Here is a 56,296-nt window from a genome sequence, read left to right as displayed (position 1 = left end):
GCTGGAGGTGTGCGAGCGGTCGTGGACCCCGCCGCAGGCCGCCATCGACCCGAGCGCCGCGAGCAAGGAGCACGCCGCGGGCGCCTGGGAGCGGCTCGTCCTGCACCGCCACTGGCAGCAGCCGGAGGAGATCCCGATCGAGCAGGGCGCGGGCGGCCACGGCGGCGGCGACCGGCTGCTGCTGAACGACGTCTTCCGCGGCCCCGGGGACGACCCGCTCGGCCGCCCGGCCGGCTACCGCGACGGCATCCGCAGCGTGCTGGTCGGCGTCGCCGCCAACCGCTCGGCCGCGACCGGCCTGCCCGTCGCCCTCAGCGAGGACGGCACCAGCCTGGCCGATGCCTGAGCGGGAGCCCGGGCAGGCGCCCGCGCTGCGCCACCTCGGGGAGTTCTCCGGGCTGGCCGAGGTGGCCGCGCGCGGGCGCGGCCTGTTCCCCGAGGCCGCCCCGGGTCCCGCCCTGCGCCGCGCCGCCCGCGACGCGGTCGGCGTGCTCGACCTCGCCGCGGACGACGTGCGCGTGGAACGGTCCTGGACCTCGGGCGACCTCGACGGCGAGGAGCTGTCCTGGTCGCTCGGCTACGGCCCGCGCACCCGGGCGTACCTGCTCAGGCCGCGCGGCGCGACCGGCCCGCTGCCGGGCGTCGTCGCGCTGCACTGCCACGCCGGCATGAAGTTCGCCGGCAAGGAGAAGGTCGCCGACGGCCCCGAGCCGCCGTCGCCCGAGGTCGCGCGGCTGCGCGGCCAGATCTACGACGGCCGGGCCTACGCCGGTGACCTGGCCCGGCGCGGGTTCGCCGTGCTGGTCCACGACGTCCTCGGCTGGGGCAGCCGCCGCTTCCCGCTGGAGGCCATGCCCGAGCCCGTGGCGGCGCTGGCCGCCGGGGATGGGCCCGAGGGGCTGTCCGAGGCCGACCGCTACGACCGGGCGGCGGCGCAGCACGAGCACCTGCTGGAGAAGTACTGCACGCTGCTCGGCACGTCGCTGGCGGGCGCGGTGGCGGGGGAGGACCTGGCCGCCGCGGCCTACCTGCGCTCACGCCCGGACGTCGGCCCGGTGGGGTGCGTGGGGCTGTCGGGCGGCGGCCTGCGCGCCGCGCTGCTCGGCGCGTTCGACCCCGGCGTCCGGGCGGTCGTCGTCGCGGCCATGATGGCGTCCTACCGCGACCTGCTCGACCGCCACGTCGCCTCGCACACCTGGATGCTCTACCCGCCCGGCCTGTCGCGGGTGTGCGACTGGCCGTCGCTGGCGGCCGCACGCGCCCCGGAGCCGCTCCTGGTCCTGTACGGCGAGCGGGACGAGCTGTTCCCGCCCGCCGGGATGCGCCGGGCCCACGAGATCATCTCCCGCGCGTACCCGGAGGGCGGCTACGAGGGCGTCTTCTTCGACGCCCCGCACGCCTTCACCCTGCCCATGCAGGAGCACGCCTTCGGCTGGCTGTCGCGGCACCTGGCGGCCTGAGCACGACGCTCAGGCCGTCGCCTCCGCCACCAGGGCGGGGACCTCGCCGGGCGCCAGGCGGCCGTCGGCGACGACCACGGTGACCCGGCGGGTCAGCACGTCGTCGAAGACCAGCGGCGTGTCCCAGGCAAGCGCCGTGCCCACCCCGGGATACTCGGCGACCCGCACGAACCACGGGTCGTCCTCCTGGGCGAACACCAGCGTCCAGTCCTCCGACGACAGCGCCAGCCACGGCGCCCGCGACCCGTGCACGGCCTGCTCGCCCTCGGCCTCCCCGGTGAAGACCCGCAGCCCCGGCGAACCGGCGGGAGCCCGCCAGAAGAACCCGCCGTACCCGGCTCCGGCCCGGCCCTTGGTGGCCGAGCTCCGGATCGTCAGCGGCGAGCCGGTGAGGTTGCGCAGCGTGAAGGAGAAGCGCAGCGCCCAGCCCCGCGACAGCGGGACCGCCCGCGCCGTCCGCTCCTCGCGCGCGACCGGGGCCTCGCCCGGCCGCTCCCACAGCAGCGTCTCGGCGAACCCCGCCCGGTCGCGGCCGGTGAACTCCACGTGCCGCTGGACGCCGTGGTTGTCGAGCCAGGTAGGCCCCTGGTCGCGGACGAACGTGCGCCCGCCCCAGAAGTTGCGCCCGCCCACGTCCGTCACGGCCACGCCGGCGCCCAGGTGGTGCGGGTGGTCCTGCGGCCGCACCTCGGTCACCACGACGCCCCCGAGCGTGCGCACCGGATGCAGGTACGGCCGGGGCGACTCGGTGAGCGGCAGGTCGGGACGCGTCACGTACTCGGCGACGACGCCGCCACCGGCGACGAGCGGCACGGCCCAGGGCGCTCCTGCCTCGGAGAACAGCGTGAGCCGGTCCGCGCACGCGTCCACCAGCCCGGCGACGCCCGGCAGCACCCGGCCCTCGCCGGAGCGGTCCTGGTGCTCGTCGGCGATGGGCAGCGGGTCGGGCGCGAGCCGGATGGCCTCCAGCACCTCCATGAACGCCCCGGTCCTGGCGATGGGCACCAGCAGCGGCTCCCCGGAGCCGACGTGGTCCACCAGGTTGCGCAGCAGATCCGTCCGGCCGAACCGCCGCACGGGCCCGTCGTCCACCTGGACCTCGTCCAGCGTGTACCGGAGCTTGATCCGTCCCCGCTCGCCGTGGACGACCACGTACGGCTCGTCCCGCTCGGCGGCGCACAGCGTCACGGCGGCCACGATCGGCGGCCCGCCGGCCGTGGTGACCCGGACGGCGGAGGTGTCGTCCGACTCGATGGCGTTGGCGTGGAACAGCTCCGTCTCGACCGAGGAGACGGCGCCGCGCCCCTCGGTCCCGGCCAGCGCCAGGGCGGTCGCCAGCGCGTGGGCGAACGGGTTGGTCAGCGCGCCGTCCACGACGTCCACGCCGTCGAGCCGCCGCCGGCCCGCCCACGCGCTGCGCGTGAAGTAGGAGGCGGGCCGCGGCCACGAGCCGGCCACGCCGATCCCGGTGACACGGCCGACGACGCCCTCGGCGATCATGTCACGCACCGCCGGGATCGCCGCGGACCCGAGGCTCTGGAACCCCACCTGGCAGGCCAGCCCGGCCTCGGCGGCGGCGCGCTCCATCCGGTCGAAGTCGGCCAGCGTGGCCGCCGTCGGCTTCTCCACCAGCACGTGCGCCCCCGCCGCCAGCGCGGCCAGGGTCAGCTCGGCGTGCGTCGGGATGGGCGTCGCCAGGATCGCGATCTCCGCGCCGGTCCGCTTGATCAGCTCCGGCAGGTCGGTGGAGAACTCGGGCGCGGCGTCGCCCGGGCCGAGCCCGTCGAGCGCTCCCGGCTCCGGCGGCACGGTGTCGCAGACGCCGGCCAGCTCGACCACGTCCCTCATGTGCCGCAGCCGCTCCAGGTAGTGGGCCCCGAATCCCCGGGTGCCCGCCAGGACGACGCGCATGCTCACCTCCAGCGGAGCCCGAGGCCCCGGTGCTCTCCGACGCTCAGCTTCCCACCCGCGACCCGGACAGGGTACGGCTCCTCCAGCAGCCCGAGGGCGGCGAACGAGGCGTCCTCGACCTCCTCGGCCATGCACGGCAGCGGCAGCGTGAGCGCGAGCTGCGCCGACAGGTCGGGCAGCAGGTGCGGATAGACCGGCACGTCGAACGTCCGGGCCAGCTCGGTGATCCGCAGGAACGGCGTGATGCCGCCCACCCGCACCACGTTGGGCTGGACCACGTCGCAGGCGCCCGCGGTCAGCAGGTCACGGAAGCCGTAGACGGTGTAGACGTTCTCGCCGACCGCGATCGGCACGTCCACCGACCGGCGCAGCTCCACGTGCGCGGCCACGTCGTCGGCCGGCAGCGGCTCCTCCAGCCAGTGCAGTCCGTACGGGGCCAGCTCGTCCACCGCGCGGCGGGCCCGGTGCAGGTCCCAGCGCTGGTTGGCGTCGATCATCAACAGCCTGTCCGGCCCGATCACCTCGCGGACCGCCGCCACCCGCTCGACGTCCTCGCGCAGGTCGGGCCGGCCGACCTTCATCTTGACGGCCGGGTAGCCGGCCGCCTTCCACCGCTCGGCCTGCGCGACCAGCTCCTCCAGCGTGTAGTGCAGGTTGACGCCGCTGCCGTAGACCGGCACGGTGTCCCTGCGCCGGCCCAGCACGTCCACGATCCCGCGCCCGCCGCAGCGCAGGTCCCACAGCGCCAGGTCCACGCCCGCGAGGGCGACCGTGGTGACGCCCCCCGGTCCCGCCTCGCGCAGGTGCCGCCAGAGGCGGTCCCACACCACCTCCGGGTGCGGGTCGAGGCCGATCACCGCCTCCCGGATGTCGTGCTCCAGCAACGCCTGGACGGCCCGCGCCCCGATCTGCGGCGTCCAGGAGAAGCCCGTGCCGGTCCGCCCGTCGTCCAGGACCACCTCGACCACCAGCACGTGGTTGGCGGGCACGTCCGGCCCCCACGGCCGCGGCAGGGCGGCCGTGCGGGCGCTCACACGCAGGTCACGAATCATGGGCCGCCGCCACCTCCCTGCCCCGCCGGATGAGCTCCTCCAGCTCGGCCACGTGCTCGGGTGCGGCGTCCACCAGCGGGGGCCGCACCGGGCCGGCGTCCAGGCCGGTCAGCCGCACCCCGGCCTTGACCAGCGACACGGCGTACCCCGGCACCTTGGAGCGCAGCCGGACGAGCGGCTCGTAGAACTCGGTGAGCAGGTCGCCGGCGCCGGCGAGGAAGGCGGTGGCGATCTCCGGCGCGAACGCGAAGACCGCCGAGGAGTAGAGCTCCACGCCGATGCCCCGGTAGGCGCCCATGGTCAGCTCGGCCGTCGGCAGCCCGTTGAAGAACGCGAAGTCGGGGCCGATCTCGCGGCGCACGGCCAGCACGATCCGCTGGATGAGGTCGATGTCGCCCAGGCCGTCCTTCAGGCCCACCACGCCGGGGATCCGGGCCAGCTCCACCACCTGCTCGGGGGAGAGCACCACCGATCCGCGCATGTAGATGATCACCGGCAGCACCTCGGCGATCGCGCGGACGTACGCGGTGAAGCCCTCGCGCGGCCCCACGGCCAGGTACGGCGGCATGAGCAGCAGGCCGTCGGCGCCCGCGTCGCGAGCCGCGCGCGCCTGGCGCAGCGCCGAGCCGAGCGGCCCGCCCGCGCCGGCGACCACCGGCGCCTCGCCCCGCGCCGTCTTGACGGCCACCTGCACGGCAGCCTCGTGCTCGGCCTCCGACAGGGCGGGGAACTCGCCGGTGCCGCACGCCACGAACACCCCTCCCGGCCGGTGCGCGAGCCCGCGCCTGATGTGCTCGGCCAGCACCTCCTCGGCCAGGCGCCCGGCCGCGTCGAACGGCGTTACCGGGAAGAAGAGGATCCCGCTGAGGTTCATCCGATCTCCAGTTCGGTTCGCCAGTCGCGCTTGGGGGTCCAGCCCAGCAGCCGCTCGGCCTTGGCCGAGGTGAAGGCGGGGGCGGTGCCGGTCAGCGCGGCGGCGGTGGCCGCGGTGGCGGGGTTGACGGCGGGCAGCAGCTCCGCCAGGGGCTCACGGGCGAGGGCGTCGGCGGCTCCGGCGAAGAACACCTCGCCGCTCGGGATGTCCCACATCCGGTCGATCAGTACGGAGAGCATCTCCGAGGCGTCGCGCGCGTCGATGTAGTTGAACAGCGACACCCCGGCGATCTCCGGCCGGTCCAGCCGCTCCGCGATGGTGTGGCCGGACTGGGTCGGCGCGCCGGCCCACTCCTCCGGCGCCACCACGAAGCACGGCCGCACGGCCGCGAACCTCGTCTCGGAGTCGCGCGCGAAGGCGGCCATCGTCTGCTCGGCCACCAGCTTCGACAGGCTGTAGGCGTTCCACGGCTCGGCCGGGTGCTCCTCGTCGATCGGCAGGTAGCGCGGCGCCCAGCCGCGGGGCGCGCCGTAGCCGATCACGGTCGGGCTGCTGGCGATGACCACGCGGCCGACCCCGGTGTTGCTCGCCGCCTCGCAGACGTTGAAGGCGAGCTGGGTGTTGGTCCGGTAGATGACGCCCTCGGGCCGGCTGAACGGGGTCGCGATGGCGGCCAGGTGGACCACCACGTCCGGGCGGAAGCGGGCCAGCACGTCGTAGGCCTGGCCGAGGTCGGTCAGGTCGGCGGGCAGGGTGGACGCCGCCTCCCGCGGGGTGCCCGGCACGACGTCGACGCCGATCACCTCGTGACCGGCCTGCGCCAATGTGGCGACCACGCTGCGCCCTAGCCGGCCGGCGCTCCCGGTCACCAGTGTTCGTGTCATCGGATCTTTCACCACTCCTGGGGTTCGCGTTCGGCAACCGGTTGCAAAAAGTATTGAGGTTTCGTTCCGGCAACGTCAAGCGGCGGAGGTGTGCCCTCCCCTCCCACTTGGGGGAACATAGGGGATAAGGTGGTGCGCCGGCGGTCCCTCCCGGGCGGCGATGACGCATTGACAGCGATACAAACGCTTGCACTAAAGTACAAGCTGTGGTCGGAGGAGGCCAGGCGTGGCGGTGACGATTCGCGACGTGGCACGCGCTTCCGGCGTCCACGTCTCCACGGTGTCACGCTCCTTCTCCGCGCCCCACCTGGTCAACCCGGAGACCCGCACCCGCGTGCTGGCCGTCGCCGAGGACCTGGGCTACCGGCCCAACCGCGCCGCCCGCGCGCTGACCACCGGCCGCACCCACAACCTCGGCCTCATCGTGGCCGACATCGCCAACCCCTTCTTCCCGCCGCTCATCAAGGCCGCCCAGGCCCAGGCACGGCTGCGCGACTACCACGTGTTCGTGGCCGACACCGACGAGGACCCCAAGGCGGAGGAGGATCTGATCCAGACCCTCACCAAGCAGGTGGACGGCGTCCTGCTGTGCAGCCCGCGCCTGACCAACAGGACGATAGAGCGCCTGCGCGAGGAGATCCCCTTCGTCCTGGTCAACCGGCGCGTCCGGGGCATGCCCACGGTGCTCATGGACGTGGGGCGCGGGGCCCGGCTCGCCGTCGAGCACCTGACGGAGCTGGGGCACCGCCGGCTGGCCGTCGTCACCGGCCCCAGCGGCTCCTGGACCAGCAAGGAGATGCAGGAGGCGGCCGCCGCGATGAGCGAGGTGGACGTCGTCTTCCTCGGCCCCAACCCGCCGACCGAGCTGGGCGGCCTGGCCGCCGCCGCCGACGTGCTGGCCTCGGGCGCCACCGGTGTCCTCGCCTACAACGACCTGGTCGCCATCGGCCTGATCGAGGGGCTGTCCGAGCGCGGGGCCGAGGTGCCGCGCGACATCAGCGTGATCGGCGTGGACGACATCGTGGCCGGCCGGCTCGGCCGTCCCAAGCTCACCACCATCGCCATGCCCACCGCCGCCGCCGGGCGCATCGCCGTCGACATGCTGCTGCAGTCGGTCGACTCCGAGGGGGCCACGGGTGTCACGATGCTGGAGACCACCCTGATCGTCCGAGAGTCCACGGGAGAGGCACACACATGATGTTCGGAACACTGCCGTCGGGCGAGCGCGTCGAGCGCTTCGAGCTGACGTCGGGGCGGCTGCGCGCGGCCGTGCTCAGCTACGGCGCCGTGCTCCAGTCCTTGGAGGTGTCCGGCGTCAACGTGGTGCTCGGGCTCGACACGCTCGAGGATTACCTGACCCGCAGCCGCTACTTCGGCGCGGTCGTCGGCAGGTACGGCAACCGCATCGCCGGCGCCGCGTTCACCCTCGACGGGGTCACCCACACCCTGCCCCGCAACAACGGGCCCAGCAGCCTGCACGGCGGCGTCGAGGGCTTCGACCGCAAGGTGTGGACCGTCGCCGAGGCCACCGGCTCCTCCGTGACGCTCACCTTGACCAGCCCCGACGGCGACCAGGGCTACCCGGGCACGCTGACCGCCTCCGTCACCTACACCGCCGACGGCGACGCGCTGCGCATCGACTACACCGCCGAGACCGACGCGCCCACGGTGCTCAACCTCACCAACCACTCCTACTTCAACCTGGCTGGCGCCGGCCGGGGCGACGTCCTCGGCCACGAGATCGAGATCGGCGCCGAGCACTACCTGCCGGTCGACGACGACAAGATCCCCACCGGTGACCTCGCGCCCGTCAAGGGCACGCCGTTCGACTTCACCACGCCGCACGCCATCGGCGCCCGCCTCGACGGCGCCTACGACCACTGCTTCGTGCTGGACGGGTCCGGCGGCATGCGCGTCGTCGAGCCGGCCGGCGGCCTGACCATGGAGGTCACCACCACGGAGCCGGGCGTCCAGTTCTACGCCGGCGGCATGCTCGACGGCGTCGCCACCCCGTACGGGCCGCACGCGGGCTTCTGCCTGGAGACCCAGCACTTCCCCGACTCGCCCAACCAGCCGCAGTTCCCCTCCACGGTGCTGCGGCCGGGGGAGCGCTTCACCTCCAGCACGACCTACCGCTTCCCGGCCTGACGCCCGGCTTACACCCGTTCGCGAACGGCATCGGCGAGCCTGAGTGCGTTCGCCACCGTCTCGGAAGTACCTTTGGCATCATGGCCACCCGTACGCCGAAAAGCGCATCGAAGGGGCCGGCGAAGCGGTCGACCGCGCCGCGCCCGGCCCCCGCGAAGCGGGGATCCACGCCGTCGGGGCGCCCGAGGGCCAGGGGATCGTCGTCGGCCCGCAAGGCGTCCCTGACCCATCAGGACCCCATCACCTGGGTCTTCACGATGATCGGCAAGCTCGTCGTCGGGCTGTGGATGCTCGTGGCCAACGGCATCGGCGGCGCGGCGCGGGCGCTCGGCAAGAACGCCCGCGAGCTGGACCCGGCGCACCGGCGCGACGGCGTGGGCCTCGCGGTCCTGGCCGGCGCCATCGTGCTGGCCGCGATGACCTGGCGCGCCTCCGAGGGCACGGTCGCCACCGTGGTCAACGTGGTCGTGCGCGCGATGTTCGGCTCGCTGGCGTGGGCGCTGCCGCTGCTGCTCGGCCTGCTGGCCTGGCGGTACCTGCGCCACCCCGACCAGAACGCCGACACCGGCCGCATGGTGATCGGCTGGAGCGCGCTGCTGATCGGCGTGCTCGGCGTCATCCACGTGGCCAACGACGTGCCCTACCCCAACCCCGCGGGCACCGCCAACGACGGCATGGACCGGGTCGCCCAGGCGGGCGGCCTCATCGGGTTCATCGTCTCGGCCCCGCCCATGAGCATCCTGCCCTCCTGGATCACGATCCCGCTGCTGCTCATGCTGTCCGGCTTCGGGGTGCTCGTGATCACGGCGACGCCGGTCCACCGCATCCCCGAGCGGCTGTCGGAGCTGCGGCACCTGCTGTTCGAGCAGCGGGGCACCGCTCCGGCCGGCGCTCCCAGGCCCGAGGTCCGGCGCGTGCGGCGGGTCCGCAAGTCCGCCGAGCCCGGCGCCGAGCGCGAGGGCGAGCCGCCGTACGACACGCCGGTCCTGTCCGACCAGGACAAGCGGGCCGACCACGCGCCCGAGATCGTGCCGGGCCTGGTGGACGAGGAGCCGCCCGCGCCCGAGCCGGCGAGGCGGGCGGAGCCGCCGGAGCCGACGCCCGCGCCGCGCAAGGTCGAGCAGCTCGTGCTCTCGCCGCAGGCCGGCCCGTACAGCCTGCCGGACCTGCAGTTCCTCAAGCCTGGCAGCCTGCCCAAGCCGCAGACCAAGGCCAACACCACCGTGGTCAACGCGCTGACCAGCGTGCTGGAGCAGTTCGCCATCGACGCGCAGGTGATCGGCTTCACCCGCGGCCCGACCGTCACCCGCTACGAGATCGAGCTCGGGCCCGCCGTGAAGGTGGAGAAGGTCACCGCGCTCACCAAGAACATCGCGTACGCGGTGAAGTCCGCCGACGTCCGCATCCTGTCGCCCATCCCCGGCAAGTCGGCCATCGGGGTGGAGATCCCGAACGCCGACAAGGACCTCGTGGCGCTCGGCGACGTGCTGCGCTCGCAGGTGGCCCAGGCCGACCACCACCCGATGATCGTGGGGCTGGGCAAGGACGTCGAGGGCCGCACGATCGTGGCCAACCTCGCCAAAATGCCCCACCTGCTCATCGCGGGCGCCACCGGCGCGGGCAAGTCCGTCTGCGTCAACGGCCTCATCACCTCGATCCTCATGCGCGCGACCCCCGACGAGGTGCGCATGGTGCTCGTCGACCCCAAGCGGGTGGAGCTCTCGGTGTACGAGGGCATCCCGCACCTGATCACGCCCATCATCACCAACCCCAAGAAGGCCGCCGAGGCCCTCGAATGGGTGGTGGGGGAGATGGACCGCCGCTACGACGACCTGGCGGCCTCCGGGTTCCGGCACGTGGACGAGTTCAACAAGGCGGTGCGGGCCGGCAAGCTCCAGCCGCCGCCGGGCAGCGAGCGGGTCTACCAGCCGTACCCGTACCTGCTGGTGATCGTGGACGAGCTGGCCGACCTCATGATGGTCGCCCCGCGCGACGTCGAGGACTCGATCGTGCGCATCACCCAGCTCGCCCGCGCCGCCGGCATCCACCTGGTCATCGCCACCCAGCGGCCCTCCGTGGACGTCGTCACCGGCCTCATCAAGGCCAACGTGCCCTCCCGGCTGGCCTTCGCCGTCTCCTCGCTCACCGACTCGCGGGTCATCCTCGACCAGCCCGGCGCCGACAAGCTGGTCGGGCAGGGCGACGCGCTGTTCCTGCCGATGGGCGCCAGCAAGCCCATCCGCATCCAGAACGCGTTCGTCTCCGAGAAGGAGATCGCCGAGATCGTCGCGCACTGCAAGACGCAGATGCAGGCCGAGTACCGCGACGACGTGGCAGCCGCGCCCGTCAAGCGGGAGATCGACGAGGACATCGGCGACGACCTGGAGCTGCTGATCCAGGCGGCCGAGCTGATCGTGACGACCCAGTTCGGCTCCACCTCGATGCTCCAGCGCAAGCTGCGCGTCGGGTTCGCCAAGGCCGGGCGGCTGATGGACCTGCTGGAGAGCCGCTCCGTGGTGGGCCCCAGCGAGGGCTCCAAGGCCCGCGAGGTGCTCGTCAAGCCCGACGATCTGGCGGCTCTGCTGGCCGACCTGCGCGGCGGGTGACCCCGGTGTGTCCCTCCCTGACGGTTACTGATTGAATAGGGTCGGTTACGGTTCGTCAGGGGCTGGGAGGCGTGCGCCGTGGAGGACCAGAGCACACAGGAGCAGGACGTGCCCGCGCAGGGCGCGGACAGGCGGAGCGTCGGAGCCATGCTGTCCACCGCGAGACGGTCGGCGGGCATGACGGTCGAGCAGCTCAGCGCGGTCACCCGCGTTCGCGAGGCGATCATCAACGCCTTCGAGCGCGACGAGTTCGCGCAGTGCGGCGGCGACTTCTACGAGCGGGGGCACATCAAGGCGCTCTCCAGAGCGCTCGGCCTCGATCCCGAGGCCATGGTCCAACGCTACGACGAGTTCAACGGCGGGCGTCCGCCCGCGCTGCAGATGGCCGGCGTCTTCCGCACCGACCGCGTGCTGCGGGCGGCCGAGCGGCGCGGGCCCACCTGGTCGATGGGGCTGGGCGTCGTGCTGAGCCTCGTCGTGATCTTCGGCGTGGTCCGCGTCATGGGCGGGGGGACGCACCCGGCCGCGGTGGAGGAGATCCCCGCCGGCCAGGGGGCGCCGGCCGCCGAGCTGCACCAGCGGGCCAAGCAGGCCCCGCCCAGGGCGAGCGCGACCGCCGTCGCCAACGAGGTGGTCGTCCAGGTCAAGGCCAAGCGCTCGTCCTACGTCAGCGTCCTCGACGCCCAGGGCCGCAGGATGTTCGCCGGGACGATGCAGCCCGGCATGACATCCACCTGGCGGGCCCCGAACCGGGTCGACCTCGAGGTCAGTGACGCCGGCGCGGTGTCGGTGCAGGTCAACGGCAAGAAGGTCGGCAAGCTCGGGTCGCGCGGCGAGCCGGTGCGCCGCTCGTTCGGGCCGCCGGCGCCACCGGCGAGGTAGCCCGTGCATCGGGTGGTGGCCAACTCCCGATACCGTAGTGTTCACCATGTCATCCCGCCGAACCGCATCGCTGATCACCCTGGGCTGCGCGCGCAACGAGGTCGACTCCGAGGAGCTCGCCGCGCGACTTGAGGCTGCCGGCTGGCAGCTGGGCGACGACGACCCAGACGTCGTCGTCGTCAACACGTGTGGCTTCATCGACTCGGCGAAGAAGGACTCCATCGACACGCTGCTGGCCGCGGCGGACTCCGGCACCAAGGTGGTCGCCGCGGGCTGCATGGCCGAGCGCTACGGCAACGAGCTGGCCGAGGCACTGCCCGAGGCCAGCGCGGTCATCTCCTTCGACGACTACGCCGACATCGGCGGCCGCCTCGACGACGTGCTCGCCGGGCGGCCGCTCAAGCCGCACACCCCGCGTGACCGGCGCACCCTGCTGCCCATCTCGCCCGTCGACCGGGCCGCCGCCCCCAAGGCCGCCATCCCGGGCCACGGCGACCTGCCCGACGGGCTGGCGCCCGCCAGCGGCCCCCGCGTGCTGCGCAAGCGGCTCGACGAGAGCCCGGTGGCCTCGCTCAAGCTCGCCTCCGGCTGCGACCGGCGCTGCACCTTCTGCGCCATCCCGGCCTTCCGCGGCGCCTACGTCTCGCGTGACCCCGAGGAGCTGCTGGCCGAGGCCGACTGGCTCGCCCACCGCGGCGTGCGCGAGCTGGTCCTCGTCAGCGAGAACTCCACCTCCTACGGCAAGGACCTCGGCGACCTGAGGGCGCTGGAGAAGCTGCTGCCACGCCTGGCCGCCGTCGAGGGCATCGACCGGGTGCGCGTCAGCTACCTCCAGCCGGCCGAGCTGCGACCGGGGCTGCTGGAGGTCATCGCGGGCACCGAGGGCATCGCCCCGTACTTCGACCTGTCCTTCCAGCACGCCAGCGGCACGGTGCTGCGCCGGATGCGCCGCTTCGGCGACCCGGAGCGCTTCCTGGGGCTGCTGGAGAGCATCCGCGAGCACGCCCCCGAGGCGGGTGTGCGCTCCAACTTCATCGTGGGCTTCCCCGGCGAGACCGAGGAGGAGTTCGGCGAGCTGGTCGGCTTCCTGGAGCAGGCGCGGCTCGACGTGATCGGCGTGTTCGGCTACTCCGACGAGGACGGCACCGAGGCGGCCGGCTTCGACGGCAAGCTCGACCAGGAGACCGTGGACGAGCGCGTGCGCGTGCTGACCGAGCTGGCCGAGGAGCTGACCGCGCAGCGGGCGGAGGAGCGCATCGGCACCGAGGTCGACGTGCTCATCGACGACGACCTGGGTGACGGCGGCTACGAGGGCCGGGCCGCCCACCAGGGTCCCGAGGTGGACGGGTCCGTGACCGTGCAGGGCATCGGCCTGGTGCGCGGCCAGATCGTGCGCGCGGTGGTGGTCGACGCCGAGGGGGTCGACCTGATCGCGCGCATCAAGGCCGGTCCATGACCAGGGACGAGCGCCGCGTGGTCAGCCCGTGGAACATCGCCAACGTCCTCACGGTCCTGCGGTTGGCGCTCGTCCCCTTCTTCGTCTTCTGTCTCTTCATGCCGGGCATGGGCTGGCGCCTGGGCGCGCTGGCCGTCTTCGCCGTGGCGTCCATCACCGACCATCTCGACGGCGAGCTGGCCCGCCGCTACGGGCTGATCACCGACTTCGGCAAGATCGCCGACCCGATCGCCGACAAGGCGCTGACCGGGGCGGCGCTGGTGTCCCTGTCGCTCCTCGGTGAGCTGCCGTGGTGGGTCACGCTGGTGATCCTCGGGCGCGAGCTCGGCATCACGGTGCTGCGCCTCATGCTGATCCGCCGCGCGGTCATCCCGGCCAGCTACGGCGGCAAGGTCAAGACCGTGCTGCAGATCGCCGCGATCGTCCTGTACATCCTGCCCGGCGTCTACGACCCGCTCCGCTGGACGGTCATGGGCGTCGCCCTGCTGGTCACGGTCGGCACGGGCATCGACTACGTGTTCCGAGCCGTCAAGCTCCGCAAGGTGGCGCGGCAGGTCCGGGGGGAGTGACCATGGCGCCGGCCGCCGAGGCCATCACGCTGCTGGTGGAGCGGGGGGCCACGCTCGCCGTGGCCGAGTCGCTGACCGGGGGGCTCATCGGGGCGACCCTCACAGCCGTCCCGGGGGCGTCCAAGGCGTTCAGGGGCGGGGTCGTCTCCTACGCGACGGATCTGAAGCAGGCGCTGCTGGGGGTCCCCGGCGACCTGCTGCGGCGGGAGGGGGCCGTCCACCCGGACGTCGCGGCGGCGATGGCGGCGGGCGTGGCCAGGCTGTGCGAGGCGACGTACGGGCTGGCCGTGACCGGGGTGGCGGGGCCCGAGCCCCAGGACGGCAGGCCCGTCGGCACCGTGCACGTGGCCGTCAGCGGGCCCGGCGGAGAAATATGGCTGCGAGAGTTGAGACTCCAGGGGTCGCGCGAACGTATCAGGGTAAAGACGGTGGACGAGGCGGTTGATCTACTAACAGGTGTGCTTAAGCCGAACAAGGGGGAACATTCCGGGTGATTACCGTGTTACGTCCCGAGCGAACATGACTGGCACGGTCTGACGCGGTGTCGGTCGATACAGGTACGGTGGAGCTGTGAGTGAGGTCCGAGAGCCAACGTCAAGCAGCGAGCGCCCGGCAGGCAGGCCGGGTGCGTCGCATGACGGGCCGGGAGCGACGATCCGGGGACGGCAGGGCCCCATGACGACGGCGAGGAGCATGTACCAAGCGAAGAAGAAGGATGGGCGGCACGATCCGATCGCGCGGGGCGTGGTGAAGACCTCCACGCCGGGGAGGGAGCGACAGATGATTTTGCTGCGTCAGCTGCTCGGCGATGTGCTGAGGCGGTTGCGCGTGCGGCAGGGACGCACTCTCCGTGAGGTGTCCACGTTGGCGCGGGTCTCGCTGGGCTACTTGTCCGAAGTGGAGCGTGGCCAGAAAGAGGCGTCGTCCGAGTTGCTGGCCTCGATCTGCGGCGCCCTCGGCGTTCCGCTGTCGCAGGTTCTGCGTGAGGTGTCCGACCAGTTCGCCCTGGCTGAGCTGCAGGCTGCCCCCGTGCTCGCCGACGTTCCCGACCACGAGCGCATCCCCCTTGCCGAATCGGTGCCCGGATCGATCTCCGACTCCGTGTTCCCCGAGGTCAAGGACATGGTGGCTGCCTAGCTCGGCTGGCAGGCGCCGCACCACAGGATCAGCCGTTCCTGTGGTTGTGCCCCCATCTCCCCACGGCTGATGCGCGTGCCGCATCGGCGACACGGCCGCCCTGCCCTGCCGTAGACCCAGGTCTGCGCGCTGGGACGGCGATCGCCTGTCGTCACGGTGCCCGCGTGAGCCTTGTTCGCGTTCAGCAGCCGCTGGGCCAGCGTGACCACCCCCTCCAGGTCCGCCACGTCCCCGACCTTCCGCCACGGCCAGACTCCTCTGAGGAACAGTGTCTCGGCGCGGTAGATCGTCCCGATTCCCGCAAGGTTGCGCTGGTCGAGCAGCGCCTCCCCGATCGTCCTGTCCGGCTCCATCAGCAGCCGCCGCACCGCCTCGGCGGGGTCCCAGTCGTCGCCGAGCAGGTCGGGCCCCAGATGCCCCACCACCCGTGACTCCTCGGCGGTCCGCAGCAGGTCCACCATCCCCAGCCGGTGCCCGACCGCCTCCCACTCCGCGTTGGCCAGCACGAGCCGGACATCGTCGCCGCCCACCCCGCGTGCTCCGGCGTTCGCGGCTGCGCCGTTCCGCGTCCGCCGTCCGGCCGGAACGATGCGCCAGCTCCCGTCCATGCGCAGGTGGGTGTGCACGGTCAGGCCGCCCTCGACGCGGGTGAGCAGGTGCTTGCCCCGCGACACCGTCGTCAGCACGGCCCGCCCGCGCAGATCGGCGGTGGCGTGGCGGGGCACCCGGAAGTCGGACCTGGTCAGCACCCGCCCGTCGAGCGCGCCCCGCAGCCGGCCGGCGGCACGGTGGACGGCGTCTCCTTCGGGCATGCCCCCAGTCTAGGAACCCGGTGCGAGGCGCCCTCTGACCGGTCTTGGAACGATCAGTCCCAGGCGGCGGGGTCGGCGGCGAGCTGGCGCACCCGCTCCGGCAGCTCACCGCTCGCGACCTGCTCCAGCGTGACCTCTTCGAGGATGGAGCGCTCGGTGGCCCGCAACGCGATCCACACCTGCTGCAGCGACTCCGCCGGGCCGCGGTAGCCGACGTGCTCCGGGCGCTCACCGCGGACGTTGGCCAGCGGCCCGTCCACCGCCCTGATCACGTCGGCGAGCGAGATCTCGCCGGCGGGACGTGCGAGCACGTAGCCGCCCTCAGGGCCCCGCTGGCCGCGGACCAGGCCGGCGCGGCGCATCTGGAGCAGGATGTTCTCCAGGTACTTGGGCGGCATGTCCTGCTCCTTGGCGAGCTCGCCCACGGTGGTCGGGCCGGCACCGGCTGCGGCGAGTTCGGCGGCGGCACGAAGGGCGTAGTCGACACGAGCGGAAAGGCGCATGTTGTCGATTATCCCTCCTGGTCAACAGTGGTTAGGCGCAAGGCCGCCGAAAGCGTGAGGTGATCGGACGTGTCGCACCCGCCCTGCCTGGGCGGACATCCCGCAGACGCCTTTTCGGTCCTTTTCGGGCCTGTCGGCGAGTCCGCCGGGCCGAGAGGAAGGGATGGGAGCGTGCCCAAAGGACCGGTTTTGCGAGGAATCCTCGCGTTCACCTGCGGTGATTGGCGACAGGAGGAGCGCTAAACTTCCAACAACCTTTTCGATTAGACGGTGGGATACAGCGTGGAGCGACGCCCTGGTGTGCCCAGACTGCTCAGGGAGATCAACGACCGGGCCGCGCTCGAGTTGCTGCTCTCCACCGGTCCGATGACCCGGGGGCAGATCGGCGAGCTGACCGGCCTGTCCAAGGTCACCGCCTCCCAGACGCTCGCCCGGCTGGAGGAGCGCGGCCTCGTCGAGGTCGTCGGCGTCCAGGCAGGCGGTCGCGGGCCCAACGCGGCGCTCTACTCCGTCATCCCCTCCAGCGCGTACGTGGCCGGGCTGGAGGTCGGGCCGGAGCTGGTCTCGGCGGCCGTCGCCGACATCCACGGGCGCACGGTGGCGGAGGTGACGTTCGCCCCCAACGGCCACGACGACCTCGTCCCCGTCGTCCACGGCGCCATCATGAAGGCCTGCCGCAGCGCCAAGGTCAGCGCCGGCCGGCTGCGCGGCGTCGTGATCGGCACGCCCGGCGTGGTCGATCCGCGCACCGGCGACGTCCGCTACGCCTTCGACCTGCCGGGCTGGCACGACGGCAGCCACGAGGCGCTGGCCGGCGACCTCAAGCGGGAGGTCACCATCGAGAACGACGTCAACCTCGCCGCCGTCGCCGAGCGCGCCGACGGCGCCGCGGCGGGCGTCGACGACTTCGTGCTGCTGTGGGCCAGCCGCGGGCTCGGCCTCGCGGTGATGCTGGGCGGCAAGCTCCACCGGGGCCGGTCGGGCAGCGCGGGCGAGATCGGCTACCTGGCGGTGCCGGGCGCGGCGCTGCCCGAGGAGATCCGCACCTCACCGGGGCGGCTGCCCTCGCTGGCGGGCGGCCTGCAGTCGCTGGTCAGCGCCGAGGCGGTGGCCGAGCTCGCCGCCGGCTACGGGTTCGCGGCGGCGAGCGCGAGGGAGTGCGTGGAGGTGGCGGTCGCGGCGGGCACCAGGGGCGAGCCGCTGCTGGACGAGCTGGCCCACCGGCTGGCGCTGGGCGTGGCCGCGGTGTGCGTGATCCTCGACCCCGGGCTGGTCGTGCTGGGCGGCGAGGTGGGCCACGCGGGCGGCCGCGCGCTCACCTCCCGGGTGGAGGAGGCGGTGGCCCGCGTCTGCCCGGTGCGGCCCCAGGTGGTGACCAGCACCGTGGAGGGCAACCCGGTGCTGCGTGGGGCCGTCCTGGCCGCCCTCCATCAGGCCCACGAGGAGATCTTCGCCTCCTGACCCGTCCACGGGTCCCCGGAGGGTGTCAGGAGCGCGCGGTCAGGCTGTCAGCAGCTCCATCGCGGCCTGGGCGTTGGCGCGGGCGGCCCCGTACGTCGCGATGTAGGCGGCGCTGCCCGGCCGCCACACCGGCAGTCCCATCTCCACCACGATCGCGTCCGGCCGGGCGGCCACCAGCGCCGAGACCAGGGCCCGGCTGTCGGCGTAGCGGTGGGCGTCCTTGACGACCACGACCAGCGACCGGCCGGCGGCGCGTTCCAGGAGGGCGTCCGCGTCCGCGTCGGCCGGCCGTACCCGGAGCACCTCCGCCTGCGGCAGCCACGGCGAGACACCCCACGGCACGTCGCCGACCGCGATGGTCGGCGGGGTGTCCACCTCCACCACCAGCGGGTCCGTCAGCGGAGCGGCCGAGCCGTCGAGGCGGACGGCCCGCCTGGCGGCGTGCAGGCCGATCGGCGGCACGCCGCCGCGCGCCTCGTCCGGCACGTCGGCGGAGCGGACCTCGTGGGCCACGCCGGCGCGGGTGCCGAACCAGGTGCGCAGCGCCGTCGTGCGGGCCGCGGCCTCCTCCAGGCGCGCCACCGGCAGCCGGCCGTCCCGGGCCGCCGCCACGATCCTGTCGATGATCCACGCGACCTCGTCCGGGCCCGGCCTGGGCCCGAGGCAGAGCAGGTCGGCGCCGGCCGCCAGAGATTGGACGGCCCCCTCGGCCAGCCCCACGCCGTCGGTGATGGCCTGCATGTCGAGCGCGTCGGAGATGACCACCCCGTGGTAACCCAGCTCCTCGCGCAGCAGCCCGGTGAGCGCGGCGGAGGACAGGGTGGCCGGCCGGTCACCGGTCAGCGCCGGCACCGCGACGTGCGCCGTCATGATCGATTTGGTGCCCGCGCCGATGGCCGCGCGGAACGGCGCCAGCTCCCTGGCGCGCAGCACGTCCAGCGGCACGTCCACGACCGGCACGTCCAGGTGCGAGTCCACGGTGGTGGCGCCGTGACCGGGGAAGTGCTTGACGCAGGCGGCGACCCCCACGGCCTGCAGCCCCTCGACGGCCGCCACGGTGTGCCGGGCGACCAGCTCGGGGTCGTCGCCGAAGGCCCGGGTGCCGATGACGGGGTTGTCCTCGGCGGTGTTGACGTCGGCGTCGGGCGCCATGTCGAGGTTCACTCCGCAGGCGACCAGCTCCGCGCCGATGGCCCGGTAGACGCGGCGGGTGAGGTCGGGGTCGTCGACCGCGCCGAGCGCGGCGTTGCCCGGGTACGGGCTGCCGACGTGGTAGGCGAGACGGGTGACGTCACCGCCCTCCTCGTCGAGGGAGACGACGGGGTCGCCCGCGGCCCGGAGGGAGGCGGTCAGCTCGGCCAGCCCGGCCGGCTCGGTGAGGTTGAAGCCGAAGAGCGTGACGCCGCCGAGGCCGTCCTCAAGCTCTCTCAGCACCCAGTCGGGCGCGGTCGTGCCCGTGAACGCGGCCAGCAGCGTGCCCGCCGCGAGGCGGCGCAGCCCCCGATCACTGTGACTCATGGCTCCTCATCGTGGGATGGGCGGCCCGCGGCGCGGCCCGGCGCGTGGAGGAGCGCCGGCCGCACCGAGGGCCGCGGCGGGGGAAGGTCAGCCCTTGACGGCCCCGGCCACCAGGCCGGAGACCATGCGGCGCTGCACCAGCAGGAAGAAGGCGATGACCGGCAGCGTCATCAGCGTGGAGGTCGCCATGATGGCGCCCCAGTCCGTGCCGCGCTGCCCGAAGAAGAACTGCAGGGCCACCGGCATGGTGTAGCCGGAGCTCTCCTTCATCAGCACCAACGCGAAGATCAGGTCGTTCCACGCGGTGATGAACGAGAAGATGCTCGTCGCCACCAGGCCCGGCGCCACCAGCGGGAACAGCACCTTCCTGAACGTGGTGAACCGGCTCGCGCCGTCGATCCACGCGGCCTCCTCCAGCGACTTGGGCACCGCCGCGACGAACGTGCGCAGCATCCAGATGCCGAAGGGGAGGGTGAGGCCCACCTGGATCACGATGAGCCCGAGCAGGTTGTCGTACAGGCCCATCCGCTTGACGTTCAGGAACAGCGGGATGAGCAGCGCCTCGCACGGGATCATCTGCACGATGAGCAGCGTGATCAGGAACCCGGTGCGGCCCCTGAACCGGAAGCGCGCCACCGCCGTCGCCGCCAGCAGCGCGAACGCCGAGCCGACGAGCACGGTGCCGAGCGCGACGATCGCGCTGTTGCGCATGTAGATCCAGATGGGGTTGCCCGCCACGCCCTCGGTGAGCACCCGCTCGACGTGGTCGAGGGTGAAGTGCGTGGGGAACGGGATGAAGTCCGTGGTGAAGATCTGGTCGTTCGCCTTGAACGAGGTGGAGATCATCCAGTAGACGGGGAAGACGGCGAAGAGGAAGACCAGCACCCCGGCCGTGTTCAGGGCGGCCCTGGTGAGCCGCTTGCGGGCGAGCGGGTTCATGCCAGGTCCTCCTGCTTGACCATCTGCCGGGTGTAGAAGGCGGTGACGACCAGCAGCATGATCGTCAGCACCACCGCGATCGCCGCTCCCGTGCCCATCTTCGGCGGCGCCTTGAACGCCTCGGCGTAGGAGTAGAGGGACAGGTTGAACGCCTCGCGGTTGGTGGGCCCGTTGAGCAGCACGTAGAGCTGGCTGAGCACCTTGAAGTCCCAGATGATCGACAGAATCGTCAGCACGGCGAAGACCGGCTTGAGCAGCGGGAAGGTGATCTTCCTGAACGTGCGCCACGGGGTGGAGCCGTCGACCCGGGCCGCCTCGTACAGCTCGGACGGGATGCCCTTGAGCCCGGCCAGCACCGAGACCGCCACGAACGGGAACGACGCCCACACCACGGTCAGCACCAGCACCACGTACACCGACCAGGCGTCGTTGAGCCACGGCTCACCTGTCCAGTCGGCCCGGCCGAACACCAGCGTGGACAGCCGGTCGGGCAGCAGGTTCAGCGCCCAGTTGATGATGCCCGCCTCGGCGTCGAACAGCCATCGCCAGATCGTGCCCTGCGCCACCGGCGGCACCGCCCACGCGGACATGATGCCGATGATGACGAAGGTGGACATCCGCTTGCTCAGCCGGTGCAGCAGCACCCCGACCGCCGTGCCCAGCACCAGCGTGAGCGCCACGGTGACGAGGGCGAAGACGACCGTGTTGCGGAGCGAGGACCAGAAGACGTCGTTGTCGAGGATCTGGGTGTAGTTCTTCAGCCCCACCCACTTCGGCTCCGCGACGCCGCGGATCACCCGGAGGCTGATGTCCTGGAACGACATGATGACCATCTGGACCATCGGGTAGAGCAGCAGGCCCGCGATGACCACCGTGCCGGGGACGAGCAGGACGTACGGCACCGCCCACGCCGGCAGACCGCCGGCGCGGGAGGGCTTGCGTGAGCCGCGGCCCCGCCGGGGGGCGGAGGTGTCCCCGCCCCTGGCGAGCGTTGAGGTGTTCGTCATGGTCACGACTGGTTCAGGATGTCTTCGAGCTCCTTGTTGGCCTTGGCCAGCGCGTCGTCGGCCGTGGCCTTGCCCTCGATGACCGAGCGGGCCGCGTTCTGCAGGACGGCCTTGGTCTCGTTCGCCTCGGTCCACTGCGGGTCCGCGGGGAACGCCTTGGCCTTGGCGAAGGCGGCGGCGAACGGCGCCTGCGCCGGGTCCTTGGCCAGCTCGGCCAGCGTGTCCGGGTAGACGGGCAGCAGGCCGCCGTCCTTGGCGTACCGGTCGGCCCACTTCTTGCCGGAGGCCAGCTTCACGAACTCGGTCGCGAGCTCCTTGTTCTTGGCGTCGTTCCAGACGGCGATGTCGTTGCCGCCGAAGAACGCAGGGGTCTCACCGCCGGTCTTGGAGGGCAGGGGGAAGAACGCCATCTGGTCATCCTCGATCTTGCCCTTGCTCTCCTCCTTGATGGTGGCGATGTCCCACGAGGCCGTGAGGTACATGCCGACCTTGCCGTTGGAGAAGCGGGTGCGGATGTCGGTGGTGTTCTGCGTCAGGCGCGACTTGCTCGACACGCCGGAGGTGACGATCCCCGTGTACGTCTCGAAGCCGGCCTTGAAGGCGGGGTCGGTGAGCTTGCCCACCCACTTGTCGCCCTCCTTGACCGCGTAATCGCCGCCCTGCGACCAGGCGAGCGCGCCGAGCAGGTGGTTGGCGTCGGAGCCGCCGTTGAAGGCGAACCCGTCGACGTCCTTGCCCTTCTTGTCCTGGATCTTCTTGGCGGCGGCCACGAGCTCGTCCCACGTCTTGGGGACCTCGATCTTGAGCTCCTTGAACCAGTCCGTGCGGTACATGACCGCGCGGGTGCCGGCGCCCCACGGCATGGCGTAGACCTCGCCATCGATGGTCTCCAGGCCGAAGAGGTTCTTCGGGATCTGGGCCTGCTCGCCGGCGGTGGCGATCGACGTGACAGGGGCCAGGGCGTCCTGGCTCTGCCACAGCGGCACCTGGTCGTTGCCGATCTCCGTGACGTCAGGACCCTCGCCGCCGGCGGCCGCGGCCGTGAACTTGTCGTTGACCTGCGGCCACGGGATCCACTCGACCTTCGTCTCCGCGCCGGTCCGGGTCTTGAAATCGGCGACGAGGTCGTCCATGTACTTCTGCGACGGCTCGTTGGGGTCGCCGAGGCGCCAAACGGTGAGGCTCTGGCCCGCGAACTTGGGCCCGGCCGCCGAGGCGGACTGCGCCGGCTCGCTCTTGGACGGCTCCGGGGAGCCGCCGCACGCCGCCAGGCCCAGGGCCAGAGCGGCCGTGGTGACCGTAGTGGCCGTGGTCTTCGCGATCCTCACTAGGGTTCTCCCTTCCCGGCGAAAACGCGTCGGGTCTGCGCTCATACGGGTGCCGAGCCCGGGGGTCCGCACCTGGCTGATCGTCAGTGTTGAATGGTGGTAAACTAACAAGAAACTTTCTTAAAAGAAACCGGCGTTAGCGTTTCGTGACGAGAGGGGAGGGAGCTCGTGACCCGCAACCCGGGCGTCCCCCGGCTGCTGCGCCGGCTCAACGACCGCAGCGCGCTCGAACTGCTCATCTCCGCAGGCCCGCTCACCCGGGCCGAGCTGGGCGAGCGCACCGGCCTGTCCAAGGTGACGGCCGGCCAGCTCCTCGCCCGCCTGGAGGAGCGCGGGCTCGTCCACGTCGCGGGGGAGCGGGCCAGCGGCCGCGGCCCCAGCGCCGCCCTGTACGGGGTGGTGCCCTCCAGTGCCCACGTCGCCGGCCTTGAGGTGCTGCCCGACGCCATCACCGTCGGCGTGGCCGACATCACCGGCCGCGTCGTCGTCGAGATCGTCGTGGACCCGGCCGGGGGAGAGGACCCGGTCGCCGCCGTCCACGACGCCGTCCAGCGGGCCTGTGCCTCGGCCCGCATCACCCTCGGCCGGCTCCGCTCGTTCGTCATCGGCACGCGCGGCGTGGTCGACCCCGGCACCGGCGACGTCCGCTTCTCGTACGACCTGCCCGCCTGGCACACCGGCGTCCTCGCGAGTCTCCGCCGCACCCTCGGCGCGTCCGTGACCATCGAGAACGACGTCAACCTCGTCGCCCTGGCCGAGCACCGCCACGGCGCCGCCGCGGGGCACGACGACTTCGCCGTCATCTGGGCGGGCGTCGGCCAGGGACTCGGCGTCATGCTGAACGGACGGCTGCACCGGGGGATCACGGGCGGGGCGGGGGAGATCGGCTGGCTCCCGGTGCCGGGGGAGCCGTTGCCGGACGACGTGTCCCAGCCGCAGAGCGGGTCGTACCAGCGGCTGGTGGGGCAGCGGGCGCTGGTGGAGCTGGCGCGGGAGCACGGGGTTCTCGGGCGGTCGGGGGGTGCGGGGGGCCTCGCCTTGCCCGACGGGACCGACGGGGGCCTCGTCGGCGGCGATGACGCCGGAGTCCTTGACCTCACCGGCCACTTCGGCGGCTCGGGGGCAGTAGGGGTCTCCGCCCGCCACGACCAGGCTGCCGGGGATCTCGCCGGCACCCGTGACGCCGGCGCCCGTGCCCACGCAGACCCTTCCGGCCTTTCCACGGGCCGCTCCGGTGGTCCCGCCGACCACCACGGCCCGGTGTCGGTCGCCGGGTTGATCCGTGCCGCGACCTCGTCCGGCAACGACGGATTCCTGGACGCGGTCGCCGCCCGTCTGGCCGTGGCCGTGGCAGCCGTCAGCGTCGTCCTCGATCCCGGGCTCATCGTGCTCGCCGGCGACATCGGCAAGGCGGGCGGCGCGGAGCTCGCCGCCCGCGTCGAGGAGGCCGTGGCCACGATCAGCCCCAGCCGGCCCAGCGTCGTCGCCACGCGCGTGACAGGGAACCCCGTGCTGCGTGGGGCTCTGGTGGCCGCCCTGGAGCAGGCCCGCGAACAGGTTTTCTCTGACACTGTGTGAGAATTGCTGCACATGTGGCACCCAACTGGCGGCATCGTGCTGATCTCCGACCCGCGTGTCGCCGCGACCCCCCTCCACGACAACGGCGAGCCGCTGGCCGACGTCCGTGGCCGGCTACGGGTCGATCACCGGATGGCCGACCCGGAGGGCGCCTACGCCCACCTCCGTCAGGGCCTCGTCGACCGGTTGGAGCGTGCCGAGCGATCCCTGCCGGACGGGTACCACCTCCTGATCGTCGAGGGACACCGATCCATCGCGTCGCAGCGCCAGATCTTCGACGGCTACCGGGCCGAGCTGGCCGAGCGCTTCCCCGGTCTGACACCGGACGAGCTGCACGCCGCCACCAGCCGCTACGTCTCGCCCGTCGAGGTGGCCCCGCACACCGCCGGCGCCGCCGTCGACCTCACGCTGTGCGACCCTGACGGGATCGAGTACGACATGGGCACGGCGGTCAACGACACACCCGAGCAGAGCGGCGGCCTGTGCTACACGGCGGCCCCGGACCTGCCGGAGATCGCCCGCCGGCACCGCAAGATCCTGGCCGGGGCGCTGGAGCCGGTGGGCATGGTCAACTACGCGACAGAGTGGTGGCACTGGTCGTACGGGGACTGCTACTGGGCCTTCACCACCGGAGCCTCCCACGCTCTCTACGGGCCGACGTCACTCTGATCACCTGCGCCTGCCCGCTGCCGCTGTCCTGACGACGGCGACTGTTCTGACGGCGGTCCTGGCGACGGCGCAGGAAGAGGCGCCGCCAGTCAGAGGCGTCCAGGGGCGCAGGGAGTGGCGCTCGCGTTGGCCGGCCTCGATGGTGGCTCGCCTGGCCGCCAGATTGCTGCCGTCACGCGCGAGGTCTGGACATGGCCCCTGCCCTGGAAGCGGGGAAGGCTCGCCGGTATTCGGTGGGTGTGATGCCCACATGCAGGGCGAAATGGTGGCGGAGATTGTTGGCAGTGCCCAACCCGCTGCGCTCGCTGATGTGGTCGATGGGCAGGTCGGTGGTTTCGAGAAGGATTTGCGCGCGGGCGAGACGCTGATGGAGCAGCCACTTCATCGGGCTCGTGCCGGTCGAAGCCTGGAGGTGCCGGTGAAAGCTGCGGGCGCTCATTCCGGCGCGCGCGGCCAGGTCGCCGACGGTGAGCGGACGGTCGAGATTCTCCAAGGCCCAGTGCAGCACAGGGGCGATGCTGTCGTCGGTCAGGGCGATGGCGCGTTCCACGAACTGGGCCTGGCCGCCCGGCCGATGGGCGGGAACCACCAGGCGCCGGGCCAGCTGGTTGGCCACCTGCGCGCCGAGGTCCCGGCGGACGATGTGCAGGCACAGGTCGAGGCCGCCGCTGAGGCCGGCACTGGTGAGCACATCACCGTCGTCGACGTACAGCGCGGAGTCGTCGACCCTCACTTTGGGAAACCGCTCAGCCAGGACATGAGTGTGTTCCCAGTGGGCGGTGGCGGGGCGGCCGTCGAGGAGTCCCGCGGCAGCGAGCCCGAATGCGCCGTTGCAGAGCGAGACCATGCGGGCCCCCGCGGCTCCGGCCCGCCGAAGCGCACTGATCACCTCTGCGGGAAGCTCGCGGTCGCCCCTCACGCACTCCTCCGGCACGGCCGGGACGATCACGGTATCGACCTTCTCCAGCTCGTCCAGTCCGTATGGCGCGTTCAGCGCGAACCCTGGCCGGGGGGCGGAGATTCCGGGACGCGTCCCGCACAACCGCAGGTCGTACCACGGGTTCGCGAGATCGTCATGGGCCACGCCGAAGACCGCTGAGGCGATGCCCAGCTCGTACATGTCCCACATGGGGATGATGTCGTCGATCACGACCAGCGCGATGGAACCAGCACTCACGAGCACACCCTCTGGCAGGAATTTGGCGAATGTCGGCGCTCCTGCCAGTGTCGGACGGCGCCGCGCGCTGCCATGGTGGTTGACCGTCGTGACGAAAACGGACAGGGAAGAGACGGACGTGGCAGGAACACCGATCACAGTCATCGGAAGGGGGCTGACCGGCCGGGCGCCCTTCGTGAACACCGGCCGCCGGCAGTCGCTCGCCCCGGACGGCACACGAAGCCTCTGGAAACGGCATTGCCTGTGCGCGGCGCGTTTAACAGGAGCTTCGTGTGCCGGTGATTCACCTCAGCAAGCTTCGGTGACACCACTGGTGGGAAGGAGTCGGCTGCAGTGATTTCGCGCCGGTCGGCCGGCTAGCTCTCCCACTCGTAGAGCCCGAGGACGTTGCCGTCAGGGTCGGTCACGTAGGCGAAATAACCCTCGGCGAGGGGCAGGTGAACCTTCTCGGTCACGATTCCACCGCCTGCCTTGACCAACTGCTCGATCTTCTCGTCGATGTTCTCGACTTCGATGAGAATGGTCGGCTGCGTGATGCCGATGTCGCGCGTCACCACGCCGCCATTCACCGAACCGGGCTGCAGCGGAGTGTGCCTGTCGCCCGTCTGGCTGGTATAGGCCATGCGGAAGCTGAGCGCGTCGCCTCCGTCCTCCGGGTGCCTGGGCTGGATGTCCCAGCCGAATACGTCGTTGTACCACTCCGAGGCCCGGTCGATATCGCGCACCGGCACATCGAACCAGAAAACCTTGTTCATTTTCATTCTCTTTCTTCGGTCGTTCGGCGTTCGTGAAGAACACTATGAGAACTCCGAAGAGGCAGACAAGTACTGACTTAATAGTAAGCACCTACGCCATGGTTAGTGGGAGGAGACGATCGTGCGGCAATATCCTGCGGCATGCGGCCTGGGTATCGCTCTGGCGGCCATTTCCGGTAAATGGAAGGCGACGATCCTCTGGGAGCTGCACAGTCGGCCGATGCGCTTCGGCGCACTGAGAAGGCGCATCCCCGGCATCAGCGAGAAGGTTCTCTTCGAACAACTCCGGGCGATGGAGGCGGACGGCCTGATACGGCGCGACGTCTTTGACGAAGTGCCGTCCAGGGTGGAATACACCGTGACTCCGGCCGGCGCTTCACTCAACGCCACAGTCCACGCCCTAGCTGAATGGGGTCTCGAGCATGTTGCCGACGTCAGGGACATGGTCACTGCTGAGGCGGGCTGACTGTCCAGCGCCATCGGCGCCGCCGGTTCGTCGAACGCATCCTGGGGCCGTCGATCCTTGGGAAACCGCTCCGTTCCTGAGCCGTCGAAGGCGAAGGCATGGTGGAGGCGCGATCGTCCAAGGTCTGACCGAACGAGGAAGAGCGGTGATCACGTGATGAAGGCGGTGCGGTTCCACGCATACGGTGGGATCGACGTCCTGCGGGTGGAGGAGGTGGAGCGCCCGGCACCGGGTCCCGGGCAGGTGCTGGTCGAGGTCCGCGCGGCCGGGATCCAGCCCGGCGAGGTGATGATCCGGGAGGGCGACGCGGCATGACCGCTGGCCGGCGACGTTCTCCTCCGGGCAGGGCAGCGACCTGGCCGGCGTCGTGGTGGAGGTCGGTCCGCAGGCGCGCGGCTTCTCGGTGGGCGACGAAGTCCTCGGCTTCACCTACAACAGAGCGAGCACGCGGAGTTCGTCGCGGTCGACGACGTGAATCTGGTCTCGCGTCCGGAGGGGCTGTCCTGGGACGTGGCCGGGTCGTTGTACGTGGCCGGCACGACCGCGTACGCCACCCTGTTCGCGGTCGCCCCCGGACCGGCGGACACGGTCGTCGTATCCGGCGCGGCGGGTCGGCGTGGGGTCCCTCGCCGTGCAACTCGCGCGGCGCCACGGTGATCGGGCTGGCGAGCGAGCCGAACTACGCCCGGTTGAAGGACCGCGGTGTCGTTCCGGTCGAGTGCGGAGAGGGTGCGGCCGAACGGATCCGGCAGGCCTCCGGCGGGAACGTGGACGCGTTCATCGACACGTTCGGCGCCGGCTACGTGGAGCTGGCAGTGGAGCTGGGCGTGCGGCCCCGAGCGGATCGATACGATCCGCGACTGGCGGGCCGCGGCCAAGGCCGGCGCACGGACTACGGAGAAGGCTCGGCGGCTTGCGCGGCCGTGCTGGGCGAACTGGCCCGGCTCGTCGCGCGCGGTGAGCTCGAGGTGCCGATCGCCCGCACCTACCCGCTGCAGCGGGTGCAGGACGCCTTCCGCGAGCTGGAGCAAGGGCACACCCACGGCAGGATCGTGCTCCGGCCCTAGTGAGGGTGGCTGTCCTGGCGACGGTGGCGGCGGACGGTGTGGCGGCTGAGCGCGGTCTCCCGGTCGGCGGCCAGCAGTGCGCCCGCGTGCGCCGTGAAGACAGCCGCGACGAGCCTCACGTCGTACTCCTCCCAAGGACGGCCGGGGAGCGAGTTGAGCACCCGGTCGCCGGCGAGCCCGGCGAACAGCCGCCCGCTCATGGCCGCCAGCCCGCTCATGCGGAAGCCACGTCGGCTGTCGCCGGCCGGTCTGATCGCATCATCCTGCTCCCACCCTCGGGATGCGAATGGCCGCCGCCAGAGCTGCCCGCTCTCCGTCGCCGCGTAGAACGTGCAGTCCGCCATCGCCAGCCCCGTCGCACCCGAAGGCGCCGCATCGAGGTCCGCCCACGTGTCCCCGCCGTCCCACCAGACGAGCCGCCCCGTGTCGGTCAGCCCGTACAGTCCCACCGGAAACCCCGCCGCAGCCTCCCTCGGCACCGCCAGCGCGACCACGTTTCCGGCGGCTCGGTGCGGCTCAAGGCCCTCGGCGGCTCGGTCCGCTCAAGGCCTCGGCGGCTCCCTCGAACCCAAGGCCCTCCGCTGCTTCCTCGAGCCCAAGAACCTCGAGCGCCCCTTGGAGGTCTTCGACCGGCGCAGCAGATACGGCGGCGGGTGGTGAACGGCACGCTGACCAGGATCGGCGCGGCCGGCACCGCCTCGCGGACCACGAAGAAGACCTCGTTGCCCCGGGCAGGGCGCCTCGCCGGGCAGCCCTTGCGGCGATGGCACCTCGAACCCGAACCGCGTCCGGTAGAGCGAGCTGGGCCAGTCGGCGCCGATCTCCAGCTCCCAGCCGGGCGTCGCGGCACCGGTGAACACGACCCGATCGCTCGCCACGTCGGCCACCTTGACCGGCGCGGTCTCGGAGACGAAGAAGGGCAGTGTGTCGCCCTGCGCGCACGAGGTCGCCCGGGCGTAGGCCCACACGGTCAAGCGACGGGCGCCGTCTCGGTCGGGGCGTTTCCCATGCGATTCGAAGCTCCCTCGGGACAGGGACGGGGATGCCATGCCACGCTTACTGGAAGGATTCTTAACAGTTGCGTCTGGTCGGCAGCTTTCCACGCCGTCGGGGCCGCACATGAGTAAGCGGTTTCCCGCCGCCTTGGAGGGCTCTGGCCTAGTGTCTTTCCGGGGGCGTCCGTGGTGCTGGGGTCCACGTGGACGGCCCACAATGCGCACGTCACGGCGGTAAGCCAGGGAGCCGGAGGAGCGTTCCCCTGGACGGTGGCTGGCCCCGTGCGGAGGGTGGGCGCTCCCGTGCCGGCCGTAAAGAAGAAAGAGGGGTGTGGGAACGGCGGCGAAGATGGGTGAAGCGGTTCGCTGGGGAGCACCAACGGGCACAAACCACAAAAGAACGGTACGGAGGTGGTTCCCTGCGCGCGCTGTGAGGTGGGTCGTGGCTTTGCTGATCGGGATCGAGGAAGAGTACCTCGTCGTCGATCCTCGCACCCGTCAGGTCGTTCCCCGGGCGGCCGAGGTCCTGGCCAGAACCTCAGGGGCGCTCGACGTCGACCAGGAGATCACCCGCTTCCAGGTGGAGGCCCGCACGGCGCCGACCTCCGATCTGGACGCGCTGGCCACCGACCTGCGCCTGACGCGCAAGGACGTGGCCGGGGCGGCGCGGTCGTGCGGCCTGTCCGTGATGGCCAGCGGCTGCCCCGTCCTCGGCGAGGTCGCCCGGCCCCCGCTCGGCGACGACGCCCGCTACGAGCACGGCCGCGACCTCTACCGCGCCCTCCAGGACGAGAGCAGCATCTGCGCCCTGCACGTCCACGTGGACGTCCCGGACGACGAGCACGCCGTCTACGTCGGCAACCACCTGCGCCCCTGGCTCCCCACGCTCATCGCGCTCGCCGCGAACTCGCCGTTCTTCGCGGGCCGTGACACCGGTTACGCCTCCTGGCGCGTGATCAGCTGGGGCCGGTGGCCGGTCTCCGGCGCCCCGCCGTACTTCTCCTCGTACGCCGCTTACCAGCAGTCCCTGCGGGCACTGACGGAGTCGGGGGCGCTGATGGATCCGCGCACGGTGTTCTGGGACGTGCGCCCGTCGCCCCGGCTGCCGACCGTCGAGGTGCGCGTCACGGACGTGCCACTGGACGTGGGCGACAGCGCCACCATCGCCGGCCTGGTACGCGCCCTCGTCGTGACGGCCCTGACCAGGGTGGACGACGGTGATCGCGGCCCGCCCGTTCCACCGGAGGTCCTCAGGGCCGCCTACTGGCGCGCCGCTCGCGACGGCCTCGCGGGCGACACCCTTGACCTCCGGGATGGCACGCTCGTTCCCGCGCCGGTGCTGGCGCGCCGCCTCCTCGACGATGTACGGCCGGCGCTGGCGGAGGCGGGCGACCTCGGGCTCGTCAAGGACGGGCTGAACCGGCTCCTCCGAAGAGGCTCAGGCGCCACCCGCCAGCTCCGCACCCACGCCGCCACCGGCGACCTGGCGAAAGTGGTGGATGACCTCATCCATGGCACCGCCGCCTGACATCCTCCGCGCTTCCCGACACGAGCGGCGCCCGCAGCGCGGAGCCCCGGTCACGCCCCTTCTTACCGACGGGCCGGCCTCTTACCGACGGGCAGGCTTCTTACCGACGGGCCGGCCGCGCATGCGGCATGCAGGTGCCGTGGGACGGGCGGCATCCTCGAAGTTCACGCAACCTCAGCCCAGCACCGCCCCTTACGGATAGTCCTCCTCCACCTCCACACCCTCCTGCTCCAGCGCCTCCTTGATGACCCGGAACGCGAGGCCGGACGGGTAACCCTTCCTGGCCAGCATGCCGGCGAGGCGGCGGGTGCGGGTCTGGGGGTCGAGGTTGCGGGTGGAGGCGAGCTTGCGGTCCACGAGGCGGCGGGCCGTCTCGGCTTCCTGGTCGGGGTCGAGCCGCTCCACGGCCTCGTTCACCGTCTCCGAGTCGACACCGCGGTGGCGCAGCTCGGCGGCCAGGGCGCGTCTGGCGAGACCGCGGCCATGGTGACGCGAGTCGACCCATGCTTCGGCGAACGCCTCGTCGTTGATCAGGCCCAGCTCGGAGAACCGGTCGAGCACCGCCTCGGCCGCCTCATCCGGTACGTCGCGCTTGCGCAGGGCCTCGGCGAGCTGGGCGCGTGTCTTGGGCGCCATCGTGAGCAGCCGCAGGCAGATGGCCCGCGCCACCGACTCGGGATCGGCCGGAGGCGCGGCTGCCGCGGGCGACTCCTCGTCGGGCCCATCAGACAACCAACCCCGTCCCGCGCCACCGGACCGCCTCCCGCGCCCGCCACGCCCAGACCCGGAACGTCCACCACCGGAACGTCCACCACCGAAACGTCCTCGCCCGGACCGGCGCCCAGGACTCGCCCGCCCCTCCTCGGACGCGCCGTCGCCCACACCGTCATCGACCCCGCCGCCCCACAGCGACCCTGTGCTGGTGCCAGTGGCGTGCATGTCAGCGCTGGCTTCCATGGTGCTATTGGTGCCATCGGGACCCGCGCTTGTGTTGTCGATGGGACGAGCGGTGTCGGCGCTTGTGGTGTCGACGGGGCCAGTGGTGTCAGCGCTTGTGGTGTCCATGGGGCCAGTGCCGTCATCGGTTGTGTCGGTCCACAGTGGCTTGGCGCCGGCGTTGTCGCCGGCCGTGCCGTTGCACGGTGCTTCGACGGTCGCGCCGTCGCCGGCTCTGTCCGTCCACGACGATTCCCTGCTCGGAGTCGCAGACTCGTCCGGCTGCGATTCCTCCAATGGCGACCAGCTGCCAGAAGGCGGCTCGGCCACGAACGGAAGAGCGGTGTCGGCGGATTGCCCGGCGGTCGCAGGTGTCTCGGTATCCCGGAATGGCGTGGTCGCTCCGGCAGCCCAGAACGGGTGGATGTGGTCCGATGACTGTGTCGGCCAGGCAGGGGTGTCATCCTCCATGCCATCCGGGTGGACGGCTTCCGTTGCCTCATGGAGGGATGGGGGCTGGATGTTCTGGTCGTTGAGCTCCTGGAGGTGGGCTTGCTGGTCCGGCGGGGAAAGGTCGGGCTCCGGGGTGGTGGAGGTGGCGCGTTGTCTGCGCTGTTCGTGCCATTCGGTCAGTGAGGGCCAGCCGTCCACCGACGGCGAGACGTCCCCTCCTTGACCGCGAGCGCCACCCTGCTCCTGGCTCCTCGAAGGGCCCGAAGCGTCGTCCGACGAGAATCCGCGCCTCCGACGACCGTTCGCCGCGTCCTGGCCCTGGCCGGAAGCCGCATCCGAACGACGGCCGGAAGCCGCGTCCGTACGACGGCCGGATCGGGAAGTGCCGGACCGGGAAGTCGAGGACGAACCGGACCTGGAAGTGGAACCGGAACCTGATGTGGAGGCGGAGCCGGACTCGCCCCGTCTGCTCGTACGGCCGGCGGATGAAGGAGAGACGTCTGGCCAGGCGCCCCAGTCGCGATCGTGGGGCGCCGGGTCCTTGCCGCTCATGCCGAGGCCGATGGCCGGTGTTCACTCATGGGTGGCCGATCAGACGTCACCGGGCTTCGGCGCGGCGGCGGCCTTCGAGCCGCGGCCCGTGGGAGCAGCCGCGGTGGCCGGGGCCGGCGGGGCGGGCGGAGCGGTTTCGGCCGGGGCGTCGACGCGCGGACCCACGCCCAGCTTGTCCTTGATCTTCTTCTCGATCTCGTTGGCCATGTCGGGGTGGTTCTTCAGGAAGTTGCGGGCGTTCTCCTTGCCCTGGCCGAGCTGGTCGCCCTCGTACGTGTACCAGGCGCCGGACTTGCGGACGAAGCCGTGCTCGACACCCATGTCGATCAGGCCACCCTCGCGGGAGATGCCCACGCCGTAGAGGATGTCGAAGTCGGCGACCCGGAAGGGCGGGGCCATCTTGTTCTTGACGACCTTGACGCGGGTGCGGTTTCCGACCGCCTCCGTGCCGTCCTTGAGGGTTTCGATGCGGCGGATGTCCATGCGGACCGAGGCGTAGAACTTGAGCGCCTTACCACCGGTCGTGGTCTCGGGCGAGCCGAACATGACGCCGATCTTCTCGCGAAGCTGGTTGATGAAGATCGCGGTGGTGCCGGTGCTGTTGAGGGCGCCGGCGACCTTGCGCAGCGCCTGCGACATGAGGCGGGCCTGGAGACCGACGTGGCTGTCGCCCATCTCGCCCTCGATCTCGGCCTTGGGCACCAGCGCGGCCACCGAGTCGATGACGATGATGTCGACGGCGCCGGACCGGATCAGCATGTCGGCGATCTCCAGCGCCTGCTCACCGGTGTCGGGCTGGGAGACGAGCAGCGCGTCGGTGTCGACGCCGAGCTTCTTGGCGTACTCGGGGTCGAGGGCGTGCTCGGCGTCGATGAACGCCGCGATGCCGCCAGCCCGCTGCGCGTTGGCCACCGCGTGCAGGGCGACCGTGGTCTTACCGGAGGACTCCGGTCCGTAGATCTCGACGATCCGGCCGCGCGGCAGGCCGCCGATGCCCAGCGCCACGTCGAGAGAGATGGAGCCGGTGGGGATCACCTCGATGGGAGCCCTGGCGTCATCGCCGAGGCGCATGACGGAGCCCTTGCCGAACTGCCGCTCGATCTGGGCGAGGGCGGTCTCGAGGGCCTTCTCGCGGTCGTTGATAGCCATGGGAGCTCCCCCTGAAGGGTTGTGGTCCGATTCAGTCGAGTGAAAGCTACGGCCTGCCACCGACATTTTTCTGTGGGTCGTCGGGGAGGGCGGAGTCCCCGGCGTCTCTCATGGTAGCCGAACGGCTGTTCGATCACACCGGTAACACGCGGCCCGCGCGATGCGAGGGGCCGATGGCCTTCGGCGGGAGATCTTGGGCGCCTGCCGTCGAAGTGGGAGCGATCGAGGAACGGCGAATCACGCGGTGGCGGCTCGATCGCAGACGAAGCAGAACTCGTTGCCCTCGGGGTCGGCCATGACCTGGAAGGCCCCTTGATCGTCAATGACCGTCTCGCCGATCCGCGTGGCGCCCAGCCTCAGCGCGCGGGTGATGGCCGGTTCGATCGCGTCGACTTCGATGTCCAGGTGCAGCCGGTTCTTCACGGCCTTGTCCTCGGCGACCGGCTGGAACGCCAGCCGTACGCCACCGGGCGGTTCGACATGGGACCAGCCACGGGCGCGATTCACCGGGTCGCCGCCGACGAGGGCGGCCCAGAAGCGCACCAAGCTCTGCGGGTCCCGGCAATCCACCACGATCTGGCTCAGGCGCACGTGCATGACGGCCAGAGTAGCGATCGGCAAGAAGGCCTGATGAGCGGTGACGTGCCGCGACGCTACGTCCGGATCGATCGTATATGCGATGGTTTGCGGCGTTCGTGTTGCCAGCCGTCATGGGGTGGGGAGACTCAAGGGCAGAGGGTTGGAGGCGGCGACGTGGCGAACACGTACACCGGGGAACGGCGCGCCCATCTGGAGGCTCTCGCCGAGCTGCTGCCCGAGCAGGGGCTGGTGAGCCGCATGATTGGCGGCGACGACCCGATGCTCTGGGTCTGGCATCCGGACACCGGGCGGCAGACGATCATCTTCGCCACCCCCTCGCGCGGGGGATGGATCTTCCTGTGGGCTCCCGGCGGTCAGGGACGCGTGGAGGAGCTGGCGCGCACGGCCGGCGCGCTGAGGCGGACGCTCGACGCGTCCCCCCGGTGACGTTTCGAGGTCACCGGAGTGACGACGCCACGTTCTCCACCTGGCAGACCGCTCGCCAGACGCTCTTCGCGCTCTCGCCCTCGGCCAGCGCCTGCGTGACCGTGCGGCCGCCCAGGGGCGCCAGCACGTAGTCGCGGGCCCACGAGTCGGCGTAGGTGTCGCCGAAGTGGGCGCGCATCCGTCTCCAGAACTCGGTCAACCGCATCACTCAAGTATGGGACCACCGGCGGCATGGGTAGGACACCCGCATGGCCAAGACTCACAAGTCCTCACCCCCGAAGACCGCCAAGATCAAGGCGAACCGCGCCAGGCGCCGCGTGTTACGCCTGGCGCAACGTCTCGCCGTACAGAAGGACAAGGCGGAGAGGTCCGAACGGCACGCCGGCACCAGGCAGGCCCCTCGCGCGGGCGAGCCGAGGACACGCCGGGCATCGCGGCGATAGGGGCCGTTTCACAGGATGCCGAGCCAGTCGTTGGCGGGCTCGGTCCGCTCGTCCGATGACGGTCTTCCGGTACGCGCGGAGCGCGTCGGCGTGGTCGATGCTGCCGTGATGACGGAACCGCCGCCGGCCCCGCTCACCCCGCGCCCCGCTCCCGGCTGAGGGAGCGCAGAGTGTCGGCGCGGCGGACGCGCTGGGCCAGGCCGCGGTCCAGGGTCGGCATCTCGCGGGCCGGGCAGGGCTCGTCGCGCAGCTCGGCGGCGAGAATGCGGTCGAGGCGGAAGCCGCGCCCGGCTCGGCGGCTACGGCACCAGCCGATGAGATACCACGATCCGGAGGCGGTCAGCAGGCCGCCCGGCTCGACTTCGCGCTCGCTCCTCCGCTCCGCGGAGTCGGCGTACCGGATCCACACCACGCGCTGCCGGGCCACCGCCTGCTCGATGACCGGCAGGACGTCGGGGGCGGTGCGGGCGGGCAGCACGTGGATGCGGTCGGTCAGGGCGCGCACCTCCTCGGCGGCGGACTCGCTCAGCGCGGCGGCCAGCTTGCGCATCGCGGCCGGGCCCGCGGCCGAGAACGGCGTGGTCTGCTCGGCACCGGCCAGCGCGGCGGCCACCGCGAGCGCCTCGGTCGTCGTGAGGTTGATCGGCGGCAGGGAGGTGTCGCGGTCGATGAACCAGCCGCCCTGCCGCCCCGCCTCCATGCGCACCGGCACGCCGGTCTCCATCAGCGCCTGCAGGTCCCGCTGCACGGTGCGACGCGCCACGCCGTACCGTTCGGCCAGCCAGCCCACCGTGCGCGGCCGGGGCGCCGCGGCGCGCAGCTCCTCCACCAGGGCGTAGAGGCGTTCGGTACGGTTCATGGCGTTGTTCAGATTAGGCGGCGTTCAGCTGCGGCCGCCCACCGGCTCGACCAGCGCACGGCGCGAGTTCCGAGGTGGGTTCAGAGCACGCGTGAGCCGTACATCTCGCCGAGGTGGTCGGCGAGCAGCTCCAGGCGGGCGCCGTCGGGATCCCGGAAGTAGATGGAGGCGCCGCTCTCGATCTGGTGCGGCACGCCGGCCACCTCCAGCTTCCCGCGCAGACGCTCCCACGTGGCCGGGTCGACGGAGACGGCTATGTGGTGCAGCCCGCCGAGCACTTCCTGGTACGGGCCGAGGTCGAGCCCCGGGAAGTCGAAGAAGGCCAGCAGGTTGCCGTTGCCGATGTCGAAGAAGAAGTGGCTGGAACCCTTGTAGTCGCGGTTCTCGATGATCTCCGTAAGCGGGAACTCCAGAAGCTCCTGGTAGAACCGGATCGTCCGCTCCAGGTCCGAGGACACCAGCGCGAAGTGGTGCAGACCGCGAGCGCTGCTGGGTGGCCGGCGCGGTAAGAGGTAGCGCTCCCTGATCTCCTCGCGGCGCGCGTCGATGGCTGCTTGGTCAATGCTCACGGTCGCTCTATGTCCGCCTGTGTGCCGCTCAACCACCCGGGGCCGCCACAATGCGTTTTCTGTCGGTACGGCGAGGCACTATGGGCAGGTGAGCTCGCTCGACCATTTCAGCCAGGTGACCAGGCAATGGTTCGCCGGAGCCTTCGTCGCGCCCACGGCGGCGCAGGAGGGGGCCTGGGAGTCCATCTCCCGGGGTGACAACACGTTGGTCGTGGCGCCGACGGGCTCCGGCAAGACGCTGGCCGCGTTCCTGTGGTCCCTCGACCGGCTGGCCGCCGAGCAGTCCGAGCGCCTTGAGCAGCTCGAGCGCCCCGAGCCGTCCGGGCGCTCCACAGCGGCCGATGGCGAGAAGAAGGGCGCGGCCGGGGGGACGAAGGTGCTGTACGTCTCCCCGCTCAAGGCGCTGGCCGTCGACGTCGAGCGCAACCTCCGCGCACCCCTGACCGGGCTCAAGCAGACGGCCCGGCGGCTGGGCCTGCCCGTGCCGGAGATCTCGGTGGCCATCCGGTCCGGCGACACCCCGGCCCAGGACCGCAGGCGATTCGCGGCCAAGCCGTCCGACATTCTGATCACGACGCCCGAGTCGCTGTTCCTGCTGCTGACGAGCCAGGCGCGCGAGGCGCTGCGCGACGTGCGCACGGTGATCATCGACGAGGTGCACGCCGTCGCGGCCACCAAGCGCGGCGCGCACCTGGCGCTCAGCCTCGAACGGCTCGACGCGCTGCTCGACCGGCCCGCCCAGCGGATCGGCCTGTCGGCGACGGTCCGGCCGGTCAGCGAGGTGGCGGCGTTCCTGGGCGGCTCCCGGCCGGCGACCGTGGTGCAGCCGCCCTCCGACAAGCGCATCGAGGTGGAGGTCGTCGTCCCGGTCGAGGACATGACGGAGCTGGAGGGCGGGCCGCGCCGGGGCGACGGCGACGACCTGGTGCCCGATCCGGCCAGCCGCTCGATCTGGCCGCATGTCGAGGACCGGCTGTTCGACCTCATCGGAGCCCACAGCTCGACGATCGTGTTCGCCAACTCCCGGCGGCTGGCCGAGCGCCTCTGCACACGCCTCAACGAGCTGGCGTACGAGCGGGCTCATGGACCTGAGACGGCCGACGCGATCGACCTGTCGATCTGGGAGACCGACCCCTACGGCGAAAGTGACAGCGGCGGCCACGGCCAGGGCGACGGCGATGCATCCGGCCCCCGAACGTCTGACTCCCGCACGCCGGACGCCCCCGGCGTGGGCCGGCTGGTGCGGCGGAGTCCCGCGGAGATGATGGCGCAGGCCGGCGCGAGCAAGGGAGTGGTGACCGAGGTCGTCCGCGCCCACCACGGGTCCGTCTCCAAGGAGGAGCGGGCGCAGATCGAGGAGGCGCTCAAGTCCGGCAGGCTGCCCGCCGTGGTCGCCACCTCCAGCCTGGAGCTGGGCATCGACATGGGCGCCGTGGACCTGGTCGCCTGCGTCGAGGCGCCGCCCAGCGTGGCGAGCGGCCTGCAGCGCATCGGCCGGGCCGGCCACCAGGTGGGCGCCGTGTCCAAGGGCGTGATCTTCCCCAAGTACCGCGGCGACCTCGTGCAGACCGCGGTCGTGGCCGAGCGCATGAAGAGCGGCGAGATCGAGGAGCTGCGCTACCCCCGCAACCCCCTCGACGTCCTCGCCCAGCAGATCGTGGCGATGACATCGCTCGACGAGTGGACGGTGGACGAGCTGGAGGCCGTGGTGAAGCGGGCCGCCTCCTACGCCACCCTGCCCCGCTCCGCGCTGGAGGCCACGCTCGACATGCTGGCCGGCCGCTACCCGAGCGAGGAGTTCGCCGAGCTGCGCCCCCGTGTCGTGTGGGACCGGGTGACGGGCACCCTGCGCGGGCGGCCGGGCGCCCAGCGGCTGGCCGTCACCAACGGCGGCACCATCCCCGACCGCGGCCTGTTCGGCGTGTTCCTGGTGGGCGAGAAGGCGTCACGGGTCGGCGAGCTGGACGAGGAGATGGTGTACGAGTCGCGGGTCGGCGACGTGTTCGTGCTCGGCGCGACGTCGTGGCGCATCGAGGACATCACGGCCGACCGGGTCCTCGTCTCCCCGGCCCCCGGCCAGCCGGGCAAGCTGCCGTTCTGGCACGGCGACGCCCCGGGTCGCCCGGCCGAGCTGGGCAGGGCCATCGGCGCGTTCCTGCGCGAGCAGGCCGCGAACGGCTCGACCGAGCGGGCGCGGGCCGCCGGGCTGGACGAGTACGCCGCCGCCAACCTCCAGTCCTACCTGGCCGAGCAGCGCGAGGCGACCGGTTACGTGCCCGACGACCGCACACTCCTGGTCGAGCGGTTCCACGACGAGCTGGGCGACTGGCGGGTGGTCATCCACTCCCCGTACGGCGCGCGGGTCCACGCGCCCTGGGCGCTGGCGATCAATCGGCGGCTGCAGGAGCGCTACGGCGTCGACGTGCAGGCGGTCCACTCCGACGACGGCATCGTGCTGCGCATCCCCGACACGCTGACCGAGCCGCCGTCCGACGTGGCCGCGTTCGACGCGGAGGAGATCGAGCAGATCGTCACCGAGGAGCTGGGCGGGTCGGCGATGTTCGCCTCGCGGTTCAGGGAGTGCGCGGGCCGGGCGCTGCTCCTGCCGCGCCGCACCCCCGGCCGGCGCAGCCCGCTGTGGCAGCAGCGTCAGCGGGCGGCCAACCTGCTGGGTGTGGCCTCGCGGTACGCGTCGTTCCCGATCGTGCTGGAGACGATGCGCGAGTGCCTCCAGGACGTGTTCGACGTGCCGGGGCTCGTCCGGCTGATGCGCGACATCGCCGCCCGCCGGGTGCGGGTGGTCGAGGTGGAGACGTCGCAGGCGTCGCCGTTCGCGGCGTCGCTGCTGTTCCACTACGTGGGCGCGTTCATGTACGAGGGCGACGCGCCGCTGGCCGAGCGCCGCGCCCAGGCGCTGGCCCTCGACACCTCGCTGCTGGCGGAGCTGCTGGGCCAGGCCGACCTGCGCGAGCTGCTCGACCCGGACGTGATCTCCGACGCCGAGCGGGAGCTGGCCAGGCTCGACCGGCCGCTGCGCGACGCCGAGGACCTGGCCGACCTGCTGCGCTCGCACGGGCCGCTGCTGGCGCCCGACGTGAGCGTGCGCGGCGGTGACCCGGCCTGGCTGGGGGACCTCGAACGGGCACGGCGGGCGATCCGGGTGCGCGTCGCGGGCGAGGAGCAGTGGGCGGCCATCGAGGACGCGGCGCGGATGCGCGACGCGCTGGGCGTGCCGCCGCCGGTGGGCGTGCCGCACGCGTTCCTGGAGCCGGTCGCCGATCCGCTGGCCGACCTGGTGGCGCGCCACGCCCGCACGCGGGGGCCGTTCCACGCGGGCACGGCGGCGGCCAGGTTCGGGCTGGGCGTGGCCGTGGTGCGCGACGCGCTGCACCGGCTGGCCGCGTCCGGGCGGGTGGTCAACGGCGAGTTCCGGCCGGGGGGCCGGGGCGAGGAGTGGTGTGACGCGGGCGTGCTGCGCATGCTGCGGCGCCGCTCGCTGGCCAGGCTGCGCAAGGAGGTCGAGCCGGTCGCGCCGGAGACGCTGGCCCTGTTCCTGCCGGCCTGGCACGGCATCACCGGCTCCTCCGGGCCCGCAGGGCCGGCAAACCAGGCGCGGGCGATGGACGCGCTCGTCCACGCCGTCGAGCAGCTCCAGGGCGCCGCCGTGCCCGCGTCGGCGCTGGAGACCCTGGTACTCCCTTCGCGGGTGCCCGGCTACCATCCGGCGCTGCTCGACGAGCTGACCTCGTCCGGCGAGGTGATCTGGGCCGGCCAGGGGTCGTTGCCGGGCGGTGACGGATGGGTTTCGCTCTACTTCGCCGACACCGCGCCGGTGCTGCTGCCGGAGCCGGGCGAGATCACGATGACGCCGGTCCACGAGCAGGTGCTGGAGGCGCTCGGCGGGGGAGGGGCGTTGTTCTTCCGCGGCCTGTCCGAGCGGCTCGGCTCCCTGGACGACGCGGAGCTCGCCACGGCCCTGTGGGACCTCGTGTGGGCGGGCCGGGTGTCGGGCGACACGCTGGCGCCGCTGCGGGCCATGCTCGGCTCGGGGCGTCCCGCCCACCGGCCGGCCACGACGCGCCGCCGCCGGGCCGTCCTGCCCACCCGGAGCGGGCCGCCGACCGTGGGCGGGCGGTGGTGGCTGCTGCTGTCACCGGCCGGCGACGCGACCCAGCGGGCGCAGGCGCAGGCCGAGGCGCTGCTCGAACGCCACGGCGTGCTGACCCGCGGCGCGGTGACGTCCGAGCGGCTGCCCGGCGGGTTCTCGCCGGTCTACCAGGTGCTGCGCGCCTACGAGGAGAGCGGCCGGTGCCGGCGCGGCTACTTCGTGGAGGGGCTGGGAGGCGCCCAGTTCGCGCTGCCCGGAGCCGTCGACCGGATGCGGGCCATGGCCCCCTCAGGCGCCCCGGCCGTTCCTCCCGCCGAGCTGTCCACCGGTACGGCCGGTGGTGCGGGGACGCGGCGGGCGGTGGTGCTCGCGGCGGCCGATCCGGCGAACCCCTACGGAGCAGCCCTGTCGTGGCCGGCGCACCCCGGCGACGTCGCCCACAAACCCGGCCGCAAGGCCGGCGCGCTGGTGGTGCTCGTCGACGGGTCCCTGGTGCTGTACGTCGAGCGGGGCGGCAAGACGCTGCTGTCGTTCACCGACGACGAGCGGCTGCGGCCCGCGGTGGACGCGCTGGCGCTGGCCGTGCGCGACGGCGCCCTCGGCAAGCTGACCGTGGAGCGCGCCGACGGGGCATCCATCACCGAGTCGCCGTTGGCGGAGGCGCTGGAGGCCGCGGGCTTCCACCCGACTCCCCGGGGGCTGCGCCTGCGTGCCTGAGGGACGGAATGGGTTTCCGGCTTTCCATCAGGTAAGTCCCTTTGCGGCCCGCGCCGGAGGCGAATGCGGGGCACATGTGACTACAGGGGTTTATGGGATTGACTGCAGGGGAAAGAACGCGCCCGTGCCCCCCGCCGGCACGGCCGGGACGTGCGCGCACGGGCTCAGGGCGTGGTTTGCCGTACGCGTGCCATTTCCGAGATCGCACCATATCCGGGCGAATCACGAGAAGCCATCCCGTAAGACACGCTTGATAACCCGTTTGCTTGCTCGTGACTTCTCCGACGCATAACCTCGACGGCAGTGAGGAGTTACTCCGCGCTGCGCGGATTGCCATACCGGTGAAGTACGGACGAACGAGCTTGTTCCATCGAGCGGGCGAGGTTCCGGCTGTCTCAGTCGGTGCCCGGCCGAGCTCGGCCTGGCTTTCGTCTCGGCGAGACAGTCTCGGCGAGACCTCCGTCGTCGTGATGACGCCGATCGGCGTTCCGCGCCGCGCATGTGACCCCTCGCGTTCTGTGGCCACGTTTACGGGTGTTGACGACGCGAGGAGGGCGGGGAGCACATGGGGCCGCTTGTCGTGGTGCTGTCGGTGGCGGTGCTCCTGCTCACGTTCGGCATGATCGCCGCGCTGCTCATAGTGGTCCGCCGCACTTCGGGGCTCCTGCCGCAGTCCGCCAAGCCGTCCCCCGAGCAGATCGAGGCCGTGCACGAGGAGCTGGAGCAGGCCCGTCAGGAGGCGGGGGAGATCCGCGGCAGGGCCGAGTCCGACGCCGAGGAGATCCTGCGCCGGTCCGAGGCCGCGGCCGAGAGCGCCGCGCGCATGCGGCGCGAGGTCGAGGAGGAGGGCCGGATCCTCAAGTCCGAGCTCAAGGAGCTGCGGGCCGACCTCGAACGCCGTGAGACCCGTCTGGCCGAGCGCGAGGCGCGCCTGGACGAGGAGGCCAGGCGGCAGTCCGAGCTCCAGCGCAAGCTGGGCGAGGCCGAGGCCCGCCTGTCCGACCGGCGGGCCGAGCTGCTCCAGGTCGAGGAGGAGCGGCGGGCCATCCTGGAGCGGATCGCCGGGCTGACCGCCGACCAGGCCAAGGCCGAGCTGGTCAGGGAGATCGAGAACCAGGCCAAGCGCGAGGCCGCGCTGATCATCCGGGAGATCGAGGGACAGGCCCGCAAGGAGGGCGAGAAGCGCGCCACCAAGATCGTGACCCTGGCGGTGCAGCGGGTGGCGGCCGAGCAGACGGCCGAGTCCGTGGTCAGCGTGCTGCACCTGCCGGGCGACGAGATGAAGGGCCGCATCATCGGCCGCGAAGGCCGCAACATCAGGGCGTTCGAGTCCACGACCGGCGTCAACCTCATCATCGACGACACCCCCGAAGCGGTGCTGCTGTCGTGTTTCGACCCGGTACGCCGGGAGACCGCCAGGCTGACGCTGGAGAAGCTCGTCCTCGACGGCCGCATCCACCCCCAGCGCATCGAGGAGGCGCACGAGCGCAGCCGCGCCGAGGTCCAGGACCTGTGCGCCCGCGCCGGTGAGGACGCGCTGGTCGAGCTGGGCATCACCGACATGCACCCGGAGCTGACGCTGCTGCTCGGCCAGCTCCGCTACCGCACCTCCTACGGCCAGAACGTGCTGAAGCACCTCATCGAGTCGGCGCACATCGCCGGCATCATGGCCGCCGAGCTCAAGCTCGACCAGCGGCTGATGAAGCGCTGCGCCCTGCTGCACGACATCGGCAAGGCACTCACCCACGAGGTGGAGGGCAGCCACGCGCTGATCGGCGCGGAGATCGCCCGCCGGTACGGCGAGTCGGAGGACGTGGTCCACGCCATCGAGGCGCACCACAACGAGGTCGAGGTGCGCACCGTCGAAGCGGTCCTCACCCAGGCGGCCGACGCGATCAGCGGCAGCCGTCCCGGAGCGCGCCGCGAGTCGCTGGAGGCGTACGTCAAGCGGCTGGAGCGGCTGGAGGAGATCGCGCAGTCGTACGAGGGCGTGGAGAAGGTGTTCGCCATGCAGGCGGGCCGGGAGATCCGGGTGATGGTCAAGCCCGACGCGATCGACGACATCCAGGCGCAGGTGATCGCCAGGGACGTGGCCAAGCAGGTCGAGGAGGAGCTGACCTACCCGGGCCAGATCCGCATCACGGTCGTCCGCGAGTCCCGCGCCACCGAGTTCGCCCGCTGAACAGCCGTCGCGCGGCCGCTGCCGCTCGACACACGGGTGACAGAGGCCGTCGCGGGCGGGTGAGGGGTGGAGCGGCCCGTCTCGGGCAGGGGCCGGAGAACGGCGCGCACGCCGCGCCGCCACATCCGGTACGAGCCTGTTCCGACGAGGGGAGAGTCATGACCGAGGGGTACGACCGGGTCGCGATCGTCACGGGAGCCGACTCCGGCATCGGCAAGGCCACCGCCGTGACGCTGGCCGAGCAGGGGTTCGACGTCGGGATCACGTTCCACTCCGACAGCGACGGCGCCGAGGACACCGCCAAGCAGGTGCGCGAGCTGGGCCAGGCCGCCGCGGTGCGCCGCCACGACCTGACCGATCCCGAACGCGCCGCGGCCGTCGTCGACGACCTCGCCGAGGAGCTCGGCGGTCTCGGCGTGCTGGTCAACAACGCCGGGACCGGCAGCTCCGAGCCGCTCATGGACATGGACTACGAGCGCTGGCGGTCGGTGGTGGCGGTGGACCTGGACGGCCCGTTCCTGTGCTCGCAGCGGGCGGCGCGGCGGATGGCCCGGACGGGGCGGGGCGGGCGCATCGTCAGCGTGACGAGCGTCCACGAGGAGTACCCGCGCGTGGGATCGGGCCCGTACTGCGCGGCCAAGGGCGGCCTGCGGATGCTCAGCCGCGTCCTGGCACTGGAGCTGTCGGAGTACGGCATCACGGTCAACACCGTGGCGCCCGGCGAGATCGCCACGCCCATGACCGGCCAGGACGATCTGCCGCCGCAGATCGGCACCAGGCCCGGCTACCCGATCAACCGGCCTGGCGACGCGCACGAGGTGGCGGCCGTGGTGGCGTTCCTGGCGAGCCCGGCCGCGTCGTACGTGACCGGCTCGACGGTCTTCGTCGACGGCGGGCTCGGCCTCATGGGGCCGCAGGCCGCGGGCGCGCTGGGGTCGGGGGAGTGGCGCAAGGGCTGACGGCGCTTCCGCGTCAGCTGAAGATCTGCTGGTAGAAGGCCAGCTCGGCGGCGAGGGCGGTCGCGACGGTCTCGGCGCGGCGGAACCCGTGCGACTCGCCCTCGAACGCCAGGTACGTGCACGGCACCCCGCGCTCCGCCAGGGCGTCGGCGAACGCCTCCGACTGCTCGGGCGGCACGGCCGGATCTTCGAGCCCCTGGAGGAGCAGCATGGGGCAGGTCACGCCGCCGACCAGGGCGAGCGGCTCCCGTTCGGCGTACAGCTCGGGGTCCTCGGGGCCGACCAGCCACTCCACGTACCGCGACTCGAAGTCGTGGGTGTGGGCGTTGAGCGGGGCGAGCGCGCTGACGCCGTAGTAGGACACCCCGCCCGCGAACGCGCCGGACCGGCAGCAGGCCGCCATCACGGTCCAGCCGCCCGCGCTGCGGCCTCGCACCGCGACCCGGGCGGGGTCGGCCAGGCCCTCGGTCGCCAGCCACTCAGCCGCCGCGACGACGTCCTCGACGTCCACCACGCCCCAGCGGCCCCGCAGCAGCTCGCGGTAGGCCCGGCCGTAGCCGGTGGAGCCGCCGTAGTCCACGTCGAGGACGCCGATGCCGCGCGAGGTGAGCAGGGCCTTCTCCAGGTCGAGCGCGGTCCCGGCGTGCGCGGTCGGCCCGCCGTGCACGAAGACCACGTACGGCGGGACCGTGCCGGGCTCGCCCACGGCAGGCGGATAGAGGTGGGCGTGGACGCGGCGGCCGTCGCGTCCGGGCAGCTCCACCGCCCGCGGCGACGGCAGCCAGGCGGGGTCCGGCAGCCTCCCGGCGTCGCGGGCCAGCGTCTCGGCCTGTCCCGTCGCCGTGTCCACCCGCAGGACGGTCCGCGGCGCCGTGGGACCGTACCCGACCCCGACCAGCTCCCCGCCGTCCACCGCCAGCGCCGGGTCCCACCCCTCGCAGGGGACGTCCAGATCGCGCAGCAGCCCGGACCCGGGGTTCAGCACACCCAGCCGCAGGTCGCCGCGCCCGTGCAGCACCGCGAGCCGCCCGTCCCCCAGCACGCCGTACGGCAGGCCGCCCAGCCGCCACAGCGGCCCGGCGAACTCCTCCTCGGCCGGGTACAGCGCCCGGGAGGGGCCGCCGGTCACGGGGACCTCGTGCAGGTTCCACCAGCCGGAGCGGTCGGAGACCAGGTAGAGGTGGCCGTCGTCCTTCCACTGGGGCGCCAGGACCGACTCGGACGGCCCGCCCGCGACCGTCCATGAGACGCCGTCGGCCAGGCGGGTGACGCGCAGCTCGGTGCCGTGCCACGGCATGCGGGGATGGCTCCAGCAGACGCAGGCCAGGTGCCGCCCGTCGGGGGAGAGGGTGGGGAAGGCGTAGAAGTCGGCGCCGGTGACGTGCTCCCGCGGATCGGCGGGCCGGTCGAGGGCGAACGAGACGACGGAGCGCGTCACCTTGCCGTCGTGGTGGCGCTCGCGCACGCACCACACGCGGCCGTCGCGGACCAGCAGGTCGGCGTAGCGGGAGCCGTCGCCCTCGGGGGTGAGCGGCACGGGGTCGTCATGGCCCAGGTAGAGGCGCTGGTCGGCGAGGTTGCAGAAGACCACCTCGCCGGCGGGCGTCACCGCGTAGGGCCGGCCGCCGTACTCGTGGACCCTGGTGCGCGCGCACCAGGGCGCGGCCAGCAGCTCGCGGCGCGTGCCGTCGGCGGCGCGGCGCACGATCGTCGTCCGGCCGCCCTCGTCCGGCCGGTCCTCCGTCCACCACACCTGCCCGTCCTGCGCGGTGGGCCAGGCCGGCCGGAGCCCGGACCGGGCGACGTCGGTCGTGGAGATGGGGGAGGGCCAGAAGGGCATAGGGGCATCCTGCCGGAAGATCAGAGACAGTGAAGGGCGGTCACCCGACCAGGTGACCGCCCTTCGTGAACCCGTGTCCCCGGAGGGGTCAGTCGATGATGACCCCGCCACCGCCGCCGGCGGTCGAGCCGGCCATCGCGCTGGGTGGCTCGACCGGGCCGGCCGCCGACTTGGTGCTGCGCCGCGTGCGCCGCTCCAGCAGGTTCGCCAGGTAGCTCAGCGACATGTTGAGCGCCACGTAGATGATCCCGATGACGATGGCCGCCGGGATCAGCGACCCGAAGAACACCGCGGGCAGGATCTTGAAGCCGGTGTTGAGCAGGTCGACGTAGGCGATGATGTAGCCGAGCGCGGTGTCCTTGAGCAGGACCACGAGCTGGCTGACGATCGCCGGCATCATCGCCGTGACGGCCTGCGGCAGCAGGACCATCCGCATCACCTGGTTCTTGCGCATGCCGATCGCGTAAGCGGCCTCCGACTGCCCCCGGGCCACCGACAGCACGCCGGCCCGGACGACCTCGGCCAGCACCGACCCGTTGTAGAGGGTCAGGCCGAGCACCACCGCGAAGAAGGCGTAGTCGCCGCCGCCCATCACGCTGGGCGCCAGGTAGAAGATGAAGAAGATCAGCAGCAGCAGCGGGACGGCGCGGAAGATCTCCACGACCAGGCCCGCCGGTACGCGGATCCAGGCGTGGTCGGACAGCCTTGCCAGGCCGAACACCATGCCGAACAGCAGCGCCAGCACCGCGGCCGCCGCCGCGGCCTTCAGCGTGCCGATCAGACCCGGGATGATGAACTCCTGCCAGGTCGAGGCCTGGATGAACGGCTCCCAGATCTTGCCCGCCCACTGGCCCTTGGCGTCGAACCCGCGGTAGACGCCGTACAGGACGGCGGCCACGAGGATGACGCTGACGACCGTGAGCAGGTGGTTGCGCACGCGGGCGCGCGGCCCGGGGGTGTCGAACAGGACGGACGTGCTCATCGGACCACCGCCAGCTTCCGCGACAGCCACCCGGTGAGGTAGCCGATCGGCAGGATCAGGACCATGAAGGCCGCGATGACGCCGAGGAAGATCGGGATGGAGGCGCCGGTCGTGTCGAAGACGATCTTCATCGTGGCCGCGGAGTCGGCGAGGAAGCCACCGGCGGTCGCGACCGTCGTGTTCTTGATCATGGCGATGACCACGCTGCCCAGCGGGGCGATGACCGCGCGGAACGCCTGCGGCAGGATGATCATGGTCAGGGTCTGGAAGAAGGTCAGCCCGATCGCCCGGGACGCCTCGGCCTGCCCCATCGGCACCGTGTTCATGCCGGCGCGCAACGCCTCGCAGACGAAGGCCGCAGTGTAGACGCCCAGGCCCATCGCCACGAGCCAGAAGGAGTTGGTCTGGGGCTGGCTTGAGAAGACCAGGCCGAGCTGGTCGCTCAGGCCCAGCGCGGAGAAGGCCAGCACCAGCGTCAGCGGGGTGTTGCGCACCACGTTGACGTAGACCGTGCCGGCGGCGCGCAGCACCGGTGTGGGAGAGACGCGCATCCCCACCAGGACCGTGCCGAGGATGAAGGAGACGACCAGCGCCACGAGGGCGAGCTTGACGTTCTCCAGGAAGCCCCGAGCGAGCTCGGGCGCGTAGGTAATCAGTTCGTCCATCGTGCTCCACCGCATAGGACGGCGGCGACCGGGTCGCCGGCCGCCGCCTCGGACGTGACTAGGCGCAGCCCTCGGCCGGCGGCGCGGTCTCGGACAGCTTCAGACCCTGGATGCCGCCGAACCACTTCTCCAGCAGCTTCTTCATGGTCCCGTCGTCCCACAGCGCCTTCACCGCGGTGTTGACGGCCTCACAGGTCTTGGTGTCGCCCTTCTTCAGGCCGATGCCGTACTTCTCGTCCGTGAAGCCCTGGCCCAGCACCTTGAAGTTGCCGCCCGCCTGCTTGGCGAAGCCCGCCAGGATCAGGTCGTCGGTGGTGAGCGCGTCGAGGTTGTTGCCGCCCAGCTTCTGCACGCACTCCGAGTAGCTGGCGGCGTCGACCGTCGTCGCGTCGAGGTCGAGCTGGCCGTCCGGCGGCGGGTCGGTGATCCGCTTGTAGGAGTTGGAGCCCGCGGCCTTGCAGATCTTCTTGCCCTTGAGGTCCTGGGGCGAGTTGATCGAGGTGTCGTCCTTGCGCACCATCACGTCCTGGTGGGCGATGACGTACGGCCCGCCGAAGGTGACCTTCTTCTTGCGCTCCTCCGTGATGGAGTACGTGGCGAAGATGATGTCAACGGTGCCGTTGGCCAGGAACGGCTCGCGGTTGGACGACGCCGACTCCTTCCACGTGATCTTCACATCCTTGCCGGCCACCTTGTTCAGCACGGCCTTGGCCACGTCGACGTCGAAGCCCTCCGGCTCCGCGCCCTTCTTCAGGCCCAGGCTCGGCTGGTCCCACTTGGTGCCGACGACGACCGTCGCGCCGTCCTTGGCCTTGTCCACCACGCTGGCGTAGGTCTTGTCACCGCCTCCACAGGCGGCCAGACCGCCCACCATGGCCGCAAGGGAGAGCACTGCTCCGGTTCGACGCATGTGCATGTGTACCCACCTCAATAGTCAGTGCGTGAGAATCTTCGACAGGAAGTCGCGCGCCCGGTCGGTCTGCGCGTTGGTGAAGAACTCGTCCGGGGTGTTCTCCTCCACGATCTGCCCGTCGGCCATGAACACCACCCGGTTGGCGGCCCTGCGGGCGAAACCCATCTCATGCGTGACGACCACCATCGTCATCCCGTCACGTGCCAGCCCGACCATGACGTCGAGCACCTCCTGGACCATCTCCGGGTCCAGAGCGGAGGTCGGCTCGTCGAACAGGATCATCTTCGGGTCCATGGCCAGCGCCCTGGCGATCGCCACCCGTTGCTGCTGCCCGCCGGACAGCTGCGCGGGGTACTTGTCCGCCTGGGCCGCGATCCCGACGCGCTCCAGCAGCTCCATCGCGCGCTTGTCCGCCGCGTCCTTGGCCACCTTGCGGACCTTGAGCGGCCCCAGGGTGACGTTCTCGCGGATGGTCTTGTGCGCGAACAGGTTGAACGACTGGAACACCATGCCGACCTCGGAGCGAAGGCGGGCCAACGCCTTGCCCTCGGCCGGCAGGGGCTGACCGTCGAAGATGATCTGTCCGCTGTCTATCGTCTCCAGCCGGTTCATCGCCCGGCAGAGCGTTGACTTACCGCTACCCGACGGGCCGATCACCACGAGGACCTCGCCACGGGAGACGGTCAGGTTGATGTCCCTCAGGACGTGCAACGTCCCGAAGTGCTTGTCGACGTTCTCCAACTTGACCAGTGGAGTGACGTCCCCGTTCTCCGTCATGCGTCAAAACCTAGGGTGCGTTAGGGCGCTGTGCACTAACCAGGTGGTACCGATCCGATCACATCATGCCGTCGAGCTGGACTTTTGGCCCCGTTCGGTCGTCTCAGGCCCTACAACGACTACTCTAGAACGCGCCATGACTGTGACCCACGAGAGCCCCCGCACGTACGAGGTCCGCACGTACGGGTGCCAGATGAACGTGCACGACTCCGAGCGGCTCTCGGGCCTGCTGGAAGACGCCGGCTACGTGCGCGCGGCCGACGGCGACAGCGCCGACGTGGTCGTGTTCAACACGTGCGCCGTCCGCGAGAACGCCGACAACCGCCTGTACGGCAACCTCGGCCATCTCCGCCCCGCCAAGGTCGCCAACCCGCGCATGCAGATCGCCGTGGGCGGCTGCCTCGCGCAGAAGGACCAGGGCGAGATCGTCCGCAAGGCGCCCTGGGTCGACGTCGTGTTCGGCACCCACAACATCGGCTCGCTGCCGGTGCTGCTGGAGCGCGCCCGCGTCGCCGGCGAGGCGCAGGTGGAGCTGAAGGAGTCGCTGGAGGTCTTCCCCTCGACGCTGCCCACCAAGCGCGAGTCGGCCTACGCCGCCTGGGTGGCCATCTCCGTCGGCTGCAACAACACGTGCACGTTCTGCATCGTGCCGTCGCTGCGCGGCAAGGAGAAGGACCGGCGTCCCGGCGACGTCCTCGCGGAGGTCGAGACCCTGGTCGGGCAGGGGGTGCTGGAGGTCACGCTGCTCGGTCAGAACGTCAACACCTACGGCGTCGAGTTCGGCGACCGGCTGGCGTTCGGCAAGCTGCTGCGGGCCTGCGGCACGGTCGACGGGCTGGAGCGGGTCCGCTTCACCTCCCCGCACCCGGCCGCGTTCACCGACGACGTCATCGCCGCCATGGCCGAGACGCCCAACGTCATGCACCAGCTGCACATGCCGCTCCAGTCGGGCTCCGACCGGGTCCTGAAGGCGATGCGCCGCTCCTACCGCGCCGAGCGCTACCTCGGCATCATCGAGCGGGTCCGCGCCGCCATGCCGGACGCGGCCATCTCCACCGACATCATCGTCGGCTTCCCCGGCGAGACGGAGGAGGACTTCCAGGCCACCCTCGACGTCGTACGGCAGAGCCGCTTCGCCAACGCCTTCACCTTCCAGTACTCCATCCGCCCCGGCACCCCGGCGGCGACCATGGACGACCAGATCCCGAAGGAGGTCGTCCAGGAGCGCTACGAGCGGCTCGTCGCGCTGCAGGAGGAGATCTCCTGGGAGGAGAACAAGAAGCAGGTCGGCCGGACACTGGAGGTGCTGGTCGCCGAGGGCGAGGGCCGCAAGGACGACGCCACCCGGCGGCTGTCCGGCCGCGCCCCCGACAACCGGCTGGTCCACTTCGCGGCCGGCGAGGAGACGCCGCGGCCCGGCGACATGGTGACGGTCGAGGTCACCTACGCCGCGCCGCACCACCTGGTGGCCGACGGCGCGGTCCTCGGGCTGCGCCGCACCCGGGCCGGCGACGCGTGGGAGGCCCGTCAGGGCGCCGCGGCGGAGGCCGCCAAGGGCGTCATGCTGGGCATGCCGTCCATCGGGCGCCCCGCCGTCGCGCCGGCCGCTTCTGTGGAGGGCTGCCCGGCCTGAACGGGGGTCACCGGCCGCCGAGGAGGCGGTAGCAGTACTCCCGGCGGAAGTCGGGGAAGGTGGCGCACGGGTCCGGCGCGGGAAGCGGGTCACCGGTGACCCCGCTCGCCGTCTCCGGCTCCTGCCGGCGGCGCTCGGCGGGTGCGGCCGGGATCTCCGGCTCGGCGGCGGGCGCGGGAAGCGTACGGGGGTGTGGGGGCGCGGCCGGAGCGGGCGACGCGGCCACCCGCGCCGCGGGCGTCGGGGTCTCGCCTTGCGAGTCGTCCGTCCGCGGGGGCGGGGGCGACGGTACCGGTGCAGGCGGGGCGGTCTCGTGACGGCCGTCCAGGGCCTCGGGCGATGCGGCGTCGGGGGCATTCCGCCGAGGGGTCTGCGCCGGTGTGACCCAGGGGGACATCACCGGCGGGAGACCCAGCATGGGCGGGTGCGGCGCCCGGTCCCGGTGACGGGCCGGCGGGCGGACGCGTTCGAGCCAGTTGTCCGGGTCCAGGATGCCGGGGGCCCGCGCGAGAGCCGGGGTGGGGCCGGGCGCCTGTCCCGGCCGGTCGTTCCCCCAGCCGTTGGCCCAGTCCGTCGGCCAGCCGGCGGGCCTCGGCGCGCGGGCCCTGGGAGGCGCCGGAATGCTGGAGACAGCGGTAAGCCGGCTTTTCTGATCATTTGCCGGTGCGCTTTTCTGGACGGGCCGCGGCGTGCCGATGAATGCCAGCAGAACCCCCATCCCGGCGATCATGAGCACTCCGGCCACACTCGCCGCCGGCGCCATCCGGTCCTGGCTACCTGCGCGAATGCACTCAAGGCGGGACAAGTCGTGATTCCTTTGTGATTGTTGCTGTGAATGGTGCGCGAGCATTCCAGTGATGCCGCTAGTGTGGTCCATCACCCGCGGAAGCCGGCGAGCTTTCCCGATACGACCGCAGGGAGTTGTGGCACCATGCAAGATCCGAACGAGCCGGATCGCCGGGAGATCCTCACAGGACCGGGCGACGACCCCAGACCGCCCAGGTCTGCTCGTACCACCCGTAAGAGCCGCAAGACCATCCTCATCGCCGCGTCCGCGCTCGTGGCGGGGCTCGGGGCGGGCGGCGTCGGATTCGCCCTCGCGGGCGACGGCTCACCGGCCACGCAGCAGAGCGGGCCCGCCCAGAAGAGCTCCCCGGAGGCCGACGCCGGCCTGGCGGGCGACGAGGAAGCCTCCATGGGCGACGCGATCACGGACGACCCCGGCGACGGGGGCACGGCCGCCGACGCGGACGCGGACTCGGGCACCACCGGCGCCGACCCGGCCGCGGACCCCGGCGCCGACTCCGGTACGACGGACACGGGCGCGGCCGGTAAGGACAGCAAGGACCGCAAGGACAGCGAGACGGCCACGGGCTCGGCGAAGAAGCCCACGGGCTCGCCGACCAAGCCTGTGCGGGACCAGCCGGCCGACCCCTCCGACGGCGCCGCCGACGGCCCGGCCGGTCAGGTCGCGGGCCAGTGCGCCGCGAGCGGCTGCTGACGCCTCTCCTCCCCGAACTGGCTCGGCCCTTCGCGCTCCCAGTGGACCTGTGACGCGGTCCACTGTCCCCCTAGGGTCGGCCCCATGACGAGCGACGAAGAGACCGTCGGCGACGGCCGGCCACCTGCCTCGGGGGAGGCCGCGACCCTTCTGCGGAGCCTGCACGTGCCGGGCGACCCGCTGATCCTGCCGAACGCCTGGGACGCGGCCTCGGCGCGGGCCGTGGTCGAGGCCGGGTTCCCCGTGGTGGCCACGGGCAGCGCCGCCGTCGCGCCGGTCCTCGGTTACGAGGACGGCGAGGCGACGCCCGCCGCCGAGATGATGGCCGCGATCGGCCGCATCGCCAGGGCCGTCCCGGTCCCGGTCACCGCCGACGTCGAGCGCGGCTACGGCCTGACGCCGGCCGAGCTGGTGGAGCGCCTGCTGGCCGCCGGGGCCGTGGGCTGCAACCTGGAGGACTCCGATCCGCGTACCGGCGAGCTGGTCGATCCGGGCAGGCAGGCGGAGTTCCTGGCCGGGGTGCGGGCCGCCGCCGGACCGCGACTGGTGATCAACGCGCGGGTGGACACGTACCTCGGCGGCCACGGCACCCGGGAGGAGGCCGTGGAGCGGGCGCGGCGCTACCTCGACGCGGGCGCCGACTGTGTCTACCCCATCGGGGCGAGCGACGAGAAGGAGATCGAGCGCCTGGTCGCGGAGATCGGCGCGCCGGTCAACGTCCTGTTCCGGCCGGGCACTCCTCCTCTGTCCCGGCTCGCGGAGCTGGGCGTGGCACGGGTCAGCTTCGGTCACGGCCTCCACGGGGCGGCGCACGCCTACACGAAGCGCCTCATCCAGGCCATCGCCGACGGCCGCGACCCGTACGCGTAACCTCCCCCTACGCTCCGTCCGTGCTCATGGGGGCGTACGGGTGGGCATACGCTGGGCGTGTGCTTGTCGCCGCGGCGGTCTGCCCGCATCCGCCCTTGATCGTCCCCGAGCTGGCCGGCGCGGCCGCCCACGAGCTGGACGGCCTGCGCGCGGCCTGCCGGGAGGCGCTCGCCGAGCTCGACGCCGCCGCCCCCGACCGGCTCGTCGTGGTGGGCGGAGCCGAGTCGGCCGGTTCGTACGGCGGCCGGTCGGCGGGCAGCCTCCGGCCCTGGGGCGTGGACGTCACCGTGGGCGAGGGCGAGCCGGTGCTGCCGCTGTCGCTGACCATCGGCCGCCGGCTGCTGGGGGAGCGGCGGGCGGACGGGTTCGAGGCCGTGGCGTTCGACGCGGAGCCGGCCGGATGCCTGGCGCTGGGGGAGGCGCTGGCGCGGGAGGGCAGGGTGGCGCTGCTGGTCATGGCCGACGGCTCCGCCCGGCTGACCCCGAAGTCGCCGGGCTACCACGACGCGGCGGCCCAGCCGTACCACGACCTCATCGTCCGGGCGGTGGCCGACGCCGACGCGGCGGCGCTCGCCCGGCTCGACCCGGGGGAGGCCGCGGAGCTGTGGGTGGCCGGGCGCGCTGCCCTCCAGGTCCTCGCGGGTGCGGCGGGTCAGGGCGGCTCCGGAGGGCTCAAGGGGCGGTTGCTGGCCGATGCGGCCCCGTACGGCGTCGGGTACTTCGTGGCCACCTGGACCTGACCCCGGCCTGCGCGCCGCGGTCACGCGCGGCGCCAGGTTGGTGCGATGCCGCTCGTCGAGACCGCCTACGCTCGGCACGTCGCCGAATCCACGCTGCGTGAGCTCTCGTCGGCGCTGCCGCACCTGGTGTCGAAGGCCGTGGAGTGCACCTTGCGCTCCCCGTGGCCGCCTGGTCGCAGGGCGACTGACCGGCACACCGGTCGACGCCCGCCGTCACCGGACGGTCAGGTGGCGGGGCGGCGGGGGACGGGGACGGTCGTCAGGTCGCGGGCGAGGACGACGTCGCCGTCGTAGTGGCGGCGCGCCTCGGCGAGGAAGGCCGGCTCGTCGGCGAAGCCGTACCGCTCCGAGAAGTGGGTGAGGACCAGGCAGCGGGCGCCCGCGCGGGCGGCGACGAGCCCGGCCTGCTCGGCGGTCAGGTGGCCGTACTCCCGCGCGAGCGACTCCTCGGCCGACAGGAACGTGGACTCGACGACGAGCAGGTCGGTGCGGTCGGCCAGCTCGAAGACGGCGTCGCACAGGCGGGTGTCCATGATGAAGGCGAAGCTCTGCCCCGGCCGGACGACGCTGCACTCGTCGAGGGTGACGCCGCGGACCGACCCGGTGCGCTGCAGCTCGCCGATCTCCGCGCCGCGGATGCCGTGGGCGGCCAGCCGTTCGGGCAGCATGCGGCGGCCGGTGGGCTCCTGGAGGCGGTAGCCGTACGACTCGACGGGGTGCGACAGGCGGCGGGCGGTGAGCTGCCCCAGGACGGCGTGGTCGCCGTCGAGAGGATGCTCGGCGATGACGTCGGTGTCGGCGAAGGCGGCGGCGTGACGCAGCCGCTGCCAGTAGGTACGTCCGGAGGCGGGGAACAGGGCCCGCACCGGGTGGCGCACCTTGTCGCGGGCGATGCGCTGGACGACGCCGGGCACGCCGAGGCAGTGGTCGCCGTGGAAATGGGTCAGGCACAGCCAGTGCACGTCGCTGGCGCTCAGCCCGGCGTACGCCATCTGCCGCTGCGTGCCCTCGCCCGGGTCGAACAGGTAGCCCTGACCGTCCCATCGCAGGAAGTACCCATTGTGGTTACGGTGGCGGGTAGGCACGGCGCTGGAGGTGCCGAGCACCACGAGTTCACGCGAGGACATGATGACCACAGTGGCGTTCGCCGAGGTGCCGACCCCGGTGGGGACGCTGGTGCCCGCCGTCACCGAGGAAGGGCTCGTCGCCGTCGGCTGGGGCGGGGCCATGGCGGCGCACGAGCGCCTGGGATCCGACCTGGCTGAGGTTCATGACCCGGATCGTACGGCCTTGGTGGTCACCGAGCTGAATGCTTATTTCGCCGGAGAGCTCCGGGTCTTCGAGACCCCGATCGACTGGCGGCTGACCTCGGGTGCGCGGCGGGTGGTGCTCCAGGCGCTCCACCGGGTGCCCTACGGCACGGCCGTGACGTACGGGGAACTGGCCGCGCGCAGCGGGTCGGCCGTGCCGGCCCGCGGGATCGGCTCCATCATGGGCTCCAACCCGATCCCGATCGTGGTGCCCTGTCACCGTGTGATCGCGGGCAACGGGCTGGGCGGGTTCAGCGGCGGCGAGGGCGTGGAGACGAAGCGCCGGCTGCTGACCCACGAGGGCTACCTGCAGCCGATGCTGCTGGACCT

Annotated in this window: 52 protein-coding genes (1 of these 52 cut by a window edge); 26 read left to right on the top strand and 26 right to left on the bottom strand. The window is 72.0% G+C overall.

All coding sequences use genetic code 11. The annotated features are described in order from the left end of the window. Positions 1-346 carry the end of a Gfo/Idh/MocA family oxidoreductase gene (locus AB0H64_RS34540; RefSeq protein ID WP_357633028.1) on the top strand. The gene continues 935 nt to the left of window position 1, outside the view, so only the last 346 of its 1,281 coding nucleotides appear in the window; its start codon lies off the left edge, out of view; it ends in the stop codon at positions 344-346. Continuing rightward, positions 339-1,460, top strand: coding sequence for a hypothetical protein (locus AB0H64_RS34535; RefSeq protein WP_357633025.1), 1,122 nt, complete (start codon positions 339-341; stop codon positions 1,458-1,460). The genes AB0H64_RS34540 and AB0H64_RS34535 overlap by 8 nt, the downstream gene beginning before the upstream one ends. A gap of 9 nt (positions 1,461-1,469) precedes the next feature. Here AB0H64_RS34535 and AB0H64_RS34530 read toward each other — a convergent pair whose 3' ends face one another. From AB0H64_RS34530 to AB0H64_RS34515, 4 genes are read right to left on the bottom strand one after another with little or no spacing between them, the layout of a single operon-like run. After that, positions 1,470-3,371: a DUF6807 family protein gene (locus AB0H64_RS34530; protein WP_357633022.1), complete on the bottom strand. Its 1,902-nt coding sequence runs from the start codon at positions 3,369-3,371 to the stop codon at positions 1,470-1,472. A 2-nt stretch (positions 3,372-3,373) separates the two neighbouring features. Further along, positions 3,374-4,423, bottom strand: coding sequence for a mandelate racemase/muconate lactonizing enzyme family protein (locus AB0H64_RS34525; protein ID WP_357633019.1), 1,050 nt, complete (start codon positions 4,421-4,423; stop codon positions 3,374-3,376). Further along, positions 4,413-5,297, bottom strand: coding sequence for a 5-dehydro-4-deoxyglucarate dehydratase (locus AB0H64_RS34520; protein WP_357633016.1), 885 nt, complete (start codon positions 5,295-5,297; stop codon positions 4,413-4,415). Before AB0H64_RS34520 ends, AB0H64_RS34525 begins: the two co-directional genes overlap by 11 nt. Next, positions 5,294-6,181, bottom strand: coding sequence for an NAD(P)-dependent oxidoreductase (locus AB0H64_RS34515; RefSeq protein ID WP_357633014.1), 888 nt, complete (start codon positions 6,179-6,181; stop codon positions 5,294-5,296). The genes AB0H64_RS34520 and AB0H64_RS34515 overlap by 4 nt, the downstream gene beginning before the upstream one ends. A 226-nt stretch (positions 6,182-6,407) precedes the next feature. Between AB0H64_RS34515 and AB0H64_RS34510 the strand changes: the two genes are divergently transcribed. From AB0H64_RS34510 to AB0H64_RS34475, 8 genes are all read left to right on the top strand, one after another. After that, on the top strand, positions 6,408-7,379 hold the full coding sequence (locus AB0H64_RS34510) for a LacI family DNA-binding transcriptional regulator (protein WP_310710484.1): 972 nt from the start codon (positions 6,408-6,410) through the stop codon (positions 7,377-7,379). Continuing rightward, a complete protein-coding gene (locus AB0H64_RS34505; RefSeq protein WP_357633011.1) occupies positions 7,376-8,329 on the top strand; it encodes an aldose epimerase family protein in 954 nt (317 codons plus the stop codon). The genes AB0H64_RS34510 and AB0H64_RS34505 overlap by 4 nt, the downstream gene beginning before the upstream one ends. 80 nt (positions 8,330-8,409) lie before the next feature. After that, entirely contained in the window at positions 8,410-10,935 is a 2,526-nt protein-coding gene (locus AB0H64_RS34500; protein WP_357633008.1) for a DNA translocase FtsK, read from the top strand. Between the two features lie 78 nt (positions 10,936-11,013). After that, positions 11,014-11,817 carry a RodZ domain-containing protein gene (locus tag AB0H64_RS34495; RefSeq protein WP_357633005.1) on the top strand — a complete coding sequence of 268 codons (804 nt, stop codon included), beginning with the start codon at positions 11,014-11,016 and terminating at the stop codon, positions 11,815-11,817. A 46-nt stretch (positions 11,818-11,863) separates the two neighbouring features. Then, on the top strand, positions 11,864-13,273 hold the full coding sequence (rimO, locus tag AB0H64_RS34490) for a 30S ribosomal protein S12 methylthiotransferase RimO (protein ID WP_310710480.1): 1,410 nt from the start codon (positions 11,864-11,866) through the stop codon (positions 13,271-13,273). Then, positions 13,270-13,842, top strand: a complete 573-nt coding sequence (gene pgsA, locus AB0H64_RS34485) for a CDP-diacylglycerol--glycerol-3-phosphate 3-phosphatidyltransferase (RefSeq protein WP_357633002.1) — start codon at positions 13,270-13,272, stop codon at positions 13,840-13,842. The genes rimO and pgsA overlap by 4 nt, the downstream gene beginning before the upstream one ends. A gap of 2 nt (positions 13,843-13,844) precedes the next feature. Next, entirely contained in the window at positions 13,845-14,336 is a 492-nt protein-coding gene (locus tag AB0H64_RS34480; protein ID WP_357632999.1) for a nicotinamide-nucleotide amidohydrolase family protein, read from the top strand. A 286-nt stretch (positions 14,337-14,622) separates the two neighbouring features. Then, the gene (locus tag AB0H64_RS34475; RefSeq protein WP_357633094.1) at positions 14,623-14,979 is read left to right on the top strand and encodes a helix-turn-helix transcriptional regulator; all 357 of its coding nucleotides are present in this window, start codon (positions 14,623-14,625) and stop codon (positions 14,977-14,979) included. On the opposite strand, the gene AB0H64_RS34470 is transcribed toward AB0H64_RS34475, so the two are convergent. Both AB0H64_RS34470 and AB0H64_RS34465 read right to left on the bottom strand, forming a co-directional pair. Next, on the bottom strand, positions 14,976-15,791 hold the full coding sequence (locus tag AB0H64_RS34470; RefSeq protein WP_357632997.1) for a DNA-formamidopyrimidine glycosylase family protein: 816 nt from the start codon (positions 15,789-15,791) through the stop codon (positions 14,976-14,978). The two genes, AB0H64_RS34475 and AB0H64_RS34470, sit on opposite strands and share 4 nt — an antisense overlap. Before the next feature lie 53 nt (positions 15,792-15,844). Beyond that, positions 15,845-16,294, bottom strand: a complete 450-nt coding sequence (locus AB0H64_RS34465; RefSeq protein ID WP_357632994.1) for an Rrf2 family transcriptional regulator — start codon at positions 16,292-16,294, stop codon at positions 15,845-15,847. A 282-nt stretch (positions 16,295-16,576) separates the two neighbouring features. Between AB0H64_RS34465 and AB0H64_RS34460 the strand changes: the two genes are divergently transcribed. Beyond that, positions 16,577-17,755 carry an ROK family transcriptional regulator gene (locus AB0H64_RS34460; RefSeq protein WP_357632991.1) on the top strand — a complete coding sequence of 393 codons (1,179 nt, stop codon included), beginning with the start codon at positions 16,577-16,579 and terminating at the stop codon, positions 17,753-17,755. Positions 17,756-17,794: 39 nt separating this feature from the next. Here AB0H64_RS34460 and AB0H64_RS34455 read toward each other — a convergent pair whose 3' ends face one another. The 4 genes from AB0H64_RS34455 to AB0H64_RS34440 form a co-directional block, all read right to left on the bottom strand. After that, entirely contained in the window at positions 17,795-19,273 is a 1,479-nt protein-coding gene (locus tag AB0H64_RS34455; RefSeq protein WP_357632989.1) for a glycoside hydrolase family 3 N-terminal domain-containing protein, read from the bottom strand. Positions 19,274-19,360: 87 nt separating this feature from the next. Then, positions 19,361-20,212 carry a carbohydrate ABC transporter permease gene (locus AB0H64_RS34450; RefSeq protein ID WP_357632986.1) on the bottom strand — a complete coding sequence of 284 codons (852 nt, stop codon included), beginning with the start codon at positions 20,210-20,212 and terminating at the stop codon, positions 19,361-19,363. After that, positions 20,209-21,219 carry a sugar ABC transporter permease gene (locus AB0H64_RS34445; RefSeq protein ID WP_357632984.1) on the bottom strand — a complete coding sequence of 337 codons (1,011 nt, stop codon included), beginning with the start codon at positions 21,217-21,219 and terminating at the stop codon, positions 20,209-20,211. The genes AB0H64_RS34450 and AB0H64_RS34445 overlap by 4 nt, the downstream gene beginning before the upstream one ends. Before the next feature lie 2 nt (positions 21,220-21,221). After that, positions 21,222-22,547, bottom strand: a complete 1,326-nt coding sequence (locus tag AB0H64_RS34440) for an extracellular solute-binding protein (protein WP_357632982.1) — start codon at positions 22,545-22,547, stop codon at positions 21,222-21,224. 168 nt (positions 22,548-22,715) lie between these two features. On the opposite strand from AB0H64_RS34440, the gene AB0H64_RS34435 reads away from it, so the two are divergent. Both AB0H64_RS34435 and AB0H64_RS34430 read left to right on the top strand, forming a co-directional pair. Then, entirely contained in the window at positions 22,716-24,125 is a 1,410-nt protein-coding gene (locus tag AB0H64_RS34435; RefSeq protein ID WP_357632980.1) for an ROK family transcriptional regulator, read from the top strand. A gap of 12 nt (positions 24,126-24,137) precedes the next feature. Continuing rightward, the gene (locus tag AB0H64_RS34430) at positions 24,138-24,794 is read left to right on the top strand and encodes a M15 family metallopeptidase (protein WP_357632978.1); all 657 of its coding nucleotides are present in this window, start codon (positions 24,138-24,140) and stop codon (positions 24,792-24,794) included. Between the two features lie 172 nt (positions 24,795-24,966). On the opposite strand, the gene AB0H64_RS34425 is transcribed toward AB0H64_RS34430, so the two are convergent. Next, entirely contained in the window at positions 24,967-26,115 is a 1,149-nt protein-coding gene (locus tag AB0H64_RS34425; protein ID WP_357632975.1) for a helix-turn-helix domain-containing protein, read from the bottom strand. 212 nt (positions 26,116-26,327) lie between these two features. Continuing rightward, positions 26,328-26,726 carry a VOC family protein gene (locus AB0H64_RS34420; protein WP_357632972.1) on the bottom strand — a complete coding sequence of 133 codons (399 nt, stop codon included), beginning with the start codon at positions 26,724-26,726 and terminating at the stop codon, positions 26,328-26,330. Positions 26,727-26,847: 121 nt separating this feature from the next. On the opposite strand from AB0H64_RS34420, the gene AB0H64_RS34415 reads away from it, so the two are divergent. The 3 genes from AB0H64_RS34415 (at position 26,848) to AB0H64_RS34405 (ending at position 28,259) form a co-directional block, all read left to right on the top strand. Next, positions 26,848-27,192, top strand: coding sequence for a helix-turn-helix domain-containing protein (locus AB0H64_RS34415; protein WP_357632970.1), 345 nt, complete (start codon positions 26,848-26,850; stop codon positions 27,190-27,192). Between the two features lie 165 nt (positions 27,193-27,357). Further along, positions 27,358-27,507 carry a hypothetical protein gene (locus AB0H64_RS34410; protein WP_357632967.1) on the top strand — a complete coding sequence of 50 codons (150 nt, stop codon included), beginning with the start codon at positions 27,358-27,360 and terminating at the stop codon, positions 27,505-27,507. Between the two features lie 338 nt (positions 27,508-27,845). Continuing rightward, positions 27,846-28,259: a zinc-binding dehydrogenase gene (locus AB0H64_RS34405; RefSeq protein WP_357632966.1), complete on the top strand. Its 414-nt coding sequence runs from the start codon at positions 27,846-27,848 to the stop codon at positions 28,257-28,259. Here the strand turns inward: AB0H64_RS34405 and AB0H64_RS34400 are convergent. After that, on the bottom strand, positions 28,256-28,708 hold the full coding sequence (locus tag AB0H64_RS34400) for a hypothetical protein (protein ID WP_357632963.1): 453 nt from the start codon (positions 28,706-28,708) through the stop codon (positions 28,256-28,258). The genes AB0H64_RS34405 and AB0H64_RS34400 overlap by 4 nt on opposite strands. A 988-nt stretch (positions 28,709-29,696) precedes the next feature. On the opposite strand from AB0H64_RS34400, the gene AB0H64_RS34395 reads away from it, so the two are divergent. Continuing rightward, positions 29,697-30,782, top strand: a complete 1,086-nt coding sequence (locus tag AB0H64_RS34395; RefSeq protein WP_357632961.1) for a glutamate--cysteine ligase — start codon at positions 29,697-29,699, stop codon at positions 30,780-30,782. Between the two features lie 192 nt (positions 30,783-30,974). On the opposite strand, the gene recX is transcribed toward AB0H64_RS34395, so the two are convergent. The 3 genes from recX to AB0H64_RS34380 all read right to left on the bottom strand — a co-directional run bounded on the left by recX (position 30,975) and on the right by AB0H64_RS34380 (position 34,469). Further along, positions 30,975-31,721: a recombination regulator RecX gene (gene recX, locus AB0H64_RS34390; protein ID WP_357633091.1), complete on the bottom strand. Its 747-nt coding sequence runs from the start codon at positions 31,719-31,721 to the stop codon at positions 30,975-30,977. 1,041 nt (positions 31,722-32,762) lie between these two features. Continuing rightward, positions 32,763-33,872, bottom strand: a complete 1,110-nt coding sequence (gene recA, locus AB0H64_RS34385; RefSeq protein ID WP_357632958.1) for a recombinase RecA — start codon at positions 33,870-33,872, stop codon at positions 32,763-32,765. A gap of 237 nt (positions 33,873-34,109) precedes the next feature. Next, complete coding sequence (locus AB0H64_RS34380) at positions 34,110-34,469, bottom strand: VOC family protein (protein ID WP_357632956.1); 360 nt, start codon at positions 34,467-34,469, stop codon at positions 34,110-34,112. Positions 34,470-34,625: 156 nt separating this feature from the next. Here AB0H64_RS34380 and AB0H64_RS34375 point away from each other — a divergent pair, with 156 nt between their 5' ends. After that, positions 34,626-34,898 (top strand): hypothetical protein, encoded by a 273-nt coding sequence (locus AB0H64_RS34375; protein ID WP_357632954.1) that lies wholly within the window; start codon positions 34,626-34,628, stop codon positions 34,896-34,898. 10 nt (positions 34,899-34,908) lie between these two features. Here AB0H64_RS34375 and AB0H64_RS34370 read toward each other — a convergent pair whose 3' ends face one another. From AB0H64_RS34370 to AB0H64_RS34360, 3 genes are all read right to left on the bottom strand, one after another. Further along, positions 34,909-35,103, bottom strand: coding sequence for a DUF3046 domain-containing protein (locus tag AB0H64_RS34370; RefSeq protein ID WP_310710463.1), 195 nt, complete (start codon positions 35,101-35,103; stop codon positions 34,909-34,911). 371 nt (positions 35,104-35,474) lie between these two features. Further along, positions 35,475-36,200 (bottom strand): WYL domain-containing protein, encoded by a 726-nt coding sequence (locus tag AB0H64_RS34365; RefSeq protein WP_357632951.1) that lies wholly within the window; start codon positions 36,198-36,200, stop codon positions 35,475-35,477. Between the two features lie 80 nt (positions 36,201-36,280). Continuing rightward, positions 36,281-36,769 carry a VOC family protein gene (locus tag AB0H64_RS34360; protein ID WP_357632948.1) on the bottom strand — a complete coding sequence of 163 codons (489 nt, stop codon included), beginning with the start codon at positions 36,767-36,769 and terminating at the stop codon, positions 36,281-36,283. 88 nt (positions 36,770-36,857) lie between these two features. Between AB0H64_RS34360 and AB0H64_RS34355 the strand changes: the two genes are divergently transcribed. The 3 genes from AB0H64_RS34355 (at position 36,858) to AB0H64_RS34345 (ending at position 44,735) form a co-directional block, all read left to right on the top strand. Further along, positions 36,858-41,594, top strand: a complete 4,737-nt coding sequence (locus AB0H64_RS34355; RefSeq protein ID WP_357632945.1) for a DEAD/DEAH box helicase — start codon at positions 36,858-36,860, stop codon at positions 41,592-41,594. 565 nt (positions 41,595-42,159) lie between these two features. Next, positions 42,160-43,776: a ribonuclease Y gene (rny, locus tag AB0H64_RS34350; RefSeq protein ID WP_357632943.1), complete on the top strand. Its 1,617-nt coding sequence runs from the start codon at positions 42,160-42,162 to the stop codon at positions 43,774-43,776. Positions 43,777-43,934: 158 nt separating this feature from the next. Beyond that, entirely contained in the window at positions 43,935-44,735 is an 801-nt protein-coding gene (locus tag AB0H64_RS34345) for an SDR family oxidoreductase (RefSeq protein WP_357632940.1), read from the top strand. Between the two features lie 13 nt (positions 44,736-44,748). Here the strand turns inward: AB0H64_RS34345 and AB0H64_RS34340 are convergent, their stop codons facing one another. From AB0H64_RS34340 to AB0H64_RS34320, 5 genes are all read right to left on the bottom strand, one after another. After that, positions 44,749-46,575 (bottom strand): prolyl oligopeptidase family serine peptidase, encoded by a 1,827-nt coding sequence (locus AB0H64_RS34340; protein ID WP_357632937.1) that lies wholly within the window; start codon positions 46,573-46,575, stop codon positions 44,749-44,751. An 88-nt stretch (positions 46,576-46,663) separates the two neighbouring features. After that, positions 46,664-47,557, bottom strand: coding sequence for an amino acid ABC transporter permease (locus AB0H64_RS34335; protein ID WP_357632936.1), 894 nt, complete (start codon positions 47,555-47,557; stop codon positions 46,664-46,666). Then, positions 47,554-48,222 carry an amino acid ABC transporter permease gene (locus AB0H64_RS34330; RefSeq protein WP_357632934.1) on the bottom strand — a complete coding sequence of 223 codons (669 nt, stop codon included), beginning with the start codon at positions 48,220-48,222 and terminating at the stop codon, positions 47,554-47,556. The genes AB0H64_RS34335 and AB0H64_RS34330 overlap by 4 nt, the downstream gene beginning before the upstream one ends. A gap of 58 nt (positions 48,223-48,280) precedes the next feature. Then, positions 48,281-49,138 carry a glutamate ABC transporter substrate-binding protein gene (locus AB0H64_RS34325; protein ID WP_357632932.1) on the bottom strand — a complete coding sequence of 286 codons (858 nt, stop codon included), beginning with the start codon at positions 49,136-49,138 and terminating at the stop codon, positions 48,281-48,283. A gap of 18 nt (positions 49,139-49,156) precedes the next feature. After that, the gene (locus AB0H64_RS34320) at positions 49,157-49,912 is read right to left on the bottom strand and encodes an amino acid ABC transporter ATP-binding protein (RefSeq protein ID WP_357632930.1); all 756 of its coding nucleotides are present in this window, start codon (positions 49,910-49,912) and stop codon (positions 49,157-49,159) included. Positions 49,913-50,048: 136 nt separating this feature from the next. On the opposite strand from AB0H64_RS34320, the gene miaB reads away from it, so the two are divergent. Next, positions 50,049-51,545 (top strand): tRNA (N6-isopentenyl adenosine(37)-C2)-methylthiotransferase MiaB, encoded by a 1,497-nt coding sequence (gene miaB, locus AB0H64_RS34315; RefSeq protein ID WP_357632928.1) that lies wholly within the window; start codon positions 50,049-50,051, stop codon positions 51,543-51,545. Between the two features lie 7 nt (positions 51,546-51,552). Here the strand turns inward: miaB and AB0H64_RS34310 are convergent, their stop codons facing one another. Then, the gene (locus tag AB0H64_RS34310) at positions 51,553-51,771 is read right to left on the bottom strand and encodes a hypothetical protein (protein ID WP_357632925.1); all 219 of its coding nucleotides are present in this window, start codon (positions 51,769-51,771) and stop codon (positions 51,553-51,555) included. Positions 51,772-52,476: 705 nt separating this feature from the next. On the opposite strand from AB0H64_RS34310, the gene AB0H64_RS34305 reads away from it, so the two are divergent. The 3 genes from AB0H64_RS34305 to AB0H64_RS34295 all read left to right on the top strand — a co-directional run bounded on the left by AB0H64_RS34305 (position 52,477) and on the right by AB0H64_RS34295 (position 54,656). After that, a complete protein-coding gene (locus AB0H64_RS34305; protein ID WP_357632922.1) occupies positions 52,477-53,046 on the top strand; it encodes a hypothetical protein in 570 nt (189 codons plus the stop codon). An 84-nt stretch (positions 53,047-53,130) separates the two neighbouring features. Continuing rightward, the gene (locus tag AB0H64_RS34300) at positions 53,131-53,916 is read left to right on the top strand and encodes an isocitrate lyase/phosphoenolpyruvate mutase family protein (RefSeq protein WP_357632920.1); all 786 of its coding nucleotides are present in this window, start codon (positions 53,131-53,133) and stop codon (positions 53,914-53,916) included. A 59-nt stretch (positions 53,917-53,975) separates the two neighbouring features. Further along, the gene (locus AB0H64_RS34295; protein ID WP_357632918.1) at positions 53,976-54,656 is read left to right on the top strand and encodes a hypothetical protein; all 681 of its coding nucleotides are present in this window, start codon (positions 53,976-53,978) and stop codon (positions 54,654-54,656) included. A 224-nt stretch (positions 54,657-54,880) separates the two neighbouring features. Here AB0H64_RS34295 and AB0H64_RS34290 read toward each other — a convergent pair whose 3' ends face one another. Further along, entirely contained in the window at positions 54,881-55,783 is a 903-nt protein-coding gene (locus tag AB0H64_RS34290) for a ribonuclease Z (protein ID WP_357632916.1), read from the bottom strand. Here AB0H64_RS34290 and AB0H64_RS34285 point away from each other — a divergent pair. After that, positions 55,782-56,296: methylated-DNA--[protein]-cysteine S-methyltransferase (locus tag AB0H64_RS34285; protein WP_357632914.1), on the top strand; the 515-nt coding region annotated here is incomplete at its 3' end. The genes AB0H64_RS34290 and AB0H64_RS34285 overlap by 2 nt on opposite strands.

This window comes from Nonomuraea sp. NPDC050733, from assembly GCF_040654215.1.
Taxonomy (GTDB): domain Bacteria; phylum Actinomycetota; class Actinomycetes; order Streptosporangiales; family Streptosporangiaceae; genus Nonomuraea.
The sequence above is the reverse complement of the archived record's forward strand: the minus strand, read 5'-3'. Positions and strand labels throughout refer to the sequence as shown.

Bases quoted from the DNA above. Each gene is read 5' to 3' on its own strand.
- AB0H64_RS34535 (WP_357633025.1), top strand. From the start codon at position 339: ATGCCTGAGCGGGAGCCCGGGCAGGCGCCCGCGCTGCGCCACCTCGGG.
- AB0H64_RS34530 (WP_357633022.1), bottom strand. From the start codon at position 3,371: ATGCGCGTCGTCCTGGCGGGCACCCGGGGATTCGGGGCCCACTACCTG.
- AB0H64_RS34525 (WP_357633019.1), bottom strand. From the start codon at position 4,423: ATGATTCGTGACCTGCGTGTGAGCGCCCGCACGGCCGCCCTGCCGCGG.
- AB0H64_RS34520 (WP_357633016.1), bottom strand. From the start codon at position 5,297: ATGAACCTCAGCGGGATCCTCTTCTTCCCGGTAACGCCGTTCGACGCG.
- AB0H64_RS34515 (WP_357633014.1), bottom strand. From the start codon at position 6,181: ATGACACGAACACTGGTGACCGGGAGCGCCGGCCGGCTAGGGCGCAGC.
- AB0H64_RS34505 (WP_357633011.1), top strand. From the start codon at position 7,376: ATGATGTTCGGAACACTGCCGTCGGGCGAGCGCGTCGAGCGCTTCGAG.
- AB0H64_RS34500 (WP_357633008.1), top strand. From the start codon at position 8,410: ATGGCCACCCGTACGCCGAAAAGCGCATCGAAGGGGCCGGCGAAGCGG.
- rimO (WP_310710480.1), top strand. From the start codon at position 11,864: ATGTCATCCCGCCGAACCGCATCGCTGATCACCCTGGGCTGCGCGCGC.
- pgsA (WP_357633002.1), top strand. From the start codon at position 13,270: ATGACCAGGGACGAGCGCCGCGTGGTCAGCCCGTGGAACATCGCCAAC.
- AB0H64_RS34480 (WP_357632999.1), top strand. From the start codon at position 13,845: ATGGCGCCGGCCGCCGAGGCCATCACGCTGCTGGTGGAGCGGGGGGCC.
- AB0H64_RS34475 (WP_357633094.1), top strand. From the start codon at position 14,623: ATGATTTTGCTGCGTCAGCTGCTCGGCGATGTGCTGAGGCGGTTGCGC.
- AB0H64_RS34470 (WP_357632997.1), bottom strand. From the start codon at position 15,791: ATGCCCGAAGGAGACGCCGTCCACCGTGCCGCCGGCCGGCTGCGGGGC.
- AB0H64_RS34465 (WP_357632994.1), bottom strand. From the start codon at position 16,294: ATGCGCCTTTCCGCTCGTGTCGACTACGCCCTTCGTGCCGCCGCCGAA.
- AB0H64_RS34455 (WP_357632989.1), bottom strand. From the start codon at position 19,273: ATGAGTCACAGTGATCGGGGGCTGCGCCGCCTCGCGGCGGGCACGCTG.
- AB0H64_RS34450 (WP_357632986.1), bottom strand. From the start codon at position 20,212: ATGAACCCGCTCGCCCGCAAGCGGCTCACCAGGGCCGCCCTGAACACG.
- AB0H64_RS34445 (WP_357632984.1), bottom strand. From the start codon at position 21,219: ATGACGAACACCTCAACGCTCGCCAGGGGCGGGGACACCTCCGCCCCC.
- AB0H64_RS34430 (WP_357632978.1), top strand. From the start codon at position 24,138: ATGTGGCACCCAACTGGCGGCATCGTGCTGATCTCCGACCCGCGTGTC.
- AB0H64_RS34425 (WP_357632975.1), bottom strand. From the start codon at position 26,115: ATGACTGTGATCGGTGTTCCTGCCACGTCCGTCTCTTCCCTGTCCGTT.
- AB0H64_RS34420 (WP_357632972.1), bottom strand. From the start codon at position 26,726: ATGAACAAGGTTTTCTGGTTCGATGTGCCGGTGCGCGATATCGACCGG.
- recX (WP_357633091.1), bottom strand. From the start codon at position 31,721: ATGCACGCCACTGGCACCAGCACAGGGTCGCTGTGGGGCGGCGGGGTC.
- recA (WP_357632958.1), bottom strand. From the start codon at position 33,872: ATGGCTATCAACGACCGCGAGAAGGCCCTCGAGACCGCCCTCGCCCAG.
- AB0H64_RS34380 (WP_357632956.1), bottom strand. From the start codon at position 34,469: ATGCACGTGCGCCTGAGCCAGATCGTGGTGGATTGCCGGGACCCGCAG.
- AB0H64_RS34370 (WP_310710463.1), bottom strand. From the start codon at position 35,103: ATGCGGTTGACCGAGTTCTGGAGACGGATGCGCGCCCACTTCGGCGAC.
- AB0H64_RS34365 (WP_357632951.1), bottom strand. From the start codon at position 36,200: ATGAACCGTACCGAACGCCTCTACGCCCTGGTGGAGGAGCTGCGCGCC.
- rny (WP_357632943.1), top strand. From the start codon at position 42,160: ATGGGGCCGCTTGTCGTGGTGCTGTCGGTGGCGGTGCTCCTGCTCACG.
- AB0H64_RS34345 (WP_357632940.1), top strand. From the start codon at position 43,935: ATGACCGAGGGGTACGACCGGGTCGCGATCGTCACGGGAGCCGACTCC.
- AB0H64_RS34340 (WP_357632937.1), bottom strand. From the start codon at position 46,575: ATGCCCTTCTGGCCCTCCCCCATCTCCACGACCGACGTCGCCCGGTCC.
- AB0H64_RS34335 (WP_357632936.1), bottom strand. From the start codon at position 47,557: ATGAGCACGTCCGTCCTGTTCGACACCCCCGGGCCGCGCGCCCGCGTG.
- AB0H64_RS34330 (WP_357632934.1), bottom strand. From the start codon at position 48,222: ATGGACGAACTGATTACCTACGCGCCCGAGCTCGCTCGGGGCTTCCTG.
- AB0H64_RS34325 (WP_357632932.1), bottom strand. From the start codon at position 49,138: ATGCACATGCGTCGAACCGGAGCAGTGCTCTCCCTTGCGGCCATGGTG.
- AB0H64_RS34320 (WP_357632930.1), bottom strand. From the start codon at position 49,912: ATGACGGAGAACGGGGACGTCACTCCACTGGTCAAGTTGGAGAACGTC.
- miaB (WP_357632928.1), top strand. From the start codon at position 50,049: ATGACTGTGACCCACGAGAGCCCCCGCACGTACGAGGTCCGCACGTAC.
- AB0H64_RS34305 (WP_357632922.1), top strand. From the start codon at position 52,477: ATGCAAGATCCGAACGAGCCGGATCGCCGGGAGATCCTCACAGGACCG.
- AB0H64_RS34300 (WP_357632920.1), top strand. From the start codon at position 53,131: ATGACGAGCGACGAAGAGACCGTCGGCGACGGCCGGCCACCTGCCTCG.
- AB0H64_RS34290 (WP_357632916.1), bottom strand. From the start codon at position 55,783: ATGTCCTCGCGTGAACTCGTGGTGCTCGGCACCTCCAGCGCCGTGCCT.